The organism is Hydrogenophaga sp. FG152, from assembly GCF_057809615.1.
In genome coordinates this window covers 1-56,346 of record NZ_JBMDKH010000001.1, presented here as the reverse complement: position 1 = coordinate 56,346, position 56,346 = coordinate 1, and the positions used below count along the sequence as shown (strand labels likewise).

50 protein-coding genes and 1 pseudogene (1 of these 51 only partly in view) are annotated in these 56,346 nt (G+C 68.8%); 31 read left to right on the top strand and 20 right to left on the bottom strand.

Translation table 11 applies throughout. From position 1 onward, the window contains the following. Positions 1 to 5: the 3' end of a hypothetical protein gene (locus ACODTB_RS00255; RefSeq protein ID WP_291113440.1), read on the top strand. It extends 136 nt beyond the left edge of the window; only the last 5 of its 141 coding nucleotides appear in the window; its start codon lies off the left edge, out of view; its stop codon occupies positions 3 to 5. A 10-nt stretch (positions 6 to 15) separates the two neighbouring features. After that, positions 16 to 297 (top strand): DUF427 domain-containing protein, encoded by a 282-nt coding sequence (locus tag ACODTB_RS00250; RefSeq protein ID WP_291113438.1) that lies wholly within the window; start codon positions 16 to 18, stop codon positions 295 to 297. Between the two features lie 13 nt (positions 298 to 310). On the opposite strand, the gene ACODTB_RS00245 is transcribed toward ACODTB_RS00250, so the two are convergent. Together ACODTB_RS00245 and ylqF are read right to left on the bottom strand one after the other, a co-directional pair. Beyond that, the gene (locus tag ACODTB_RS00245) at positions 311 to 907 is read right to left on the bottom strand and encodes an NAD(P)H-dependent oxidoreductase (RefSeq protein WP_291113436.1); all 597 of its coding nucleotides are present in this window, start codon (positions 905 to 907) and stop codon (positions 311 to 313) included. A gap of 83 nt (positions 908 to 990) precedes the next feature. Beyond that, positions 991 to 1,932, bottom strand: a complete 942-nt coding sequence (ylqF, locus tag ACODTB_RS00240) for a ribosome biogenesis GTPase YlqF (protein ID WP_291113434.1) — start codon at positions 1,930 to 1,932, stop codon at positions 991 to 993. 132 nt (positions 1,933 to 2,064) lie between these two features. Here ylqF and ACODTB_RS00235 point away from each other — a divergent pair, with 132 nt between their 5' ends. Next, positions 2,065 to 2,535, top strand: a complete 471-nt coding sequence (locus ACODTB_RS00235; protein ID WP_291113432.1) for an SRPBCC family protein — start codon at positions 2,065 to 2,067, stop codon at positions 2,533 to 2,535. A gap of 31 nt (positions 2,536 to 2,566) precedes the next feature. On the opposite strand, the gene ACODTB_RS00230 is transcribed toward ACODTB_RS00235, so the two are convergent. Next, the gene (locus ACODTB_RS00230) at positions 2,567 to 3,160 is read right to left on the bottom strand and encodes a TetR/AcrR family transcriptional regulator (RefSeq protein ID WP_291113430.1); all 594 of its coding nucleotides are present in this window, start codon (positions 3,158 to 3,160) and stop codon (positions 2,567 to 2,569) included. Positions 3,161 to 3,251: 91 nt separating this feature from the next. Here ACODTB_RS00230 and ACODTB_RS00225 point away from each other — a divergent pair, with 91 nt between their 5' ends. Further along, positions 3,252 to 3,887, top strand: coding sequence for an NAD(P)H-dependent oxidoreductase (locus tag ACODTB_RS00225; protein ID WP_291113428.1), 636 nt, complete (start codon positions 3,252 to 3,254; stop codon positions 3,885 to 3,887). On the opposite strand, the gene ACODTB_RS00220 is transcribed toward ACODTB_RS00225, so the two are convergent. From ACODTB_RS00220 to ACODTB_RS00210, 3 genes are all read right to left on the bottom strand, one after another. Further along, positions 3,868 to 4,761, bottom strand: coding sequence for a dienelactone hydrolase family protein (locus ACODTB_RS00220; protein WP_488929031.1), 894 nt, complete (start codon positions 4,759 to 4,761; stop codon positions 3,868 to 3,870). The genes ACODTB_RS00225 and ACODTB_RS00220 overlap by 20 nt on opposite strands. A gap of 92 nt (positions 4,762 to 4,853) precedes the next feature. Next, complete coding sequence (gshA, locus tag ACODTB_RS00215; protein WP_291113420.1) at positions 4,854 to 6,413, bottom strand: glutamate--cysteine ligase; 1,560 nt, start codon at positions 6,411 to 6,413, stop codon at positions 4,854 to 4,856. A 33-nt stretch (positions 6,414 to 6,446) separates the two neighbouring features. Then, entirely contained in the window at positions 6,447 to 7,451 is a 1,005-nt protein-coding gene (locus tag ACODTB_RS00210; RefSeq protein ID WP_291113418.1) for a tRNA dihydrouridine synthase, read from the bottom strand. Positions 7,452 to 7,811: 360 nt separating this feature from the next. On the opposite strand from ACODTB_RS00210, the gene ACODTB_RS00205 reads away from it, so the two are divergent. Genes ACODTB_RS00205 through ACODTB_RS00185 form a run of 5 tightly spaced genes read left to right on the top strand, consistent with a single transcriptional unit; the run spans position 7,812 to position 11,607 of the window. Further along, positions 7,812 to 8,423: an RluA family pseudouridine synthase gene (locus tag ACODTB_RS00205; RefSeq protein ID WP_291113424.1), complete on the top strand. Its 612-nt coding sequence runs from the start codon at positions 7,812 to 7,814 to the stop codon at positions 8,421 to 8,423. 1 nt (position 8,424) lies between these two features. Next, on the top strand, positions 8,425 to 9,204 hold the full coding sequence (locus ACODTB_RS00200; RefSeq protein WP_291113415.1) for an SDR family NAD(P)-dependent oxidoreductase: 780 nt from the start codon (positions 8,425 to 8,427) through the stop codon (positions 9,202 to 9,204). A gap of 21 nt (positions 9,205 to 9,225) precedes the next feature. After that, positions 9,226 to 9,798 carry a histidine phosphatase family protein gene (locus ACODTB_RS00195; protein WP_291113411.1) on the top strand — a complete coding sequence of 191 codons (573 nt, stop codon included), beginning with the start codon at positions 9,226 to 9,228 and terminating at the stop codon, positions 9,796 to 9,798. A 55-nt stretch (positions 9,799 to 9,853) separates the two neighbouring features. Further along, a complete protein-coding gene (gene bktB / locus ACODTB_RS00190; RefSeq protein WP_291113409.1) occupies positions 9,854 to 11,044 on the top strand; it encodes a beta-ketothiolase BktB in 1,191 nt (396 codons plus the stop codon). 17 nt (positions 11,045 to 11,061) lie between these two features. Then, complete coding sequence (locus tag ACODTB_RS00185; protein WP_291113407.1) at positions 11,062 to 11,607, top strand: DUF4256 domain-containing protein; 546 nt, start codon at positions 11,062 to 11,064, stop codon at positions 11,605 to 11,607. Positions 11,608 to 11,629: 22 nt separating this feature from the next. Here the strand turns inward: ACODTB_RS00185 and ACODTB_RS00180 are convergent, their stop codons facing one another. Next, positions 11,630 to 12,370 carry a 2OG-Fe dioxygenase family protein gene (locus tag ACODTB_RS00180; protein ID WP_291113405.1) on the bottom strand — a complete coding sequence of 247 codons (741 nt, stop codon included), beginning with the start codon at positions 12,368 to 12,370 and terminating at the stop codon, positions 11,630 to 11,632. Between the two features lie 148 nt (positions 12,371 to 12,518). On the opposite strand from ACODTB_RS00180, the gene ACODTB_RS00175 reads away from it, so the two are divergent. Both ACODTB_RS00175 and ACODTB_RS00170 read left to right on the top strand, forming a co-directional pair. Beyond that, positions 12,519 to 12,899, top strand: coding sequence for a bacteriohemerythrin (locus ACODTB_RS00175; RefSeq protein ID WP_366833058.1), 381 nt, complete (start codon positions 12,519 to 12,521; stop codon positions 12,897 to 12,899). A 70-nt stretch (positions 12,900 to 12,969) separates the two neighbouring features. Further along, complete coding sequence (locus tag ACODTB_RS00170) at positions 12,970 to 13,737, top strand: DUF2189 domain-containing protein (protein WP_291113401.1); 768 nt, start codon at positions 12,970 to 12,972, stop codon at positions 13,735 to 13,737. 3 nt (positions 13,738 to 13,740) lie between these two features. Here the strand turns inward: ACODTB_RS00170 and acuI are convergent, their stop codons facing one another. The 5 genes from acuI to ACODTB_RS00145 all read right to left on the bottom strand — a co-directional run bounded on the left by acuI (position 13,741) and on the right by ACODTB_RS00145 (position 21,659). Continuing rightward, positions 13,741 to 14,745, bottom strand: a complete 1,005-nt coding sequence (gene acuI, locus ACODTB_RS00165) for an acrylyl-CoA reductase (NADPH) (protein ID WP_291113399.1) — start codon at positions 14,743 to 14,745, stop codon at positions 13,741 to 13,743. A gap of 72 nt (positions 14,746 to 14,817) precedes the next feature. After that, on the bottom strand, positions 14,818 to 16,242 hold the full coding sequence (locus ACODTB_RS00160) for an efflux transporter outer membrane subunit (protein WP_488929030.1): 1,425 nt from the start codon (positions 16,240 to 16,242) through the stop codon (positions 14,818 to 14,820). 20 nt (positions 16,243 to 16,262) lie between these two features. After that, on the bottom strand, positions 16,263 to 19,490 hold the full coding sequence (locus ACODTB_RS00155) for an efflux RND transporter permease subunit (RefSeq protein ID WP_291113395.1): 3,228 nt from the start codon (positions 19,488 to 19,490) through the stop codon (positions 16,263 to 16,265). A gap of 23 nt (positions 19,491 to 19,513) precedes the next feature. Further along, positions 19,514 to 20,734, bottom strand: a complete 1,221-nt coding sequence (locus ACODTB_RS00150) for an efflux RND transporter periplasmic adaptor subunit (RefSeq protein WP_291113393.1) — start codon at positions 20,732 to 20,734, stop codon at positions 19,514 to 19,516. Positions 20,735 to 20,825: 91 nt separating this feature from the next. Next, on the bottom strand, positions 20,826 to 21,659 hold the full coding sequence (locus ACODTB_RS00145) for an alpha/beta hydrolase (protein WP_291113391.1): 834 nt from the start codon (positions 21,657 to 21,659) through the stop codon (positions 20,826 to 20,828). Positions 21,660 to 21,767: 108 nt separating this feature from the next. Here ACODTB_RS00145 and ACODTB_RS00140 point away from each other — a divergent pair, with 108 nt between their 5' ends. Further along, complete coding sequence (locus ACODTB_RS00140) at positions 21,768 to 22,679, top strand: LysR family transcriptional regulator (RefSeq protein ID WP_291113389.1); 912 nt, start codon at positions 21,768 to 21,770, stop codon at positions 22,677 to 22,679. A 3-nt stretch (positions 22,680 to 22,682) separates the two neighbouring features. On the opposite strand, the gene ACODTB_RS00135 is transcribed toward ACODTB_RS00140, so the two are convergent. Continuing rightward, positions 22,683 to 24,425 (bottom strand): long-chain fatty acid--CoA ligase, encoded by a 1,743-nt coding sequence (locus ACODTB_RS00135; protein WP_291113387.1) that lies wholly within the window; start codon positions 24,423 to 24,425, stop codon positions 22,683 to 22,685. A gap of 307 nt (positions 24,426 to 24,732) precedes the next feature. Here ACODTB_RS00135 and ACODTB_RS00130 point away from each other — a divergent pair, with 307 nt between their 5' ends. The 12 genes and pseudogenes from ACODTB_RS00130 (at position 24,733) to ACODTB_RS00075 (ending at position 35,717) form a co-directional block, all read left to right on the top strand. Continuing rightward, positions 24,733 to 25,284, top strand: coding sequence for a hypothetical protein (locus ACODTB_RS00130; protein ID WP_488929029.1), 552 nt, complete (start codon positions 24,733 to 24,735; stop codon positions 25,282 to 25,284). After that, positions 25,262 to 25,852: a hypothetical protein gene (locus ACODTB_RS00125; protein ID WP_291121654.1), complete on the top strand. Its 591-nt coding sequence runs from the start codon at positions 25,262 to 25,264 to the stop codon at positions 25,850 to 25,852. The genes ACODTB_RS00130 and ACODTB_RS00125 overlap by 23 nt, the downstream gene beginning before the upstream one ends. 256 nt (positions 25,853 to 26,108) lie before the next feature. Further along, positions 26,109 to 26,447: a hypothetical protein gene (locus tag ACODTB_RS00120; protein ID WP_488929028.1), complete on the top strand. Its 339-nt coding sequence runs from the start codon at positions 26,109 to 26,111 to the stop codon at positions 26,445 to 26,447. A 37-nt stretch (positions 26,448 to 26,484) separates the two neighbouring features. After that, entirely contained in the window at positions 26,485 to 28,104 is a 1,620-nt protein-coding gene (locus ACODTB_RS00115) for a hypothetical protein (RefSeq protein WP_291121657.1), read from the top strand. Positions 28,105 to 28,148: 44 nt separating this feature from the next. Further along, positions 28,149 to 28,304 (top strand): annotated as a pseudogene (glnQ, locus tag ACODTB_RS00110) (glutamine ABC transporter ATP-binding protein GlnQ); the annotation flags it as partial. A gap of 41 nt (positions 28,305 to 28,345) precedes the next feature. Continuing rightward, complete coding sequence (locus ACODTB_RS00105; protein ID WP_291121658.1) at positions 28,346 to 29,419, top strand: glycerophosphodiester phosphodiesterase; 1,074 nt, start codon at positions 28,346 to 28,348, stop codon at positions 29,417 to 29,419. A gap of 42 nt (positions 29,420 to 29,461) precedes the next feature. Then, positions 29,462 to 29,851, top strand: coding sequence for a hypothetical protein (locus ACODTB_RS00100; RefSeq protein WP_291121659.1), 390 nt, complete (start codon positions 29,462 to 29,464; stop codon positions 29,849 to 29,851). An 80-nt stretch (positions 29,852 to 29,931) separates the two neighbouring features. Next, the gene (locus ACODTB_RS00095) at positions 29,932 to 31,308 is read left to right on the top strand and encodes a TolC family protein (RefSeq protein ID WP_291121660.1); all 1,377 of its coding nucleotides are present in this window, start codon (positions 29,932 to 29,934) and stop codon (positions 31,306 to 31,308) included. Between the two features lies 1 nt (position 31,309). Beyond that, entirely contained in the window at positions 31,310 to 32,719 is a 1,410-nt protein-coding gene (locus ACODTB_RS00090; protein WP_291121661.1) for a multicopper oxidase family protein, read from the top strand. A gap of 23 nt (positions 32,720 to 32,742) precedes the next feature. Next, a complete protein-coding gene (locus ACODTB_RS00085) occupies positions 32,743 to 33,261 on the top strand; it encodes a cupredoxin domain-containing protein (protein WP_291121662.1) in 519 nt (172 codons plus the stop codon). Positions 33,262 to 33,284: 23 nt separating this feature from the next. Continuing rightward, positions 33,285 to 34,019, top strand: coding sequence for a copper-binding protein (locus ACODTB_RS00080; RefSeq protein ID WP_488929027.1), 735 nt, complete (start codon positions 33,285 to 33,287; stop codon positions 34,017 to 34,019). Between the two features lie 93 nt (positions 34,020 to 34,112). Further along, on the top strand, positions 34,113 to 35,717 hold the full coding sequence (locus ACODTB_RS00075; protein WP_488929026.1) for a methyl-accepting chemotaxis protein: 1,605 nt from the start codon (positions 34,113 to 34,115) through the stop codon (positions 35,715 to 35,717). A 22-nt stretch (positions 35,718 to 35,739) separates the two neighbouring features. On the opposite strand, the gene ACODTB_RS00070 is transcribed toward ACODTB_RS00075, so the two are convergent. Continuing rightward, positions 35,740 to 36,705 carry a Bug family tripartite tricarboxylate transporter substrate binding protein gene (locus ACODTB_RS00070; protein ID WP_291121664.1) on the bottom strand — a complete coding sequence of 322 codons (966 nt, stop codon included), beginning with the start codon at positions 36,703 to 36,705 and terminating at the stop codon, positions 35,740 to 35,742. A 170-nt stretch (positions 36,706 to 36,875) separates the two neighbouring features. Here ACODTB_RS00070 and ACODTB_RS00065 point away from each other — a divergent pair, with 170 nt between their 5' ends. Next, positions 36,876 to 38,204, top strand: coding sequence for a TAXI family TRAP transporter solute-binding subunit (locus ACODTB_RS00065; protein ID WP_291121665.1), 1,329 nt, complete (start codon positions 36,876 to 36,878; stop codon positions 38,202 to 38,204). 53 nt (positions 38,205 to 38,257) lie between these two features. On the opposite strand, the gene ACODTB_RS00060 is transcribed toward ACODTB_RS00065, so the two are convergent. The 3 genes from ACODTB_RS00060 to ettA all read right to left on the bottom strand — a co-directional run bounded on the left by ACODTB_RS00060 (position 38,258) and on the right by ettA (position 42,670). Beyond that, entirely contained in the window at positions 38,258 to 40,360 is a 2,103-nt protein-coding gene (locus tag ACODTB_RS00060; RefSeq protein ID WP_291121666.1) for a DUF1631 family protein, read from the bottom strand. Positions 40,361 to 40,469: 109 nt separating this feature from the next. Beyond that, positions 40,470 to 41,009 (bottom strand): DUF1415 domain-containing protein, encoded by a 540-nt coding sequence (locus ACODTB_RS00055; RefSeq protein WP_291121667.1) that lies wholly within the window; start codon positions 41,007 to 41,009, stop codon positions 40,470 to 40,472. Further along, on the bottom strand, positions 41,009 to 42,670 hold the full coding sequence (ettA, locus tag ACODTB_RS00050) for an energy-dependent translational throttle protein EttA (RefSeq protein ID WP_291121668.1): 1,662 nt from the start codon (positions 42,668 to 42,670) through the stop codon (positions 41,009 to 41,011). Before ettA ends, ACODTB_RS00055 begins: the two co-directional genes overlap by 1 nt. A gap of 307 nt (positions 42,671 to 42,977) precedes the next feature. Between ettA and ACODTB_RS00045 the strand changes: the two genes are divergently transcribed. Then, positions 42,978 to 44,759: a DEAD/DEAH box helicase gene (locus ACODTB_RS00045; RefSeq protein ID WP_488929080.1), complete on the top strand. Its 1,782-nt coding sequence runs from the start codon at positions 42,978 to 42,980 to the stop codon at positions 44,757 to 44,759. 110 nt (positions 44,760 to 44,869) lie between these two features. Next, complete coding sequence (locus ACODTB_RS00040) at positions 44,870 to 45,871, top strand: endonuclease/exonuclease/phosphatase family protein (RefSeq protein ID WP_488929079.1); 1,002 nt, start codon at positions 44,870 to 44,872, stop codon at positions 45,869 to 45,871. Here the strand turns inward: ACODTB_RS00040 and cphA are convergent. Further along, entirely contained in the window at positions 45,860 to 48,448 is a 2,589-nt protein-coding gene (gene cphA / locus ACODTB_RS00035) for a cyanophycin synthetase (protein WP_291111450.1), read from the bottom strand. The genes ACODTB_RS00040 and cphA overlap by 12 nt on opposite strands. Before the next feature lie 37 nt (positions 48,449 to 48,485). Then, the gene (locus ACODTB_RS00030) at positions 48,486 to 50,714 is read right to left on the bottom strand and encodes a cyanophycin synthetase (protein ID WP_488929025.1); all 2,229 of its coding nucleotides are present in this window, start codon (positions 50,712 to 50,714) and stop codon (positions 48,486 to 48,488) included. Positions 50,715 to 50,881: 167 nt separating this feature from the next. Between ACODTB_RS00030 and ACODTB_RS00025 the strand changes: the two genes are divergently transcribed. Together ACODTB_RS00025 and ACODTB_RS00020 are read left to right on the top strand one after the other, a co-directional pair. Then, positions 50,882 to 53,164 (top strand): cyanophycin metabolism-associated ABC transporter, encoded by a 2,283-nt coding sequence (locus ACODTB_RS00025; protein WP_291111453.1) that lies wholly within the window; start codon positions 50,882 to 50,884, stop codon positions 53,162 to 53,164. After that, positions 53,161 to 53,637, top strand: coding sequence for a cyanophycin metabolism-associated DUF1854 family protein (locus ACODTB_RS00020; RefSeq protein ID WP_291111454.1), 477 nt, complete (start codon positions 53,161 to 53,163; stop codon positions 53,635 to 53,637). The genes ACODTB_RS00025 and ACODTB_RS00020 overlap by 4 nt, the downstream gene beginning before the upstream one ends. Before the next feature lie 117 nt (positions 53,638 to 53,754). Here ACODTB_RS00020 and ACODTB_RS00015 read toward each other — a convergent pair whose 3' ends face one another. Beyond that, positions 53,755 to 54,138 (bottom strand): cupin domain-containing protein, encoded by a 384-nt coding sequence (locus ACODTB_RS00015; protein WP_291111456.1) that lies wholly within the window; start codon positions 54,136 to 54,138, stop codon positions 53,755 to 53,757. Between the two features lie 69 nt (positions 54,139 to 54,207). On the opposite strand from ACODTB_RS00015, the gene ACODTB_RS00010 reads away from it, so the two are divergent. Then, positions 54,208 to 54,870 (top strand): response regulator, encoded by a 663-nt coding sequence (locus tag ACODTB_RS00010; RefSeq protein ID WP_488929024.1) that lies wholly within the window; start codon positions 54,208 to 54,210, stop codon positions 54,868 to 54,870. Then, positions 54,867 to 56,240, top strand: a complete 1,374-nt coding sequence (locus ACODTB_RS00005) for a sensor histidine kinase (protein ID WP_291111460.1) — start codon at positions 54,867 to 54,869, stop codon at positions 56,238 to 56,240. Before ACODTB_RS00010 ends, ACODTB_RS00005 begins: the two co-directional genes overlap by 4 nt. Positions 56,241 to 56,346 lie beyond the last annotated feature (106 nt).

Below are 56,346 nucleotides of genomic sequence, written 5' to 3'. Positions count from 1 at the left end.
AGTGAGCGCCGCCGCATGAAGGCGACGTGGAACGGCGTGACCATCGCCGAGAGCGACGACACCGTGGTCGTGGAAGGCAACCACTACTTCCCGCAGAGTTCGCTCAACCGCGACCACGTCACCTTCAGCAACCACCGCACCACCTGCGCGTGGAAGGGCCAGGCGAGCTACTACTCGCTGCTGGTCAACGGTGAGCTCAACACCGACGCCGCCTGGTACTACGCCGACCCCAAACCCGAGGCCGAAATGGTCAAGGGCCGCGTGGCGTTCTGGAAAGGCGTGAAGATCGAGGCCTGAGCACCGGCGTGCCTCAGGCCGCGTCGCGGCCGAGCCGGCGCAGCTTGGCCTGCCACCGGGCCACACCGGCCTCCCCCAGTTGCTCGACCGAGCCCACCAGTGTTTCGTGGACCGGTGCGAAGCCGATGAACCCCAGGATGTTGCGCTCCAGCGCCTTGAGGCTGTGCGCGCGGAAGTACCAGCGGTAGGCCAGTGCCGGCATGCCCATGGTCACCACCACACGGGCCGAACGGCCGCTCAGGGGCTTGCGGCCGAACTCCCTGGGTCCCTCGGGGCCGACCGCGAAACCCGGCCGCGCCACCTGCTCCAGCCAGGCCTTGAGCAGCGCCGGCATCTCGCCCAGCCAGAGCGGAAAGAACAGCACCACGTGCTGGGCCCAGAGGATGTGCTGCTGCGAAGCCTGCAGCGCCGGGGGCACACCGCCTTGCTTCCAGTCGTGCGCGCTGCGCAGCACGGGAAAGTCCAGCTCACCCACGGCCACGCGGCGCACCTCATGGCCGGCCGCGATCGCGCCTCCGGAGTAGGCCTCGACCAGCAGGTGGTTGAGGTGCCGGCCCGAGGTGTCGGGATGGCCTTCGATCAGCAGAATGCGGCGGGGAGAGGTGACCATGGCGGGCTCCTGAAAGGATGCAGCCCATGCTCGCACCGCGCGGGCGCGGGCGCCTTGACGCGGGTCAAGGCCCGCTCACCGGCTCAACGCCGGTCGGGCTTGCGGGGCTTGGCCGCGCGTTCCTTCTTGCGGCCCTGGCGCTCGGCATCCGCCTTCTGCCCGGCCTGCAGCCAGCGCACGAACTGCTCGGGCGTCTCCAGCGTGATGCGCCCGAGCGTGCCGCTGCGAAAGTCCGCGATCACCAGCTCGGCCGCCTTCTGCCAGTTCACCGCGCCGCCGCCCGCCAGCGCGCCGCGCTTGCGGCCTATCGCCTCCATGAGCTCTTCGTCCGGCAGGGCCGCGATGGCCTCGGGCGCGAGGCCCAGCTTGTAGCGCGCCTCCAGCAGGGGTGCGTAAGACAGCTTGAGCTTGTTGAGCAGCTCCAGCGCCACCTCCTGGTCGTCGTAGGCGTTGCGGCCTACCGCGCCGCTGGCGGCGAGGTTGAAACCGCTTTCAGGCACCACGATGCGCGGCCAGAGCATGCCGGGCGTGTCGAACAGGTAGAAGTCGTCGGCCAGGGCGATGCGCTGCTCGGTGCGGGTGATGCCCGCCTCGTCACCGGTCTTGGCCGCGCGCTTGCCCATGAAGGTGTTGATCAGCGTGGACTTGCCCACGTTGGGAATGCCGCAGATCAGCACCCGCATGGGCTTGACCATGCCGCCCCGGTTGGGCGCCAGCTCGTGGCAGGACGCGATGATGGCGCGCGCCGGTGCCGTCACGCTGGCGTCCAGCGGGATCGCGCGCGTGTTCGGCTGGGCGTTGTAGTGCGCCAGCCAGAGCGCGGTGCGCTCGGGATCGGCCATGTCCTGCTTGTTGACCACCTTGAGCGTGGGCTTGGCCGAGGTGAGTTCGGCCAGCAGCGGGTTGGCACTGGAGCCGGGCAGTCGGGCATCGAGCATCTCAATGACGACGTCGATGTCCTTCACGCGCTCGGTGATGGCCTTGCGCGTGAGGTGCATGTGCCCGGGAAACCACTGGATGCTCATCGGGGGAATCTCTCTGGGGGAAACGGAGGTTGCGGGGCGGGTGCAGGGATTGTGCCTTGGTGTAACTCCCGGGGTCGCGCGCCTGGGCCGTCCCTACAATCGGCCTCAATCCAACACCCGCAGAGGCGCCTCATGAGCATCACCGTCAAGATCGATCTGGGCTACGAGTTCGACGTCAAGGCCAAGGCGGCCGAGGTGTTTGAAGTGCTCTCCAATGTGCCCGAGTCGGTCAGCCATTTCCCGAAGGTGGAGAAGCTCACCGACCTGGGCGGCGGTGTCTACCAGTGGGAAATGGAAAAGGTCGGCACCGCGCAGGTGAACATCCAGACCGTGTACGCCAGCAAATACGTGAGCGACCAGGCGCGCGGCACCGTGAAATGGACCCCGGTCAAGGGCGTGGGCAACGCCCTGGTGGGCGGCAACTGGAAGATCGTGGACAACAAGAAGTCCACCGGACTGACCCTGGCCATCCAGGGCGAGATCGAGGTGCCTCTGCCCGGCCTGATGAAGATGGTGGTGGCCCCCGTGGTCGAGGGCGAGTTCGAGAAGCTGGTCGAAAAGTACATCGCCAACCTCATCAAGCGCTTCGGCGGCGAGGCCTGAATCGCCCCTTGCCGCCTTCCGTGAGCGCGTTTCAAGTCCTGCGCGCGATCCGCACGATGGCGTCGTAGATCTCGTGCTCGGCATCCGCCAGGTCGAGTTCGCCCGCGGCCGCCGCGAACGACACGGCCTGCGCCGTGCCCAGCATGGCGCGCATGCCCGCCGGCCCGATGGGCTGCTTCGCGAACGGCTGCAGCGCGGCCTGGCACTTCGCCTGGAACGCGGCCTCCAGCTTCTTCTTCAGCGCGTCGAGTTCGGGTGAGCCCGCCAGCGCCGCGCTGACGCCGGGCATCTCGCGGCCCATCGCCATGACGCAGTTGAGATAGGTCGTCGCGATCACCTTCGCCACGGCCGGCAGCGACTTGCCCGAGGCCTGCAGGGCCTCGTCCATCAAGGCGTGCTGCCGGTTGTCGTATTCCTCGTAGAGCGCGCTGAGCAGGCCGGTGCGCGTGCCGAAATGGTCGTACACCACGGGCTTCGTCACCCCCGCGCGCTCGGCCAGATAGCCCAGCGTGAGCGCATCGGTGCCTTCGCCGCGCACGATGGACCACGCAACCTCCATGAGCTGGCGGTTGCGGTCTTCCTTGGACAGGCGCTTCTTCGGCGCAGCTGGATCAGCAGGGTTCATCAGATGGCTTGACATTGTTAACCTACCAAAGGTAACCTACAGACAGTAGATTACCAAAGGTAGTTTACACCCAAACCCCCAAGGAACCACCATGCACGCCCTCATCGTCGTCAGCCATCCCGATGCCCAGTCCCTCACACACGCCGTCGCGCGCTCGTTTGCCGAGGGCATTGCGGCCTCGGGCGAACACACCACCGACTTCGCCGACCTCGCTGCGGAAGGCTTCGACCCAGCCTTCAACCAGGCCGACCGCAGCGCCTACTTTCTCCAGAAGCCCTTGCCGTCGGACGTCCTGCGCGAGCAGGCGCGCATCGACCGCGCCGACGCGCTCGTGCTGGTCTATCCCGTCTATTGGTGGTCGTTCCCCGGCCAGCTCAAAGGCTGGATCGACCGCGTGTTCGCCAATGGCTGGGCCTACGACGAGGCGCCCGACGGCACGCTGGGCAAGCGGCTGGGCCGCCTCGCGGTGCACCTCATCGGCATCGGTGGCGCGGACGGCGGCACCTATGCGCGGCACGGTTACGACAAGGCGATGCGCACCCAGATCGACCACGGCATCTTCGATTTCTGCGGCGCTCGGGTCGTCGCCTCGGAGTTCCTGCTCGATGTGAATGGGCAGGCAGCTGCGTCCCATGTGCTCACGGCGCGGGCCCTGGGCGGGAACGCGTTCGCGCAAAGCGCCACGTCGGCCGGTGGCGAACGGCTGATCACACCAGGTGCTGCCTGAAGAACGCCAGCGTGCGGTCCCACGAGAGTTTGGCCGCGGCGGCGTCGAAACGCGGCGTGGTGTCGTTGTTGAAGCCGTGCTGGGTGCCCGGGTACTGGTGCGCGGTGTAGCGCACGCCCGCCGCCTTGAGCGCGGCCTCGTAGGCCGGCCAGGCCGCGTTGATGCGCTCGTCCACCCCCGCGAAATGGATCAGCAGCGGCGCCTTCACCTTGGCCGCGGCCTCCACCGGCGGGTGGTTGCCGTAGTAGGGCACGGCCGCCGCCAGGTCGGGCAGCTCGGTGGCCAGCGTGTGGGCCACGCCCCCGCCATAACAGAACCCCACCACGCCGATGCGCCCGTTGCCATCCGGCCGGGCCTTGAGCGTGGCGGCCGAGGCCAGGAAGTCCTGCTTCGTCTTGGCCTGGTCGAGCTGGGCGAACAGCGCGCGCGCCTTGTCCTCGTCGCCCGGATAGCCGCCCAGCGGCGTGAGCGCATCGGGCGCGAACGCCAGGTAACCGTCGAGCGCCAGGCGGCGGGCGATGTCTTCGATGTGGGGGTTCAGGCCCCGGTTCTCGTGCACCACCAGCACAGCCGGCAGGCGCCCGCCAGCGGGGGGCGCCACCGGCTTGGCCACATAGGCCTTGATGGTGCCGTAACCCATCGGCGAAGGCACGCTCACCGTCTCGGTCTTGATGCGGGGGTCGTTCGCCGGCACCACCTGGGCCGCGGCGAAGTTCGGGCTGAGCGCGGCCAGCAGGCCCGCCGCCGTCATGCCGCCCACCGCGAACTTGGACGCGCGGTCCAGGAAGGCGCGGCGGTCGATGTCGCCATGCACGTAGGCGTCAAACAGGATCAGCAGTTCCTGATCGAAGTCGGCGGCGGTCAGACGGGTCATGGGCGATCTCCGGCAAAAAGATCGCAGGATAGGTCCCCCCGGGGCGGGGCGGGCCATTGCCCATCCGGTCAGGCGGGCTTTGCCGCCCTGCCTCAGGCCGCCAGCGACGCGGTCTGCACCTGCGGACGGCCCAGCCGCGCCGGCGAGATGTATTCCTGCCGGTAAATCTCGAACGGCATGGAGTCGGCCGCTTCGATGGCGCGCTGGTCTTCCACCGACTTCGCGGCCATCGCTTCGTACTTCGCCTGCAGCTTGCCGGCCCAGGGCAGGCCCGCCAGATGCTGGTGCGTCACGCGCGACTGGGCACGCGCGAAGGCGACGAAGGAATCGCCATGGTGCTTGTGCATGGCCTGCAGCACGCGGGCCGAGGGCAGCTTGTCGGGGTCCTGCAGATGGCCTTGCGCCAGGGCGACGGCCAGGGCGTGCTCGTTGCCGCCATGGGCTTCGTCCAGCAGCGCGGCGATCGGGACGAGCTGCTCCAGCAGCTCGGCGCCCCACTGCATCAGCGGCACGCTCTGCCCGTTGCGCATCAGGGTCAGGCCGGGCTCGCGGCCGCGCGCGGCGGTCAGGTGCTGGTTGTGCGCGAGCTCGCGGATTTCGGCCGGCGTGTCGGGCGGGCTGTCCGACAGCAGGCAGTGCAGCAGGAACACGTCGAGGAAACGCAGCGTGGGCGCGCCGATGCCGATGGGTTCGAAGGGATTGAGGTCCATCAGCCGGACCTCGATGTACTCCACGCCGCGCTCGCGCAGGGCGTGCAGCGGGCGCTCGCCAGGCCGGATCACGCGCTTGGGGCGGATGGTGCCGTAGAACTCGTTCTCGATCTGCAGCAGCGTGGTGGCGAGCTGGTTGTAGTCGCCGCCCGGGTTGCGGATGCCCACCGCCTCGTACGCGGGCCAGGGGCGCGTGAGCGCGTCGTGCAGCGAGGCCGCGTAGCCTTCGAGGCCGTTGTAGCTCACCGCCAGCGTGGCCTGGGCCTCGCTCTGGTAACCCAGGCGGCCCATGCGCAGCGAGGTGCCGTGCGGCATGTACAGCGTGCCGGTGTCACCCAGTTTCTGCAACTCGTGCTGGCGGCCTTCGACGAAGGTGGAGCACAGCGCGGGCGAGGCGCCGAACAGCGTGAGCAGCAGGAAGGCGTGGCGGCGGAAGTTGCGGATCAGCGCGAAGTAGCCGTCGTTGTCCACGCCCGGCAGCGACCAGTTGTAGTGGATGCCCGAGATGGTCTGCATGCGCCGGCCATAGCGGTGCGCCAGGCCCATGCGGTAGACACTCTTGGCGCGGCCCACGTTGGACGAGCCGTAGCGGCCGATGGGAATGGTTTCGTCGGGCGGCAGGCCGCAGGGCATGCTCGACGCCCACATCATCTCGTCGCCCTGGGCGCGCAGGCTGCGCACGGTGTACTGGTGGACCTCGGTCAGCTCGGCCAGGCAGGCCTCGACGCTGTCGTGCACGCCGGTGATGAGCTCGAGCTGGGACTCGCTGTAGTCGGTGGTGATGTGGGGGTGCGTGAGCGCACTGCCCAGCGCGGCCGGGTGCGGCGTGAGCGCCAGTTTGCCGTCGGGCTGGGCGCGCAGGCTTTCCTTTTCAATGCCGCGACGCATGCCGCGCAGACGGTCTCCAGGGAGGGCGGCCAGCCGTTGTTCGAGAGAGGTCATACAGGCGTCGTGGTTCGGGTCCGGGGCCGGAAGTTAACACGCCGGCGCCATTTCTGCTGGCAGCGCCCGGATCGACTCTGTGGTAAGGATGTCCGGTCCCTGGGCCCGACGCAGCCAGGCTTCGATGTCGTCGGGCTCGTTCACCAGGCGCAGTTCGTCGAACGCGGCCTGGGCCTCGGGGTAGCGTTTGCGCAGGTAGTTGAGCCATTGTTTGAGCCGCCCGGAGCGGTGGCGGCGCTCCACGCGGGCGCTCACCTGTCGCCAGAAGATCTCGAACAGAGGGGGCAGGACCGACCAGGGCACACCGCCCAGGCCTTTGATCGCCAGGGCCAGGCCGGGGTCGGTCACCATGCCGCGGCCGATCATGAGGTGTTCGCAGCCGGTCACCTCGCGGCAGCGCGCGGCGTCGGCCACGGTCCAGATTTCGCCGTTGGCGATCACCGGCAGGCGCCGATGGGCCGGAGGCAGCGAGGCGCGCACCTCGGCCAGCCGGTCCCAGTAGGCGGGGGGCCGGTAGCCGTGGGCCTTGGTGCGGGCGTGGATCACGAGTTCGTCCGCCCCGGCCTCGGCGATGGCGTGGGCGCAATCTTCGGCGCGTTCGTCGTCGTTGTAACCCAGCCGCATCTTGGCGGAGACGGGCATGTGGGCCGGCACGGCACGGCGCACGGCCGCCACGATGCGCCCGACCAGCTCGGGTTCGTCGAGCAGGACGGCACCGCCCCGGCTCTGGTTGACGGTCTTGGCGGGGCAGCCGAAGTTCAGGTCGATGCCGTGCGGGCCCAGGCCGGCCAGGCGCTCGGCGTTTTCCGCGAGCAGGGTCGGGTCGGAGCCCAGCAGCTGGGCACGCACGGGCACGCCGGCACGGGTGCGGCCGCCATGGAGCAGCTCGGGCACCACGCGGATGAAGGCACGCTCGGGCAGCACGGTGTTCGTTACGCGGATGAATTCGCTCACGCAGCGGTCGATCCCGCCCGTGCGCGTGAGCACATCGCGCAGGGTGGCGTCGAGCAATCCTTCCATGGGGGCCAGCAGCAGCATGCTGCGTATTGTCCTTTGCCTGGAGAATGTCTGGATGTCTTGCGTTTTTTCTCCGGCTGGCCCGGCCCTTGGTGATCGGGGGGGCCGGCTCCGCTCATGTCCCCCGAACCGGCTTCGCCGGTTCTCCTCCTTCACTTCGCTGCGCCGGCCCCCCCGATCACCAAGGGCCTCATGGGTCAGCGAGACACTGCACGCCCACATTCCTTCTGGCGCGTGGGCGCCCGGCGCTCTGCGCAGCGGGGTAAAGGGGGAGGCGGCACCAGCCGCCGGAGGACACCCGCGGAGCAGAGTGCCGGGCGCCCATGCGCCCGCGAGGTGCGCCGAGTGAGCCAGCTAAAGGTCATCCACGAAGACGACGAGATGATCGTCCTAGACAAACCCGCAGGCCTGCTCGCCGTCCCCGGAAGAGGCCCCGACAAGCAGGACTGCCTGAGCGCCAGAGCCCAGGCGAGATGGCCCGACGCCCTCGTGGTCCACCGGCTCGACATGGCCACCTCCGGCCTCGTCGTCATGGCCAGAGGCATCGAAGCCCAACGCCGGCTCAGCCGCGCCTTTGAACAAAGGGAAGTCCACAAACGCTACACCGCCATCGTCGCCGGCACCCTGCACAACCCCCAACCCGACAACGGCTGGAACACCGTCGACCTGTCCCTCACCATCGACTGGCCCAACCGGCCCCGCAGCATCGTCAGCGCCGAACTCGGCAAACCCAGCGTCACCCGCTGGCGCCTCGCCGGCGCACCCACAGACGACGACACCACCCGGCTCGAACTCGAACCCGTCACCGGCCGCACCCACCAACTGCGCGTGCACCTGCAAGCCATCGGCCACCCCATACTCGGCGACATGCTGTACGCCACCCCCGAGCAACAGACCCGCGCCCCGCGCCTGCTGCTGCACGCCCACCAACTCTCGTTGCCCCATCCGCAGCACGGCGACACCGTGCACTTCCACAGCCCCTGCCCCTTCTGACATGACCACCACCCCACTCCAACTCACCATCCTCACCGGCGGCTCGCGCGGCATGGGCCTGGCCATGGCCCTGCAGTCGCTGCGGCCCAACGGCCACCTGCTCTGCATCTCACGCCACATCAACACCCAACTCGCCGACGAAGCCCAGCGGCTCGACGCCACCCTCACGCAATGGGCGCAAGACCTCGCCGACACCACCGGCGCCGCGCAGCGCCTGGAGAACTGGTTGAATGAGCAAGCCGCCCAGGGCTTCGCCGGCGCCACCCTGATCAACAACGCCGGCGTGATCCCGCGCATCGGCCCCATCGACGACTGCCCGCCCGACGACCTCGCCAACGCGCTGCGCGTCGGCCTGGAGGCGCCCATGCAGCTCACCGCCGCCTTCCTGCGCGCCACCGGCGCCTGGGTGGACGCCGGCTGGCGCGGCCCGCGCAAGGTGCTCAACATTTCCTCGGGCCTGGGCCGGCGCGCCATGGCGGCCCAGGCGCCCTACTGCGCCGCCAAGGCCGGCATGGACCACTTCACCCGCTGCAGCGCGCTCGACGAAGCGCAGCGCCCACATGGCGCGCGGCTGGTGTCGCTGGCCCCGGGCGTGATCGACACCGACATGCAGTCGCAACTGCGCTCGGGCGACCCGGCCGCGTTCCCCGACGTCGGGCGTTTCAAGGACCTGAAGAGCCAGGGCCAGCTCAGCACCCCGCAAGACGCCGCCGCGAGCGTGCTGGCCTGGCTGGACCGACCCGACTTCGGCAGCAACCCCGTGGCCGACGTGCGCGATTGACTGACAGCGACGGGAGACCCCATGCAACGACGCCACTTCGCCCAGGCCACCGCCCTCGCCCTCACCACCCTGCCCACCCTCGCCTTCACGCAAGACAAGGGCTTCTGGACCCTGCTGCGCGAAGGCGGCTGCGTGCTGCTGATGCGCCACGCGCAGACAACGCCCGGCGTGGGCGACCCGCCGAACTTCACGCTCGGCGACTGCAGCACCCAGCGCAACCTGAGCGAGGCCGGGCGAAAACAGGCGCGCAAGGTGCACGCGGCCTTTCTGCGCGAGCGCATCAAGATCCACCAGGTTCGCTCCAGCGCCTGGTGCCGCTGCGTGGACACCGCCATGCTGGCGTTCAAAGAGAACACGGTCTGGGCGCCGCTCAACTCGTTCTTCGGCACCGACGAGCGCGAGATGAGCACCCGCGACGTGCTGGATGCCGTGCAGGGCTGGCAGGCGCCGCGCAACCAGGTGCTGGTGACGCACCAGGTCAACATCACCGCCCTCACCGGCCAGAACCCCGCGATGGGCGAGATCCTGCTCACCCGGCCAGGCAAGGACGGCAGCGGCACGCAGCTGCGCGAGGTGGCGCGGCAGATGTTCTGAGCGGCCCTGGCGCGCTACGATGGAAAGCGATTCCCTTCACTCCCCGGAGACCCCCATGAGCAACCAGCGAGAAGTTTTTGTCGTCAGCGCCGTGCGCACCGCCATCGGCACCTTTGGCGGCAGCCTGAAAGACCAGCCCCCCACCGAACTCGGCGCGCTCGTCGTGCGCGAGTCGCTCGCGCGCTCGGGCGTCGAGGGCAAGGACGTGGGCCACGTGGTGTTCGGCCACGTGGTCAACACCGAGCCGAAAGACATGTACCTCTCGCGCGTCGCGGCCATCCAGGGCGGCTGCGCCGAAGGCACGCCCGCCTTCAACGTCAACCGCCTCTGCGGCTCGGGCCTGCAGGCCATCGTCTCGGCCGCGCAGGGCATCCTGCTGGGCGACACCGACGTGGCCATCGGCGCCGGTGCCGAGTGCATGAGCCGCGCGCCGTTCGCCAGCCTGAACATGCGCTGGGGCGCCCGCATGGGCGACACCAAGATGGTGGACATGATGGTCGGCGCCCTGCACGACCCCTTCCACACCATCCACATGGGCGTGACGGCCGAGAACATCGCGGCCAAGTGGGGCATCACGCGCGAGGACCAGGACAGGCTCGCCGTGGAAAGCCACAACCGCGCGCAGCGCGCCACCGAAGCCGGCCTCTTCAAGGACCAGATCGTGCCCGTGATGCTCAAGAGCAAGAAGGGCGACGTGGCCTACGCCACCGACGAGCACTTCCGCGCCAACGCCACCATGGACGACCTGGCCAAGCTCAAGCCCGTGTTCCTGAAGGAGAACGGCACCGTGACCGCCGGCAACGCCTCGGGCATCAACGACGCGGCGGCGGCCGTGGTGCTGATGGATGGCAGCGCGGTCAAGGCGCGCGGTGCGAAGCCGCTGGCCCGCCTGGTGGCGTATGCGCACGCGGGGGTGGACCCGAAGTACATGGGCATCGGCCCGGTGCCGGCCACGAAGCTGGCGCTGCAGAAGGCCGGCCTCACGGTGAAGGACCTGGACGTGATCGAGGCCAACGAAGCCTTCGCCGCGCAGGCCTGCGCCGTCACGCGCGACCTCGGCCTGGACCCGGCCAAGGTCAACCCCAACGGCTCGGGCATTTCGCTGGGCCACCCCATCGGCGCCACGGGCGCGCTGATCACGGTGAAGGCCATCCACGAACTGCAGCGCATCCAGGGCCGCTACGCACTGGTGACGATGTGCATCGGCGGCGGCCAGGGCATCGCCGCGATCTTCGAGCGGACCTGAATCCGAAAGGGCGCGCCATGAAGGCAGAACAACGCGACGAACTCCTGCGCACCTTGCAGCAGCGGTTCGACAAGCACATGAAGCGGCACGCCAAGGCCGACTGGGCCGGCGTGTTGGCCCGCCTTCAGGCCAGCCCGGACAAGCTGAAGGCGCTTGTCGAGATGGAGCGCACGGGTGGTGAACCCGACGTCATCGGTGGCCCGGACGACCAGGGCGCCTACCTGTTCTGCGACTGCGCGGCCGAAAGCCCGTCGGGACGCCGAAGTCTGTGCTTCGACGGCGAAGCCCTGGCCGCGAGAAAAGAGAACAAGCCCGCAGGCAGCGCCGCCGACATGGCCTCGGCCATGGGGGTGTCGCTGCTGACGGAGGCGCAATACCGCCACCTGCAGGCGTTCGGCGAGTTCGACCTGAAAACATCGAGCTGGGTGGCCACGCCGCCCGAGATCCGCAAGCTGGGCGGCGCCCTTTTCTGCGACCGCCGCTACGGCCAGGTTTTCGTGTACCACAACGGCGTGCAGTCGTACTACGCCGCGCGGGGATTCCGGGGCTGGGTGAGCGTCTGACGCGCCCCGGCGGGCGCGGCGTTCAGTCGCCCTGGAACGCCCCGCTGCGGTAGGTCACCACCAGCGTGTCGCGCCAGCCCAGGGCATCGCCTTCCAGTGGCTGGATCGGCGTGCTTTCGTGGATCACCCGCGCGTCGTCGATCAGCAGCAGAGACCACGGCTCGCGCAGCGTGAAGCGCTGGCCGCTCGGGCCGTTGGCTTCGAACACGCGGCTCTCCCCGCCCTTGATGGCATGGCGGTCCACCATGAAGACCGCCACCAGGTCCACCCCGTCGCGGTGCGCGCCCTCGGGCGTGGGCCGCCCGATGCCGTCGGTGGTGTCGATGCGGAACACGTGGGCCTCCACGCTCCAGGGCTGCGCACCGCGCAGCGCGCTGGCGGCCTCGCCCAGCCGCGCCAGCAGGCGGCTCCACACGGGCAAGGCGACCGTGGCCGGCTCCATGGGTTCGAACCAGCGCTGCATGCCGCCGTGCAGGGCGTTGTATTCCAGCGGCTGCCAGTGGGCGCGGTGCGGCACCTGCCGCACGCGGTCGTCCTCCACCACGAAGCAGCTGTGGCGGCGGCTGCGGTAGCGCCCGCCGTCCTTGAGGTACGCGTCGGGCGGCAACTGGTTCCAGCCGGTGTGCAACTCGGCCAGATCCACCGGGCGCGCGGCGAGCCACTCGCCCACGGCCTCGGCGCTCAGCAAGGCGAAGCCGGTGGTTTTCAGGGCGCTGTGCACATCGGACAGCGGCACGTAGGGGGGCTGGAATTCGCTGGTCATATGGCCGGCCAGTGTAGCGGCGCGCCGGTCCACCCACGGCCTGTCGGGCCTTGGGTGAGGCCGGCGTTTGCGCTGGATCAAGACGCCGCAGCGCCCCCGCTGCCAAGCTACGGCCCAAGGAGCAACACCCAATGGAAAGCAACGCGCAATGGACCCCGGCCCTCTGGCTGGACTTCGACCCGCTGGACAGCATGAACCGCGAACTCATGGCGCAGCTGGCGCGCGCGCCCAGGCGGCGAGTGACACGGAGCTGCCCCAGGCCTGGGCCGAGCTGGTGTCGCACGTGGCCACGCATTTCGGCCAGGAAGACACCTGGATGCGCGAGACCGGCCACGGCCAGGCGGACGCCCACGCGCTGCAGCACCGCGTGGTGTTGACCCTGCTGCGCGAGGGCCTGGGGTTAATCCGCAACGGCCAGCTGGAACCGGTGCGCCGGATGGCGCGCGAACTGGGCGCGTGGTTCGCCAAGCACACGCACGCGTTCGACGCCGGGCTGGCGCTGCACCTGCGGCGACACGCGCTCGCCTGATCCGCTGCATTTCCGGGCGCCACAGCCACCCGCCCACGAGGTGGCGCGCCATCACCCGAGGAGACACGCCATGACCGAAGAATCCCAACCGCCGCCGTCGGTGTTCGACCTGCGACTGGCCGAACTGAACGCCGGCGACCCGCTGCGCTGGCTGCGCCTGGGCTGGCGCGATTTCCTGCGCAGCCGCGTCGGCCTGTTCTACGGTCTGTGTTTTTTCCTCATGGGGCACGCACTCATGGGGGTGTTCCTCGCCGCACCGGCCTATGTGCTGGCGCTCTCGGCCGGCTTCCTGCTGCTGGGGCCCTTCCTGTGCCTGGGCCTGTACCACGTGAGTCGCGCGCTGGAGAAAGGCCGCGAGCCCTCGCTGCCGGATTCGCTGCTGGCCTGGGAACAGACCAAGGGCTCGATCGCGATCTTCGCGGGCGTGCTGCTGATCCTGGAGATGCTGTGGGGCCGTGCCTCGCTGGTGGTGTTCGCGGTCAGCTTCAGTACCCTGCCCGACACCGCCAACCTGCTCTCGCAGCTGCTGGCACGCGAGAACCTGGAGTTCCTGATCACCTACACCCTGGTGGGCGGCGTGTTCGCGGGCCTGATCTTCGTCACCAGCGCGGTCTCGATCCCCATGATCCTGGACCGCGAGGTCGATGCGATCTCGGCCGCGCTCACCAGCATCCGAGCCTGCCTGCAGAACCCGGGCGTGATGGCCTGGTGGGGTGCCCTGATCACCTTGCTGGTGGTGCTGGCGATGCTGCCCTGGTTCCTGGGCCTGATCGTCGTCGGCCCGGTGGTGGGCCACGCCACCTGGCACGCCTACCGCCAGGTGGTGCCGCCGCGATGAGGCTCAGGCCTTGAGCTTCACCACCAGGCGCCCGCGCACCTGGCCGGCCAGGATCTGGCTGCCAGCGGCGATCGCGTCGGGCAGCGCGATCTCTGTCGTGATCGACGCCAGCTGTTCGCGGTTGATCGTCTTCGCGAGCGCGTCCCACGCGGCCTCGCGCCTGGCCATGGGCGCCATCACACTGTCGATGCCATGGAGGGTGATGCCGCGCAGGATGAACGGCGCCACGCTCGCGGGCAGGTCCATGCCCTGGGCCAGGCCGCAGGCCGCCACCGCGCCGCCATAACGCGTGCTGGCGCAGGCGTTGGCCAGCGTGTGGCTGCCCACCGAATCCACCACGCCGATCCAGCGCTCCTTCTGCAGCGGCTTGCCCGGCGCGCTCAGTTCGTTGCGGTCGATCACACTGGCCGCGCCGAGCGATTTCAGGTAGTCGGCTTCCTGCGGCCGGCCGGTGGAGGCCACCACGGTGTGGCCCAGGCCGGCCAGCAGCGAGATCGCCACGCTGCCCACGCCACCGCCCGCGCCGGTCACCAGCACCTCGCCGCTGCCGGCGGCCACGCCCGCCTCGGCCCAGTGTTTCTGCAGCGCCTGCACGCACAGCATGGCGGTGTAGCCGGCCGTGCCCAGCGACATGGCTTCGCGCTCGCTCAGCGTGTCGGGCAGGGCCACCAGCCAGTCGCCCTTGACGCGCGCCATCTGCGACAGCCCGCCCCAGTGCGCCTCACCCACGCCGAAGCCGTTGAGCAGCACGCGGTCGCCGGGCTTCCATTTCGGGTGATCGCTCTGCGTCACCGAGCCGGCGAAGTCGATGCCGGGCACCATGGGGAAGCTGCGCACCACGGGCGATTTTCCAGTGATGGCCAGGCCGTCCTTGTAGTTGATGGTGGAGCAATCCACGCGCACCGTCACGTCGCCGGCGGCGGGCAGTTGCGCCTCGTCGAGCTGCGTGAGTTCGCAGCGGTAGCCCGACTCGGGCTTGGTGATCAGCAGGGCTTCGAACACGGGCATCTCCTAGGAAGGGGTAGCGGGGGGCCGGCAGCAAAGCCTATTGTGCCGGTCCTGGCCCGCCGCGAAGGTCGCTCAGGCGCCCCGGGCGGGGGCGCCCGCCTCCCAGCCGCCGCCGATGGCGCGGATGAGCCGCACCGTGGCCTGCTGCTGGGCGGCCTCCACGCGCTGGGCCTGCCGCCGGTTGATCAGCTCGTTGCGGCGCGCGTCGAGCAGTTCGAGCTGGCTCACCAGGCCGTTGCGGTAACGCGTTTCCGAGATCGCGCTGGCGCGCTGCGCGGCGCTCACCGCGCGGCCCTGGGCCAGGGACTGGTCTTGCAGCCAGCGCAGGGCGGAGAGCTGATCCTCCACTTCGCGGAACGCCGTGAGCACCTGGCCGCGGTAGCTCGCGGCGGCGGCGTCGAGCTGCGCCTGCGCGCCCTGCACGCCGGCCTCGCGCCGGCCGCCGTCGAACAGCGGCATCGACAGCAACGCGCCCACGCCCCAGGCGCGCGCCGACCACTTGAACAGGTCGCCAAGGTCGGGCGAGGCATAGCCCGCGGCCGCCGTGAGCGCCACGCTGGGGAACCACGCCGCCTGCGCCACGCCCACGCGGGCCTGGGCGGCCAGCAGCGCGGCCTGCGCGGCGGCCACGTCGGGCCGGCGGGTGAGCACGGTGCCGGGCACGCCGGCCGGGATCACGGGCAGCACCCGCGCAGCGTCGGCGGGCGCCAGCGCGAAGCCGGAGGCCGGCTCGCCCACCAGCACGGCCAACGCGTGTTCGAGCTCGGCGCGGCTGCGGCCAAGCGCGAAGCCCTCGGCCTCGGTGGCGGCCAGCTCGGTCTGGATGCGGATCACGTCCAGCTCGGCCACATCACCGGCCTCGAAGCGGCGCTGCGTGAGGCGCAGCGTGTCCGCATAGGCGGCGGCGGTGTCCTGCACCAGGGTGCGCTCGGTGTCCAGCGCGCGCAGGGCCAGGTAGGTCTGGGCCACCTCGGCCTGCACCAGCAGGCGCGTGCTTTGCAGCAAGGCTTCGCGCGATTGCGCATCCAGCGCGGCCGCATCGCGCGCACCCGCCAGGCGCCCGAACAGGTCGAGCTCGTAGGACAGGTTGACGCCCGCCTGCAGCAGCGTGGCCGGCGCCGCGCCGTTGGCGGTGTTGGCACCGGCGCCGCGCGAGGCGTCGGCGCCCACACCGATCTGCGGCAGGCGGTCGGCCTGCGCGCCGCGCACCAGCGAGCGCGCCTGGGCCAGGCGGGCCGCGGCTTCGTGGATGCTGGTGTTGCCGGCGGCGGCGCGTTCGGCCAGGTCGTCGAGCACCGGGTCGTTGAACGCCTTCCACCAGGTGCCCCGGGCCTGGGCCTCGGCGGGTTGGGCGATGGTCCAGTGTTCGTTCTGGCGCGGCTGTTCCTTGAACTGCGGGGGTGTGGGCACCGACGCCGGCAAGGGCGGCAGCGCGGTGGCGCAGCCGGCCAGCACGAGCGCGGCGGTCAGCGTCAGCAGGCGATCAAAATGTTTCACGGGATTCACCTTCCGGGTCTTCAATGGGTCAGGGGAGCGGCAGGCACGGCGCGGGCGCTGCCGCCACCGCCGGGGGCAAAGCCCTCCAGGTGCGGCACGGCGCCGTGCAGCTTGAGCGCGCGGTTGCCGGCCAGGCGGCGCAGCAGCACGTAGAACACCGGCGTGAGGAACAGGCCGAAGGCGGTCACGCCGATCATCCCGGCGAACACGGCCACGCCCATGGCCGAGCGCATCTCGGCGCCTGCGCCGGTGGCCAGCACCAGCGGCAGCACACCCATCACGAAGGCCAGCGAGGTCATGAGGATGGGGCGCAGCCGCAGGCGGCTGGCTTCGATGGCCGCCTGCACGGGCGAGCGCCCGGCGAATTCGAGCTCGCGCGCGAATTCCACGATCAGGATCGCGTTCTTCGCCGACAGCCCCACCAGCACGATCAACCCGATCTGGGTGAACACGTTGTTGTCGCCGCCGTCCAGCCACACGCCCGTCATGGCCGCGAGCAGGCCCATGGGCACGATCAGGATGATGGAGAGCGGCAGCGTGAGGCTTTCGTACTGCGCGGCGAGCACCAGGAACACCAGCAGGATCGCCAGCGGGAACACCCACAGCGCGGAGTTGCCGGCAAGGATCTCCTGGTAGGTGAGCTCGGTCCACTCGAAGCCGATGCCCTGCGGCAGCGTCTCGGCGGCGATGCGCTCGATCGCGTCCTGTGCCTGGCCCGACGAGAAGCCGGGCGCGGGCCCGCCGTTGATGTCGGCCGAGAGGTAGCCGTTGTAGCGCATGGCGCGCTCCGGGCCGAAGCTGGAGTTCACCTTCATCAGCGCCGACAGCGGCACCATCTCGCCCGAGGTCGAGCGCACCTTGAGCAGCCCCACGTCTTCGGCTCGCGCGCGGTAGGGCGCGTCGGCCTGGGCACGCACGCTGTAGGTGCGGCCGAACTGGTTGAAGTCGTTCACGTACAGGCTGCCGAGGTAGATCTGCATGGTGTCGAAAATGTCCGTCACCGGCACGCCGAGCTGGCGCGCCTTGGTGCGGTCGATGTCGGCGTAGAGCTGCGGCACGTTGACCTGCCAGCTCGTGAACATGCCGGCGAGTTCGGGCGTCTGGTAGGCCTTGGCCATGAAGGCCTTGACCGCCGCGTCCATCGCCTCGTAACCCAGCGAGGCCTTGTCTTCCAGCTGCAGCTTGAAGCCGCCCGTGGTGCCCAGGCCCGCCACCGGGGGCGGCGGGAACATCACGATGAAGGCGTCCTGGATCTCGCCGTAGGCCTGGTTGAGCTGGCCCGCGACGGCGCCGCCGCTCTGGTCGGCGCGTCGGCGCTCGGCGAAAGGTTTGAGCGTGGCGAACACGATGCCCGAGTTCGAGCTGTTGGTGAAGCCGTTGATGGACAGGCCGGGGAAGGCGATCGCGTCTTCCACGTTCGGGTTCTTCTTGGTGATCTCGCCCATGCGGTGGATCACCTCTTCCGTGCGGTCCAGCGTGGCGCCGTCGGGCAGCTGCGCGAAGCCGATCAGGTATTGCTTGTCCTGCGCTGGCACGAAGCCGCTGGGCACGGCCTTGAACAGGCCGAAGGTCACGCCCACGAGCGCAAGGTAGATCACCATCATCAGCGCCTTGCGCGAGATCACCCGCCGCACGCCGCCGCTGTAGGCCTCGGCGCCGCGGTGGAAGAAGCGGTTGAAGCCGCGGAACAGGCCACCGAAGATCCGGTCCATGCCGCGCGTGAGCGCGTCTTTGGGCTCGTCGTGGCCACGCAGCAGCAGGGCCGCCAGCGCGGGCGAGAGCGTGAGCGAGTTGATGGCCGAGATCACGGTGGAGATCGCGATGGTCACCGCGAACTGCTTGTAGAACTGGCCGGTGAGGCCGCTGATGAAGGCCAGCGGCACGAACACCGCCACCAGCACCAGCGCGATCGCGATGATGGGCCCGGAGACCTCCTTCATCGCGCGGTAGGTCGCGTCGCGCGGCGACAGGCCGGCCTCGATGTTGCGCTCCACGTTCTCCACCACCACAATCGCGTCGTCCACCACGATGCCGATGGCGAGCACCAGCCCGAACAGCGAGAGCGCGTTGATCGAGAAGCCGAGCAGGTGCAGCACCGCGAAGGTGCCCACCACCGACACCGGCACCGCCAGCAACGGGATGATGGAAGCGCGCCAGGTCTGCAGGAACAGGATCACCACCAGCACCACCAGCGCGATGGCTTCGAGCAGGGTCGTGATCACCGACTGGATCGAGGCGCGCACGAACTGCGTGGGGTCGTAGGCAATGCGGAACTCCACGCCCTCGGGCATGTTCTTCTGCAGCTCGGCCATGGTGGCGCGCACCTCGGCCGAGATGTCCAGCGCGTTGGAGCCCGGTGCCTGGAACACGCCCATGCCGACGGCGGGCTGGTTGTTGAGCAGCGAACGCAGCGAGTAGTCGGCCGCGCCCATCTCCAGGCGCGCGATGTCGCGCAGGCGGGTCACGGCGCCGTCGCCACCGGTCTTGACGATGATGTCGCCGAACTCGTCTTCGGTCTGAAGGCGACCTTGCGCGTTGATGGAGAGTTGCATGTCCACACCGGGCAGGCCCGGCGAGGCGCCGACCACGCCGGCGGCGGCCTGCACGTTCTGGCCGCGGATGGCGCTCACCACGTCGCTGGCCGAGAGGCCGCGCTGCGCGACCTTCTGCGGGTCGAGCCACACGCGCATGGAATAGTCGCCACCGCCGAAGATCTGCACCTGGCCCACGCCCTGGATGCGCGCGAGCCGGTCCTTCACGTTGAGCACCGCGTAGTTGCGCAGGTAGTTGATGTCGTAGCGGTCGTTGGGCGAGACCAGGTGCACCACCATCGTGATGTCGGGCGAGCTCTTGACGGTGGTCACGCCCAGTCGGCGCACTTCCTCGGGCAGGCGCGGCTCGGCCTGCGACACACGGTTCTGCACCAGCTGCTGGGCCTTGTCGGGGTCGGTGCCGAGCTTGAAGGTGACGGTCAGCGTCATCACGCCGTCGGTCGTGGCCTGGCTGCCCATGTAGAGCATGCCTTCCACGCCGTTGATGGATTCCTCCAGCGGCGTGGCCACGGTTTCGGCGATCACCTTGGGGTTGGCGCCGGGGTACTGGGCGCGCACCACCACCGAAGGCGGGGCCACCTCGGGGTACTCGGAGATCGGCAGGCCGCGCAGCGCGACCAGGCCGGCGATCAGGATCAGCAGCGAGAGCACGCCCGCGAAGATCGGCCGATCGATGAAGAATTTCGAGAAGTTCATGGTGTTCTTTTCACGGGCTGGGCTCAGGACTTGGCCACCGCCACCGCGCGCTCGGGCGTGCCGGCGCGGGCATTGTTCATGGGCACGGCTTGCGGCTGCACCACGTCGCCCGGGCGCACGCGCTGCAGGCCGTTGACGACGATGCGCTCACCGGGTTTGAGGCCACTGAGCACGGTGCGCAGGCCATCGACCGGCGCGCCCAGCGTGACCTCGCGGTACTCGGTCTTGTCGCCCTCGCCCACCACCAGCACGTACTTCTTGTCCTGGTCGGTGCCGACGGCGCGCTCGCTCACCAGCAGGGTGCGCGCGGTCTGCGGCTGGCCCATGCGGATGCGCGCGAACTGCCCGGGCATCAGGCGCCCGTCCTTGTTGTCGAACACGGCGCGCACGCGCACCGTGCCGCTGCGCGGGTCGACCTGGTTGTCGATCAGCTGCAGCTGGCCGGCGTAAGGCGTGTCGCTGGTGGCCGAGGTGCCCATCTGCACGGGAATGCGCTCGACCGCCGGGCGCGCGCCGCCGGCCAGGCCCTGCAATGCGCCGGAGACGGTTCTTTCATCGGCATCGAAGCTGGCGTAGATCGGGCTGACCGAGACCAGGGTGGTGAGCACCGGCGCGCCGGGGCCGGCGGCGACCAGGTTGCCCACGGTCACCTCCAGCTTGCCGATGCGCCCGGCCACCGGCGCGCGCACCTGGGTGTAGCCCAGGCTCAGGCGCGCGGCCTGCAGCTGCGCCTGCGCGGCCTTGAGGTTGGCCTCGGCTTCGCGCAGCACGTTCTCGCGGTCGTCCAACTCGCGCTGGGCGATCGCCTTGTCGTCCCACAGGCGGCGCGAGCGGGCGTGTTCGTTGCTGGCGTGGGTCACGCGGGCCTGCGCGGCAATGACCTGGGCTTCGGCGCGCGCGAACTCGGCTTCATAGGGCGCGGGATCGATGGACACCAGGAGGTCGCCCTTGGCCACCAGCGCGCCTTCGCGGAAATGCGTGGCCTGCACCACACCGGCGACGCGGGAGCGGATGTCCACCCGCTCGACCGCTTCGAGGCGGCCGGAGAATTCCTGCCAGGCGGTCACGTCGCTCTCGGCCACGGTGGCCACGGAGACCGGCATGGGCGGCGGTGCGCCCACCGGTGCGCTGGCGCGGGCAGGGGTTGCTTCCTGGACGAGCACGACGCCGGCGACGATGAGGGCGGCCAGGGCGGCGGCGGTGGGCCACCAGACGCGGCGCTTGAATGGGGACAGGTCGGACATGTTTTTTCCTTTTTGAGGGCGAACGGGGCCGCCCCCGGTGGATCACCGGGGTGGGCATTTCAGGTGGGTGGGAAAGGGGGGCGCGGGTCCGTCAGGACGGCGGGGGCGTCGCGGCCTGGAGGAAGGCCCGGACGTGACCGCGCACCTCGATGGCACACGGACATTCCCCGGCGGGCTGTTCGCTCAGCGACTCGGGCCAGCCGGTGGTGGGGGGCAGCAGGCCGCTGTGCACCGCGATGCCCGCCTCGCGCAGGCGATCGGCGTAGGCCAGGGCCTCGTCGCGCATCGGGTCGTCGCCACCGGTAAGAATCAGCGCGGGCGGCAGGCCGGCCAGCCGTTGCGCGCGGCAGGGCACGGCATAGGGGTGTTCCGCGTCCATCGGGCCGCGCAGGTACTGCTGCCAGCCATCCATCCACTTGCAGCCGGTGGACTCGCCCATGGTCTGCCGCAGCGAGGGCGTGGCGCCGCACGGGTCCAGCATGGGCGCAACGAGGATCTGGCCGGCCAGCGGTGGGTGCGCGCGGTCGCGCACCATCATGGCCACGGCCGCCGCGATGTTGCCGCCGGCCTCCTCACCCGCGACGAACAGCGGCGCGCCAGCGCCCGCCAGGCGCGTGCGCTGCTTGAACAGCCATTCCAGCGTGGTGTAGCCGGCCTCCACCGCATCGGGAAACCGGTGCGCCGGCGCCAGCGGATAGGCCAATGACGCCACCACCGCGCCCGAGCTGGCCAGCAGCTCGGCCAGGCAGGCGCCGCTGTCCAGGTCGCCCGAGATGAAGGCGCCACCATGGAAGTGCAGCACCAGCGGCACCACGCCACCGCGCGGCTTCGCGCCCCAGACACGCAGCGCCAGCGGGGGCTTGCCAGGCACCGACAAGGTGCGTGCGGGCGGCACGGCGGCAGAGGATGAGGCAGTTGAAACCATGGCCTGAACTATAGACACACCCTTTCTGCGGATAAAGCCACCTGCCGCCAGTTGTCTGTTTCCATTGCATGAACAATCCCGCCAGAAAGCACATCAAGGACAGAGGGCATGGATCAGATCCAATCGATCAGGGTATTTGCGCGGGTGGTGGAGGCCGGCACCTTCACCAAGGCGGCCGAGTCGCTGGACCTGCCCAAGGGCACGGTGACGAAGATGGTGCAGCACCTGGAGTCGCGGCTGAAGGTCAAGCTGCTCAACCGCACCACCCGGCGCGTGACCGTCACGCCCGATGGCGCGGCGTACTACGAGCGCACGGCCCGCGTGCTCAACGACCTGGACGACATCGAGGCCAGCATGACCAACGCCCAGGCCAGCCCCAGCGGGCGCCTGCGCGTGGACGTGGGGACCTCGGTGGCGCAGCACATCATCATTCCCGCCCTCGCCGACTTCTACCGCCGCTACCCCGACATCCAGCTCGACCTGGGTGTCTCCGACCGCGCGGTGGACCTCATCGCCGACAACGTGGACTGCGTGATCCGCGGCGGCGAGCTGCTGGACCAGTCGCTCGTGGCCCGGCGCGTGGCCAACATGGCGCTGATGACCGTGGCCTCGCCGGCCTACCTGCAGGCGCACGGCACGCCCACGCACCCGGACCAGCTGGGCAGCGAGCACACGATGCTGAACTACTTCTCCCCGCGCAACGGCCGCCCCTTCATCAACGAGTTCGAGAAGGACGGCCAGACGGTGGAGATCACGGGCCCGACCCGGCTGTCCGTCAACGAGAGCAACGCCATGATCGCGGCGGTGCTCGCGGGCCTGGGCGTGGCGCAGATGGGGGCCTTCACCGCCGTGCCGCTGATCGAGCGCGGCGAGCTGGTGCAGGTGCTGGCCGACTGGTCGACCCACACCATTCCGCTCTATGTGGTGTACCCGCCGAACCGCCACCTCAGCGCCAAGGTGCGGGCCTTCGTGGAATGGGTCGCCGAGCTGTTCTCGAAACACCCGGAGCTGTCGGGCTGAACCTCAGGCGGTGCTGGGCGGCGCCTTCGCGGCCTCCTGCTCCTGCAGCAGGCGCCACATCACCTTGCCGCTGCCGCTCTTGGGCAGCGCGGTGACGAACTCCACCGTGCGCGGGCACTTGTAGGCCGCCATGTTCTCGCGGCACCAGTCCAGAATGGCCTGCTCGCAGGTCTGTCCGCGCGCGGCTTCGCGCAGCACCACCACCGCCTTGACGCTCTCGCCCCGGTAGGCGTCCTGGGTCGCGATCACACAGGCCTCGGCAATCGCCGGGTGTTTGAACATCAGCGCCTCGACCTCGGCCGGCCAGACCTTGAAGCCGCTGGCGTTGATCATGCGTTTGAGCCGGTCGGTGATGAAGTAGTAACCGTCTTCGTCCACCCGGCCGAGGTCGCCCGAGCGGAAGAAGCGCTTGCCTTCGAAGGTGATGAAGGCGGCCTCGGTGGCCTCGGGGCGTTTCCAGTAACCGTCGAACACCTCGGGGCCGTGGATGATGATCTCGCCCGCCTCACCCTGCGGCATTTCCTGCAGCGTGATCGGGTCGACCACGCGCGCGTCGGTGCCCAGGAAGGGAATGCCCAGGCATTGCTGCTTGGGATGGTCAGGCGGGTTGTTGTGCGAGGGCGCGGCGGTCTCGGTCAGGCCATAACCTTCTGAGTAGCGCAGGCCGAACTGGTCGAGCAGGCGCTGCGCCACGGCCTGCGGCATGGCCGCGCCGCCGCCGCCCACCAGCACCAGGCTGGAGAGGTCGTACTGGTCGAAGTTCGGGCTGGCCAGCAGGTCGATCACCATGGTCGGTATGTTGGTCCAGTGGGTGCAGTGCCAGCGCGAGATGAGCCGCCCGGCGAGCTCGCGGTCCCAGCGCGGCATCACCACCATGGTCGAACCGGTGTACACGCCCGCGTGCATGCCGGCCACCATGCCGGTGATGTGGAACATGGGCACCACCAGCAGGCCCACGTTCTCCGAGGTGCTGTTTGTCCAGAGGCCCACGCCCACCGCGTTGTGCATGAGGGTGCGGTGCGGGTGCATGCAGCCCTTGGGCAGGCCGGTGGTGCCGCTGGTGTAGGGCAGCACGGCGAGGTCGTCCGGGCCCCGGTTGTGCGCGGGTGCGCTGCCGCCGCAGGCCAGCGCCTCGGCCCAGTCGCTCACCGTGCCGCCGGGCAACGAGGGCGTGGGGTGCCGCGTGCCCAGCCAGTCCGCCCAGGCGGGCGGGATCTCGGCGGCCGGGCCGATGGCGTCGCTGTAGTGCGAGACCACGAGGTGGCGCAGGCGGTCGCCCTGGCGCACCTCGCTGTTGGCCTTGAGCAGTTCACCGGCCAGGTCGGCCGCGGCGATGGCCACGCGCGCGTCGGGGTCGATCAGGTAATGCTTGAGCTCCTCGGCCCGGTTCATGGGGTTGACCGGCACCACCACCGCGTTGGCGCGCAGGATGGCGAAGTGCGCCACCACCCACTGCGGGCAGTTCTGCATGAACAGGATCACGCGGTCGCCGTCCTGCACGCCCTGCTGTCGCAGGTGCGCCGCCAGCCGCTCCACCTGCGCGTGCAGCTCGTGGTAGCTGAGCACGTGATCGAAGAACACCAGCGCGGGCTTGTCCGGGTAGCGCTGCGCGCTCACGTCCAGGTTGCACCAGAGCGAGGTGGCGGGCGTGGTGATGCGGTGCGGCAGGCGCGTGGGCCAGAAGCGGTGGTGCGCGTGCGGATCGGGCGTCGACGCGGCGCGCCCGCCTTCGGTGGTGCTGCTCATCACATGTCTCCGTTATGGGTGTTGTGGGACAAGCATACGGGCCGCCTTCGCCCGCCGAAACCCGCGTTTGTCGCGCGAGAGACCGCGATGGCGGCTCAAAGCAAGGTTGGGAGATGGCTCAAGAAATCAGGGCAATGACGACCCCTGCGATCCCAGTTCATGTCGCTCATGCATCCAGCAGGGCATGCCGCTGCGGCAATTCCCCCTGGAGTATGTGTAGTTCTATTGGACTACATTCACTTCACCTGAAGTCGAAACGCGGCGTGCGTCGACCACTGGCAGTTGCAACATTCAGGAGGGCATTGACATGGACCAAGGTGGCAAGTTTGCCGAGGGGCTGGGGGTGAGCGCGGTGATTGTGGCGGTCGCACTGGTGGGTTGCGGGGGAGACAAGCGCGCGGAGGATGGTGATGCAGCGCGCACGCCTCAACAAGTGATCGAACAACTGGAAGCGAGCGGCAAGTTGCCCAGGCTCGAGCGCCTGCCCAGCGTTGAAGGCATGGACGCGAATGGCAACGGCGTGCGGGATGACATCGAGACCCACATTCATCGCAAGTACACGGACCCGGCACAAAGAAAGGCTGCGATGCAGATGGCGCGGGCTCTTCAACGAGCGCTGCTGGTTGACAAGAGCGATTCTGTGGCTATTGATGCGGCAGCACAGGCAATAGCCAAAGCGGTTGACTGTTCTTTTGACATCTTTGCAGGAGCCGACAACGAGAAGCACCGCTATCGGATGTCCAACGAGTTGGAGTCCATCACCACCAATACCAAAGAGAGACTGAATGCGTACCTTGCGTTCAACAAGGCTGTCAGTGGCTCCGTAACTTCGTCCTATGAAAGTCGCGGCTGTGATTGAGATGCTGCTTAGCAACCGCCTATTGCGCGCAACGATCTGCGGGTTGTTGATGCACCATTCCGCCATGAGTCAAGAGCCGTGCGACAGGAACGGCGTTGCCTTGGGCTTCTTCAATGGCGTACAAACGACGTACCTGCAGGCGAATGATGCGCGTCGCGAAATACGCAAAGTCTTCGGAGAGGTGACCCCCAGCAGCGAACCCATCACGTACGAACTGTTCTACAACGACTCCGAAGGTTTCGCCGATTTCGTGGAGACGTTCGACCAGCGTCTTCACGAACATGGGGGCCTGCTGGCCGGCCGCTTCGAACTGTTCTTCTCTGCCACGCGCGGTGAGGGGGCTTGGTGGCGAGCGATCACATCGGCGATTCCGAGCCTGGTCGGTTTTCTGGATTCCTTGTTTGATCTGTCTCGGGCGGCACTGATGACCGAGCTGACCGCCAACCTCGGAAACCCGAACATGGCCGAAGTGGCAGGTCGCCACCGGGCACAGATCGATCCAATTTCATGTCTTTCATGCATCCAGCAGGGCACTCCGCCGCGGCAATGCTCCCTGGAGTATGCGTAGTTCTATTGGACTACATTCACTTCGGCGGTGGTCGAACTCGGCGTGTGTCGACCACTCAGCAACTGCAATATTCAAGGAAGGAACATCGAAATGAAACCAAGTCGCAAGTTGGCCAAGGGGCTGGGGGTAAGCGCGTTGATTGGGACGCTCGCGCTAATTGGTTGCGGGGGGGACAAGCGTGCGGAGGGTGGCGACGCAGCGTGCACGCCTCAACAAGTGATCGAGCAACTGGAAGCGAGCGGCGAATGGCAACGGCGTGCGGGATGACATCGAGACCCACATTCATCGCAAGTACACGGACCCGGCACAAAGAAAGGCTGCGATGCAGACGGCGCGAGCGTTACAGCAAATGCTGTTGGTGGACAAGAACGATGCGGTGGCGCTTGAGCGCGTGTCGCAAGCGTCGTGGAGGGCCGTGGGGTGTGAATCACTGGCTTTTTCCGGGCCAGAGGGCTCAACACAAAGTTGGGAGATGGCTCAAGAAATCAAGGCAATGACGACCAACACCAAGGAGCGGCTCCAAGCCTTCCTCGCATACAACGCAGCTCGCAGTGGTTCTGTTTCCTCGATGCCGAAGGTGGATAGCTGTGACTGACCGATCTCTTCTGGGGTGGTGGCGACGATGGGTACTAGTGCTCAGCGTCATATCTGCGTCGAATGCATTTGGTCAAGAACAATGTGAGCGCAATGGAGTGGTGTTCGGGTTTTTCAACGGAGTTCAGACGCAAGAAGGCGATGCGCAACGTGCGGTGCGTCAACATATTTCTGTTCTCTATGGATCTACCACCCCCAACGGCGAACCTATCACGTACGACCTGTTCTACAACGACACCCAAGGCTTCGCCGATTTCGTGGAGACATTCGACCAGCGTCTTCACGAACATGGGGGCCTGCTGGCCGGCCGCTTCGAACTGTTCTTCTCTGCCACGCGCGGTGAGGGGGCTTGGTGGCGAGCGATCACGTCGGCCATCCCCAGTCTGGTCGGTTTTCTGGATTCCTTGTTTGATCTGTCTCGGGCGGCACTGATGACCGAGCTGACCGCCAACCTCGGGAACCCGAACATGGCCGAAGTGGCCGGTCGCCACCGGGCACAGATCGATCATTGGGCGCGCCTTGAGAAGAAGATGCTCTTCTTCGCGCACTCGCAAGGCAATCTGTTTGTCAACATGGCCTATGCGCATGCCCTCAGCAGGACCGATGCGAAGTCGGTCAGGGTGGTGCATGTGGCGCCAGCATCGCCGATGTTGTCCGGCCCACACACGCTGGCCGACAAGGACTTGGTCATCAATGGCTTGAGGATCGTGGGCGCCGTGGTTCCCAACACCACGGACATTCCTCCGTATTTCAGTCGACCCGCAGGCCTCAATGGCCTGCGCGATCTGATCGGGCATGGGCTGATTGAGATTTACCTCAATCCCGCGGTGCCCACGGCTGGCCGCATTCGCGAACATGTGTTGGCCGCACTGCGGGGGTTGGAATCGCCGCCGCGCCAACCCATGCCGCCGTTTCCGGATTTCGTGGCCCGTCCATGGCAGGGTGGCGCGGCGCCTGTGGTGGTGCGCACGCCGGATGACGCATCGCATGTGTTGGAAAAAATCGTTGACCAAAGCAGTGCTGCGACGGTGTTCGTCAGCACAGGTGGTGGATATTGGTCGCGCGAGCCACCCGAGGAGTCAAAGAGCGGGTGGAGCCGAAAGCGCTTCCAAGGGAAGGGAATGGGAGGCTCTCGACAGTGTTTGTGGGGCGAACAGCACGTGGAAGGATGGGCGAGTGCCCAGCCGTCTTTTGAATGTGTCTTCGAGCGAGTACCTCTCGGATACGGGTCTTATGGTCCGGCGTTGCCTGAGGAACTGGCTGCGTACAAGGACGCCCCGAAGGGTACGGTCGTGCGTTTGAATACGATGACTTATCTGGGCCTGCGTCTGGCGGTGGAGGGTGTCAGCTCAACCGATGCATCTATCGGCTTCATGTCGGGCGCCATCCTGCGCGGGTTCACGGGCATGCAGGATGAGCGCGTGTGGAATGAGTCCTACACGATCAAACCCGGAGTGCTGCAAAACCAGGAGGCCTATGAATCGTGGCTGGCCGCCCAGCGCGCCCATGCGACCGAAGAGTTTCGCCGCTATGAGCGTTATCTGGAGGAACGATCGGAGTATGAGGAAAGGCTGAGGCTTTGCCCGCCACCACCGCCTCCTGCACCACCCGACCCAGAATCGTGCGTGCCGACGCAGCAGGTAGTCTGCCCGTCATAGCGGTGGAGTGGTGCTGCTCATCACATGTCTCCGTTATGGATGTTGTGACGCACGAGACGGGCTTCGCCAAGGCTGTGGCAGACCGCGTGATCTCCATGAACCAGGGCCAGATCGTCGAGCAGAACACGCCGACCGAATTCTTCAACCACCCGCAGAACGAACGCAGCCGCGATTGCCTGTCCAAAATCCTCGGCCATTGAGCTGTCTTGCATCGGTCACGGGAGGCTGTCAGACTGCCCCCATGACCGACCCCACCCCACAGGGCGTGCAACGCCTGACCTGGATCCGCTGGAGCTGCACCACCGCCTTGGGCCTATCGCTGTGGTGCGCGAGCGCCGCGCTCGCGTTCGACGTTCAAGGCCATCGCGGCGCGCGCGGCCTCGCCCCCGAAAACACCCTGGCGGCCTTCGAGCGCGCACTCGCCGTGGGCGTGAGCACGCTCGAACTCGACGTGGTGCTCAGCGCCGAGGGCGTGCCAGTCATCTCGCACGACATCGCCCCCAACCCCGACCTCACGCGCGACGCCGACGGCCGCTGGCTGCAGGCGCGCGGCCAACCCTTCCACCGCCTCACACTGGCCGAGATCGGTGCCTGGGACGTGGGCCGCATCAACCCGGCCAGCCGCTACGCGCGCGATTTCGCCGAGCAGCAGGCGCAGGACGGCCAACGCATCCCGACCCTGGCCGCGCTGTTCGAGCGCGTGCGTCAGCTGGGCGCCCACCAGGTGCGCTTCAACATCGAACTCAAGATCAACCCCAGCCGCCCGGACGAATCCCCCCACCCCGACACCTTCGTGCGCGCGGTGCTGGCGGTCGTCAAGGCCCATGGCATGACCCAGCGCGTGAGTCTGCAGAGCTTCGACTGGCGCATCCAGAAGGTGGCCAGCCAGCTCGCGCCCGGCATGCCGCTGTCCTACCTGTCGTCGCGCAACACGCTCAAGAGCAGCGAGTGGACGGCGGGCTTGCGGCTGGCCGAGTTCGAGGATGCACCCGGCATGGTGGCCGCCGCCGGCGGCAAGCTCTGGTCGCCCAATTTCAACGACATCGACCAGCACCTGCTGCAGCGCGCCCGCTCGCTGGAGCTGCGCGTGATCCCCTGGACGGTGAACGAGACCCACGACATGGCACGCCTGATCGACTGGGGGGTGGACGGCATCATCACCGACTACCCCGACCGCCTGCGCGCGGTGATGCAGGCGCGCGGCATGGCGCTGCCGCCCCAGGTGGCGGTGCGCGCGGCCAAGGCCCCCGCGCCGGTGGAAGAGATCCTCCCCTCGCCGCCCCCGCGCTTCGGCGTCGCGCCGCAATTGCCCTGAACCCGGGGAACCAAATCGGCCCACGCCGTATCATTCCAGTCCATGCGCCACCTGTTGCTCGCCCTCATGATCGCCCTGCTGCCGATTCGCGGCTGGATGGGCGACGCCATGGCGCTGTCGATGCTGGTCGCGCCAGCGCAGGCCTCCATGCATCACCAGGCCGCGGCGGGCACCGACCACGCCATGCCTGCCGGGCACGCCCAGGGCCATGACCAGGGCGCCACCGGCATGACCGGGCACGGTGCCGACATGCAGGCCGACGGCGGCGGCGAACACACGCACAAGAGCTGCGAGGTCTGCAACGGCCCGGCGATGGCGCTCTCGGTGCCCACCGTGCCCACCCTGTCCCCACGGCACGGCCTGCTCGCGCCACCGGCTGAGCGCTTCGTCAGCTCCGAGCCGCACCAGGGCATCAAGCCACCCATTTCCTGAGCGCACACACCCGAGGTGCGTCCGCCGCCGCCCGATGAGGGCGCGCGATGGGCGCTGGTTTGTGTTTTCAGGAGATTTCCATGACCCTTTTCTGGCGAACGTCGCCACCTGGGCCCACCCGCGCGCGGGCCGGCCTCTTCATCGGCTGCGCCCTGGCCCTCGCGTCGGCCCATGCGCAGTCTTCCGACGCCCTCGGCGCGGCCGATCCGGCCCGCCCCGTCACCGCACCGCCCCTGGTGCTGCCCCCCACCGGCAACACCGAGCTGCCCGCGTTGCCGACCGACATCGCGGCGGCGCGCGCGATCTGGCAGCGCGCCAACCAGCGCGTGGCCGAGTTTCCGCGCGGCCACGCCGACCTGCTGCGCTGGGAGTCGACCCAGGCAGGTGAAGCCCGCGCCGAGCCCCGGCGCGAAACGACCCTGGACATCACGCAGGCGCTGCGGCTTTCGCTGCGGCACCGGCCCGAGCTCTTCACCCACGCCGACATGAACCCCCTGGCCCAACGCCAGGTGGCCGTGGCCTATGCGGCGCACGTGCGGGACGTCCAGCGCGCCTGGATCGATGCCGTGACCGCGCGCCAGAGCGAGCGCCTGCTCGCCGAGGTGCTGGACGCCACCCGCACTGGCAGCGAGCTGGGCCGGCGCATGGTGGTGGCGGGCAACTGGAGCCAGGCCCGGCAGATGCGCGAGCAACTGATCGAGGCCAGCGCCTGGCAGGCCAGTGTGAACGCGCGCAGCACCACCCTGGCCGCGCAGGAACGGCTGGCCCGCCTGCTGGGCCTGTGGGACGCGCAGGCCGTGGCGCAACTCGGCGAGCGCTTGCCCACCAGCCTGCCCGAGTTGCCCACGAAGGCCTCGCCCGGCGAGGGCATGAGCGAGGCCGCGCTGGAAGCCGCCGTCCTGCGCGGCCACCCCACGCTGGCACAGACCAGGCTGCTGGCCGGGCGCGACATCGCCCCACCGTCACCCGCGCGCCGACAGGCCTGGAACGACGCGGTGGATGCCGCGCTCGACACCGTCACCGGCGCGGGCTCGGCGCCACCTCACATCGACAACCTGAGCCTGCTGCGCGACCACACGCTGGAGCGCGCCGTGAGCGCCGAAGCGGCCTTGCTGCGCCAGGCCGCCGAGCGCCGATCGATGGCGCGCCAGGCCTGGACGGCGCTGCAGGTGCGCCATGCGAGCGCCCAGCACGCGCAGAACGTGGTGGCGCAACTGCAGACCGCCCTGGAGCAGGACACCCAGCTGCGCTACAACGGCATGCTGCAAAGCACCTGGGAGCTGCTGGCCAGCGCCCGCGAGCGCATGGGCGCGCTCGATGCCGCGCTGCAGGCGCGCCGTGGCTACTGGCTCGCGCAGGCCGACTGGCAGGCCCTGCTCGCGGGCGCCGACTACGCCGGCCCCGACACCCCCTCCTCTTCATCCGGCAATGGCACGGCCGCCGCCGCAGGACACTGACATGACCGCCTCCCTCAACCGACGACATTTTTTTGCCGGCGCGGCCGCCACGGCGGTCGCCGCCACCAGCGTGAGCCGCGTGGCGCTCGCCGCCCTGCCCGAAGCCGTGCAGCAGACCTCGGCCGACACCGCCGCGCCGTGGACGCCGCCGGGCGTGACCGGCGCTGGCCGCCCCTACAACCCGGTGGTCACGCTCAATGGCTGGACCCTGCCCTGGCGCCTGAACAACGGCGTGAAGGAGTTCCACCTGGTGGCCGAACCCGTGGTGCGCGAGGTGGCACCCGGCTTCATGGTCAACATGTGGGGCTACAACGGCCAGAGCCCGGGGCCGACCATCGAGGTGGTGGAAGGCGACCGCGTGCGCCTGTACGTCACCAACCGCCTGCCGGAACACACCACCATCCACTGGCACGGCCAGCGCCTGCCCAATGGCATGGACGGCGTGGGCGGCCTGAACCAGCCCGCCATCCCGGCGGGCAAGACCTTCGTCTACGAGTTCACCGCGCGCCGGCCCGGCACCTTCATGTACCACCCGCACGCCGACGAGATGGTGCAGATGGCCATGGGCATGATGGGCTTCTGGGTCACGCACCCCCGGCAGAAGCATCCCTTGATTGAGGACGTCCAGCGCGACTACTGCTTCCTGCTCAACGCTTTCGACGTCGAGCCCGGCAGCATGACGCCGCAGGTCAACACCATGCTGGAGCAGAACATCTGGGCCTGGAACAGCCGCGTGTTCCCCGCCATCTCGCCGCTGGTGGCGCGCCTGGGCGAGCGGGTGCGGGTGCGCGTGGGCAACCTCACCATGACCAACCACCCGATCCACATCCACGGCATCGAGTTCGAGGTGAGCGGCACCGACGGCGGCCCCACGCCCAAGGGATCGCGCTGGCCCGAGGTGACCACCGACGTGGCCGTGGGCCAGATGCGGCAGATCGAGTTCGTGGCCGACGAGCCGGGCGACTGGGCCATGCACTGCCACAAGAGCCACCACACCATGGGGGCCATGGGCCACAGCGTGCCGACCATGATCGGCGCCGACCACCGGGGCCTGGTCAAACCCCTGCAGCGCGCCTCGCCCGACTACATGGTGATGGGCGAGCGCGGCATGGCCGACATGGGCGAGATGCAGATGGAGCTGCCCGCCAACACCTTCCCCATGATGACCGGCACCGGCCCCTACGGCCCGATCGAGATGGGCGGCATGTTCACCACGTTCAAGGTGCGCGCCGACCAGAAGGCCGGCGACTACAGCGACCCGGGGCCCTACGCCATGCCGCCGGGCACCCAGGCCCGGCTGGTCGATACCGGTGCGGCACCTGCGGCCGCGCGCCCCGCCACCCCGCCTTCCCAACCCGCCAGCGCCACCGTGCGCAAACCCGCCGCCGACGCGGGCCATCACCAACACTGATTCCATTTTTGAAAGGACACACCATGAACACGACGAACACCACCAACCGCCGCCAGTTCCAGTTCGGCCTGCTCGCCCTACCCTGGGCCCTGTCCCTGCCCGCCGCGCACGCGCACGGCGACCAGCACGGCAAAGCCGCCAGCGCGGTGGTCAAGGAGCAGAAGCCCTGGGGCATCGCGGGCGAACCCGGCGCCGCCACGCGCACGATCGACATCCGCATGACCGACGACATGAAGCTCAGCCCCAACCACCTGGAAGTGCGCGAGGGCGAGACGCTGCGCCTGCGCGCCATCAACAAGGGCAAGGTGATGCACGAGATCGTGCTCGGCACGGGCGCGGACCTGCGGGCCCACGCCGAGATGATGAAGAAACACCCCGGCATGGAACACGACGAACCCTACATGGCACACGTGCCCGCTGGAAAAACCGGCGACATCGTCTGGACCTTCAACCGCCCCGGCGATTTCGAATTCGCCTGCCTGATCGCCGGCCATTTCGAAGCTGGCATGCGTGGCACCATCCGCGTCAAGCCCAAGGCCTGACGCCCACCTTTCAGGAGCACCCCATGCAACGACGACACCTGCTCAGCGCCGCGATCGGCCTGTCCCTGGCGGCCAGCGGCGCCTTCGCCCAGACGCCCGCCCCCCCTGCGCTGCAGGTCTGGAAAGACCCCAACTGCGGCTGCTGCAAAGACTGGGTCGAGCTCATGCGCGCCGACGGCTTCCAGGTCCAGGTCTTCGACACCGGCAACACCGCGGTGCGCCAGCGCCTGGGCCTGCCCGCGAAGTACGGCTCGTGCCACACCGCCCTGGTCGGCGGCTACGTGGTCGAAGGCCATGTGGCGGCCAGCGAGATCCGCCGCCTGCTCGCCGAGAAACCCGACGCAATCGGCCTGGCCGTGCCCGGCATGCCGGTGGGCAGCCCGGGCATGGACGGCCCGGTGTACGGCGATCGCCGCGACGCCTACGACGTGTTGCTCGTGCAGCGCGATGGCAGCTCGCGCGTGTTCCAGCACCACGCGGGAGCGGCCACCGGCGGCTTCAAACCGACCTCGGGCGATGCGGTGGCCGGCGCGCTGCCGGTCAGCGAGGCCGAGGTGCGCAAGGTCGACACCGCCGCCGGCAAGATCACGCTCAAGCACGGTGAGATCAGGAACCTGGACATGCCGCCCATGACCATGGTCTTCCAGGCGCGCGACCCGGCCCTGCTGGGCAAGGTGAAGGCCGGCGACAAGGTGCGCTTCACGGCGGACAAGGTCAACGGCGCCTACACCGTGATGAGCCTCGAACCGGCACCCTGAGCCGGCGAAGTGGGTGGTCCGCGGTTTGATCTGCGTCAAACCGCGGCCAGTCTGGGCCGGCTGCTGCGTTTTTCCCCTTCGGTTTCGGCCGCAATGGCCGATGACCATCCCATGCGCAACAACCTGCCCGTCACCCCCAACGAATATGTGATCCCCGAAGGGGTCACGCTGGTGTCCACCACCGACCTGCAAAGCCGCATCACCTACTGCAACCCGGCCTTCGTGGCCGTGAGCGGTTTCGATCGCGAAGAACTCCTGGGGCAGCCGCACAACATCGTGCGCCACCCCGACATGCCCACCGAGGCCTTCCGGGACATGTGGGCCACCCTGGCCAGCGGTTCGCCGTGGTCGGCGCTGGTGAAAAACCGGCGCAAGAACGGCGACCACTACTGGGTGGAAGCCAACGCCACGCCGGTGCTGGAAAACGGCCGGACCGTGGGCTACATGTCGGTGCGCACCGCGCCCAGCCGCGACAGGGTGCAACAGGCCGAAGCCCTCTATGCCCGCATGCGGGCCGAAGGCCAGGACGGGCGCCCCACCCTCTCGCTGCGGCAAGGGCGGGTGGTGCAGGGCGGCTGGCTCGGCCGGCTGCAGGACATCACCCGGCTCACGCTGGGCAAGCGCATCGCGCTGTGCTCCGTGGGCATGGCGGCGGCGGGCCTGGCCATGGGCGAACTCGCGGCCCCCTTCGGCGCCATGGCGCACCTTGGCGCCGGCGTGGCCCTGCTCGCCGTGGCTTCAGTGGCCGCGCTCCTGCTGCGCCAGCAGATGCTCACGCCCCTGCAACGGGCGGTGGCGTTTGCCAACCAGATGGCCGCCGGGGATCTCTCCGCGCGCATCCAGGGCCACGCCAATGGCGAATTCGGCGAACTCACGAAGGCCCTGAACCAGCTCAATGTGAATCTGCAGGCCGTCGTGGCCGACGTGCGCCACGAGGTCGAGGGCGTGCAGGTGGCCTCCAGCCAGATCGCCGCCGGCAACCAGGACCTGTCCTCGCGCACCGAGTCGCAGGCCAGCAGCCTGGAGCAGACCGCCGCCTCGGTGGAAGAACTCAGCAGCACGGTGCAGCAGAGCGCGAACGCCTCGCGCGAGGCCTCGGTGCTGTCGCAGCGCTCGGCCAGCGTGGCGCGCGAAGGCAACGACGCCATGGCGCGCGTGATCCACACCATGGACGACATCAGCCGCTCGTCCAAGCGCATCGGCGAAATCATCGGTGTGATCGACGGCATCGCCTTCCAGACCAACATCCTGGCCTTGAACGCGGCGGTGGAAGCGGCGCGCGCGGGTGAACAGGGCCGGGGTTTCGCGGTGGTGGCCGGCGAGGTGCGCAGCCTGGCCCAGCGCACCATGACGGCCTCCAGGGAAATCAAGGCGCTGATCGACGAATCGACGGGCCAGGTGGCCGCCGGCAGCGAGCTGGTGCACAGCACCGGCAAGACCATGACCGAGGTGGTGCAGTCGGTCGAACAGGTCAACGGCCTGATCGCCGACATCACCCACGCCACGCAGGAACAGGCCCTGGGCCTGGGCCAGATCAACCAGGCTGTGGGCCAGCTCGACGCGGTGACCCAGCAGAACTCGGCCATGGTCGAGCAGCTCGCCGCGGCCGCGGGCTCCCTGCAGGCCCAGGCCCAGGTGATGAACGACGCGGTGCGCGTGTTCCGCCTGCAGCAGCGCGCGGGCGCCCTGCGGGCCTGAGGGCCTGAGGGCCTGAGGGCCTTCAGTTCGCGCTCAGGTCGATCTTCGCCGCCACGGCCTCGAAGGCCTTGAGTTCGCCGGCGAGCTTGGCGGCGAACTGCGCCGGCGTCACCGGCTGGGCCGCGACGTTGCCCTGCTTGGCCAGGGCGTCGCGGAATTCGGGCGTCTGGATGATCGCATTGATGTCGGCGTTGATCTTCGCCACGATCGCGGGCGGCGTGCCGGCCGGCGCGAGCACGCCATGCCAGGTGCCGATGGTGAAGTCGGCGACGCCGGCCTCGGCGAAGGTGGGCACGTCCTTGAGGTGAGGGAAGCGCTGACTGGACGTGACCGCAAGCGGGCGCAGCTTGCCCGCCGTGACGAAGGCCGTGATCGAACCGGGCGACGGGAACGACATGTCGACCACGCCGCCCACCAGGTCCGTCATGCCCGGTGCCGCGCCCTTGTAGGGCACGTGCAGCATGTCGGTGCCGGTGCGCAACTTGAAGATCTCGCCGGCCAGGTGCGGAATGCCCCCGACGCCCTGCGAGGCGTAGCTGAAGGACTTCTGCTTCGCGCGCAGGGCGGCGACCAGCTGGCCCACGTTCTGGTAGGGCGAAGCGGCATTCACCACCAGCACGTTGGGCACATCGACGGTGAGCGCGATGGGTGCGAACGACTTTTCGACGTCGTAGCGCAGGCCCTTGACCACGAACTTGTTGAGCGTGTGGCTGGTGGCCGTGACCAGCAGGGTGTAGCCATCGGGCCTGGCATTGGCCACCGCCGCCGCGGCGATGGTGCCATTGGCACCGGCGCGGTTCTCCACGATCACCGACTGCCCCCATTGCGCGGCCAGCGCCTGGCCCACGAGGCGGGCCGACTGGTCGATCGCGCCACCGGCGGCGTAACCCACCACCAGGGTCACGTGGCGATTCGGGAAATCCTGCTGCGCGTGCGCGGCACCGCAGGCGAGGATCGCGGCGAATGCGCCGCAGGCGAGGGTCTTCATGGTGTCTCCGTGGGAATCTGCTGCGCCACAGGCAGCGATGGAGCCCATAGTAGGAAGCGCGTTCCAGGGCGTCAAAGCGAGATTGGGCGGATTCCGCCAGGAGAAAAGCGGACACCGGCCGAACATCCTGTCACAGCAGGCGCAGGGGGGCGGCATGCTAATGTCGCGCCATGCCCAAGACCCTGCGATACACCCTGCTCTCCCTGCGCGAGATGCTGCTGTCTGCCGGCCCGTTCGCCATCCTCACGGTCGCCCTGCTCTGTTTCACCTACTGGTGGCTCAAGCCCAACCCGCCGGACCGCGTGGTGCTGGCCACCGGGCCCGCGCAAAGCGCCTACGAAGCCTTCGGCAAACGCTACGCCGAGGCGCTCGCGCGCAACGGCATCACGGTCGAGCTGCTGCCGTCCGAGGGTTCGTCCGCCAACCTGGAGCTGCTGCGCACCGGCCAGGCCGACCTGGGTTTCGTGCAGGGCGGCACGGCCGACATCGGCTACGACGACGAAGACGCGATCACCTCCCTGGGCAGCCTGTTCGTGGAACCGCTCTGGCTGTTCTACCGGGAGGACGCCGCCAAGCGCCTGCGCAAGTCGCCCACGGTCAGCAAGCTCTCCGAACTCAAGGGCTGGCGCGTGAACGTGGGCACGCCGGGCAGCGGCGTGCCGCGCCTGTTTTCCACGCTGCTGGACGTGAACCGCCTCAACGCCTCCGAGATGACGCTCAGCCAGCTGGAGCAGACACCCGCCACGGTGGCCTTTCTCAACGGCGAGCTTGATGCCGTGGTGTTCGCCTCGGCGCCCGAGTCGCTGATGGTGCAGATGCTGCTGCAGACGCCCGGCGTGCGCCTGCTGGACTTCGCGCAGAGCGAGGCCTACTCGCGCCGCTTCGGCTACCTCACCCCCGTGGTGATGCCCCAGGGCATGGTGGACCTGGCCAACAACATCCCGCCGCGCAACGTGCGCCTGGTGGCTTCCACCACCAGCCTGCTCGCGCAGGCCAACACGCACCCGGCCATCCTGCAGCTGTTCGCTCAGACCGCCATCAGCCTGCACAGCGGGGCGAGCTGGTTCAGCCGGGCGCGCGAATACCCCAGCCTGGAACACAGCGAGGTGCCCATCGCACCCGAGGCGCAGCGCGCCATCAAGGGCGGCACGCAGCCGTTCCTGCAGCGCTACCTGCCGTTCTGGCTGGCCAACCTGATCGAGCGCATGTGGCTGGCCATGGGCCTGATCATCGCGCTGGCGCTGCCGCTCTCGCGCATCGTGCCGCCGCTCTACACCTTCCGCATCCGCAAGCGCGTGTTCCGCTGGTACGCCGAGCTGCGCGACGTGGAGCAGCGCAGCGAAAACAGCAACGAGAGCGCGCAGGAGCTGCTGGAGCAGCTGAACGCGATGGAAGCCAAGGTGGAAAAGGTGGTGGTGCCGCTGTCGTACACCGACGAGCTCTACGCGCTGCGCAACAACATCCACCTGGTGCGCAAGAAACTCCTGCGCAAGGCTTAACGCTTTCGTGCGGCCGCGCCAAGCCGGATCAGCCCCCTCGCAGGGCAGCGACCCTACTTGTCTGCCTTGGCGCTGTTGAGCCAGGCCTGGCGCGCCACCTCATCGAGGGCCTCGTCCACCACGCCATGGTCGGCCACCACGCGCAGGCGATCCTGTTCCAGCAGGCGTTCGAGCCCGCGCTTGGTCATGGACAGCGAACGGCCGTTCGCGCCGGTGAACAGGAACAGCGTGCCGTGCGGGCTGGCCCAGGTGATCTGCCAGCGCATGGCCTGACCGTCCTGGAGCACATCCACCCAGGTGCCCACGGGCAGGTCCGAGGTGCGCTGCACCGCCATCTCGGCCTTGACTTCGGCCCAGTCGCGCTGCCGCTGCATGGGCCGGGTTTCGAGAAACGCCGGCTGGGTGGAGGTCAGTTGCGAGTCGAGCAGCACGTCGTCCATCAGGCAGGAGTCGCGCGCCTCGGTGCGCTGCATCCAGGGCTCGTCGTCCATCTCCGGCTGGATGCTGGGCTGTTCTTCCTCGGGCGGCGGCTCCTGGCTGCTGCGCTGGGTCTTGTAGGCCGCCTCGTGCAGACCCATGAGCGCCTGGAAAAAGGCCTCGGTCTGCTCGCGCGGGTAGTCGATGGAGTCCAGGCCTTCGCGCAGCGTGCGCAGCACGCCGGGGATGACCTTGACCAGGCGCGGCCGGTTCAGGCTGGCCAGCGCCAGCTGGCTGGACCACAGCAGGTCGGGCAGGATGTCGCTGTAGCGCCGCGCGGGCGAGTCGACCGGCGACACGGGTGAAGACTCGGACATCTCCAGCCGCGCCTGCGCCACCACCTGCGACCAGGGACCGGTGAGGAAGCGCCGCACCACACCCGGTGCTTTTTCGAAGTCGTTGCGCGCGCGGATCTCGGCCGCCACGCGTTCGGCCAGCAGGTTGCGCTGCTCCACGCGCACCAGCGTCTGCACCGCCAGGCCACGCGCCTGCACCTGCGCGGGCGCCACGGCCTCCGCTTGCGAACGGTGCAGGTCCGCCAGCAGGCTGGGGAAGCGTTCGGCAAGGTCCTCGCCCGGCTTGAGCAGGGTGCGCACGATGCCGCGCACCTGGTTGGAAAACGGGTTGTAGCCCGGATCCATCTCGCTGGTGAAGGCCAGGCTGCGCTCGGTGATGGCGTCGAGCAGGCGGCGCGCGGGGTTCTGCTTGTCGGCGAAGAAGCGCGGCTCGCTGCGCGCCAGCTGCAGCAACGCGGGCTTCATGTCCTGCACCAGGTTGCGCACCGGCGCGAGCAGGCGCTCGTCGGCCGCGATGCGCTTGAGCATGAGGGTGACGACCTCGCTGGCCAGCGTGCGGCCCATGACGTTGTCCGACACCGCCGTCTTGCTGTTGGACTTCTCGTTGAGGTCGAGGTTGCCGACCAGCAACTGGTGGAGATGGTCGAGCGTGAGCAGGTTGTCGTTGACCAGCACTTCCTGCACCGAAACCGCCTCGTCCCGCGGGCTGGCCGCCGCGACCGACCGGCGAGGCGCCGCGGCCTGCGTCACCACGTACCCGGCCGGCTTCACGCCCGAGCGATCGAGCTGCTTGCTCAAATGGGCGTACAGGTGGCGCAGCTCGTCACCGAGCGACATCGCGCCGACCTGCAGCCAGCGCGTGCGCACCGCGGCTTCCACGTGCAGGCCCTTGAGCGCCGTCATCAGCGCGGCCACGACCACCTCGACCCGCAGGGGATTGGCCTCGGGGTTCACCACCGTGAGACCCTGGGCGCCACTCATGCGCGAGGTCAGCGTGACCAGCTCTTCGTCCACCGCCATCTTCACGACCTGCTGCACGCGGGCGAGCTCCACGGTTTCCTGGACCTGGTCGTCGCCCATGAGTTCGAGCTCGTCGAAACTCACGGTGGGCGAGCGCCGCGAACCGGTGCCGGTGTGCGGCAGGGCGTTCTCCATCGACTCGGCGAACGCGGCGAGAAAACGGGTGGCGATCAGGTCGCGGTGCGACTCCAGCGTGGTGCGCGCCTGCAGCATGCCCTGCTTCTCGCTGAGCTGGCCGGCCGTGAGCTCCCGGTCCTTGAGGGTGCTGTGCAGCTTGCCCAGCCAGCGCGGCACCCATTCGCGGGTCTGCGCCAGGGCTTCGCGGAGGCAGGCGTCAAAGGCCTGGGTGTTGCTGGCGTCCATGCAGCCGGTGTCCTTCGTGAGCGGGGAAGAAAACGGAAAGGGTTATGCCCATTATCGGCAGGAGGGTGCCACCACCATAGCGCAAAAGTAGGCCGAAAAGGCCTGGTGTTCACCGTTCAGCCATCAACGCGCGCCAGCCATCGGCGCCCAGGTCGCGCAGGGTCTGCAGGTTGCGCTCGACGATGGCGTCGGCGTCACCACCGGCGGTCTCGATCGCGCGCTCGACGCTGTCCTCGCGCAGCAGGTGCAGCGTGGGAAACGGCGCGCGGTTGGTGGCGTTGGTCACGTCGTCCGGCGCCGTGCCCTCGAATTGAAACAAGGGGTGAAACGGCGCCACCTGGATCACCCCTTCGAGCTCGTGCTCGGCCACCACGTCGTCCACCACGTTGAGGAAGTCGTTGAAGACCTCGAAATCGGGGAACAGCGTGGCATGCACCAGCAGGGTGGTGTCGATCTCTTCGGCCGGCGTGTTCACCAGCAGGTCGAGCTCGCGGTCGAGGTCGTCCAGGAAGGCGTCCAGGTGCCGCGCGGTGCTCACCACGATGCGCACCTGGTTCTTCACGTACACCGCGCGCGCGAACGGACACAGGTTCAGGCCGATGACGGCCTTCTCGATCCAGTGGCGCGTGGCGGCTTCGACGTCCGACATCACTTCAAGGCTTTGAAGCGCATGCGCTTGGGCTTGGCACCCTCTTCACCCAGGCGCTTCTTCTTGTCGGCTTCGTACTCCTGGTAGTTGCCGTTGAAGAACACCCATTGGCTGTCGCCCTCGGCGGCCAGGATGTGGGTGGCGATGCGGTCGAGGAACCAGCGATCGTGGCTGATGACCAGCGCGCAACCGGCGAACTCGAGCAGCGCGTCTTCGAGCGCGCGCAGGGTTTCCACGTCCAGGTCGTTCGAGGGTTCGTCCAGCAGCAGCACGTTGCCGCCCTCGGCCAGCGTCTTGGCCAGGTGCAGGCGCCCGCGTTCACCGCCCGAGAGGCTGCCCACGCGCTTTTGCTGGTCGCCGCCGGAGAAGTTGAAACGGCCGCAGTACGCGCGGCTGGGCATCTGGAACTTGCCCACGGTGATCATGTCCAGCCCGCCCGAGATGTCTTCCCACACGGTCTTGTCGCCATCCAGGCCTTCACGGCTCTGGTCGACGAAGGCCATCTTCACGGTCTGGCCGATCTTCACTTCACCGGAGTCCGGCTGTTCCTTGCCGCTGATCAGCTTGAACAGCGTGGACTTGCCCGCGCCGTTGGGGCCGATGATGCCAACGATGGCGCCCGCGGGGATCTGGAAGCTCAGGTTGTCGATCAGCAGGCGGTCGCCGAAGGACTTGCTGACGTTCTTGAACTCGAACACCTCGTTGCCCAGGCGCTCGGCCACGGGAATGAAGATCTCGTTGGTTTCGTTGCGCTTCTGGTACTCGACGTCGCTCAGCTCTTCGAAACGGGCCAGGCGCGCCTTGCTCTTGGCCTGGCGGCCCTTGGGGTTCTGGCGCACCCATTCCAGCTCCTTCTTCATGGCCTTGGTGCGGGCGTCTTCGGTGCGCTGCTCCTGCTCCAGGCGGGCTTCCTTCTGCTCCAGCCAGGTCGAGTAGTTGCCCTTGTAGGGAATGCCGTGGCCGCGGTCGAGCTCGAGAATCCACTCGGCCGCGTTGTCCAGGAAGTAGCGATCGTGGGTGATGGCCACCACGGTGCCGGGGAAACGCTGCAGGAACTGTTCGAGCCAGTCCACCGATTCGGCGTCCAAGTGGTTGGTCGGCTCGTCGAGCAACAGCATGTCGGGCTTGGACAGCAGCAGGCAGCACAGCGCCACGCGGCGCTTCTCACCGCCGGAGAGCACGCCGATCTTGGCGTCCCAGGGCGGCAGGCGCAGCGCGTCGGCCGCGATTTCGAGCTGGTGTTCTCCGTCGGTGCCCGAGGTCGCGATGATGGCTTCGAGCTGCGCCTGCTCGGCGGCCAGGGCGTCGAAGTCCGCGTCTTCCTCGGCATAAGCCGCGTAGACCTCGTCCAGGCGCTTCTGCGCGGCGCGCACGCCGCTCATGCTGGCCTCCACCGCCTCGCGCACGTTCTGCTCGGGGTCGAGCTGGGGTTCCTGGGGCAGGTAGCCGATGCGGATGCCCGGCATCGGGATCGCTTCGCCCTCGATCTCCTTGTCGATGCCGGCCATGATCTTGAGCAGCGTGGACTTGCCCGAGCCGTTGGTGCCCAGCACGCCGATCTTGGCGCCCGGGAAGAACGAGAGCGAGATGTCCTTGAGGATCTGTCGCTTGGGCGGCACGATCTTGCCGACCCGGTTCATGGAAAAAACGTATTGAGCCATGGGAATGTTCTGCCTGAAGAATCTGCAGCCAGGACGGCCGCGCAACCCATGATTATCCCCTCAGAGACCCGTGGACCGCTTTTGAACGGCGGTTGGCGGCGGCAAAGCCCCGATCGTGCGACAATAGACCCTGTCGGGCACTTCAGTTGGCCCGGCGCCGGCACTTCGCCGGGGTGTGCGCAACCCGCTTGCGGCCACCGACTTCCTGAATCCATCTGCCCCAGACTGACCGGGCGCCGCAGCCAACCAGGCCGCGACATCCGGAGTGGCCGATGCCCCCAGCGCCCTGGACGGGCGCCTCATCTACATGACCTTTGACGATCTGAACCTGGCCCCGGCCATCGTGCAAGCCGTGCGCGAGCACGGTTACGAAACCCCCACCCCCATCCAGGTGGAAGCCATCCCCGCCGTGCTGGCCGGCCGCGACCTGCTCGGTGGCGCCCAGACGGGCACCGGCAAGACCGCCGCCTTCACCCTCCCGCTGCTGCAACGCCTCTCCGGCAGCGAGCGCGCCAAGAGCCGCTTCGGCGGCGTGGGCATCCGTGCCCTGGTGCTCACCCCCACCCGCGAACTCGCCGCCCAGGTCGAAGAGTCGGTGCGCGTGTACGGCAAACACCTTTCACTGACCTCCACCGTCGTCTTCGGCGGCGTCGGCATGAATCCGCAGATCAACGCCATGAAGCGCGGCGTCGACATCCTGGTGGCCACCCCTGGTCGCCTGCTCGACCTGCAGCAGCAAGGCTTCCTCGACCTCTCCACCGTGCAGATGCTGGTGCTGGACGAAGCCGACCGCATGCTCGACATGGGCTTCATCCACGACGTGAAGAAGATCCTCGCGCTGGTGCCCAAGGAAAAGCAGAGCCTGCTGTTCTCGGCCACCTTCAGCGACGAGATCCGCGACCTCGCCAGCGCCCTGCTCAAGGACCCGCTGCACATCCAGGTGACGCCTCGCAACACCACGGTGCAGCGCATCACGCAGGTGATCCACCCTGTGGGCCGCGGCAAGAAGAAGGCCCTGCTGGTGCACATCATCAACCAGCACAACTGGAGCCAGGTGCTGGTGTTCACGCGCACCAAGTTCGGCGCCAACAACGTCGCCGAGTACCTCACCAAGAACGGCATCCACGCGATGGCGCTGCACGGCAACAAGAGCCAGGGCGCCCGCACCCAGGCGCTGGCCGGTTTCAAGAGCGGTGAGATCCGCGCCCTGGTCGCCACCGACATTGCCGCGCGCGGCATCGACATCGACGAGCTGCCGCACGTCGTGAACTACGAGATTCCCAACGTCAGCGAAGACTACGTGCACCGCATCGGCCGCACCGGCCGCGCAGGCAACAGCGGCGAAGCCGTGAACCTCGTGAGCCTTGACGAAGAAGGCTTCATGATGGAGATCGAGCGCTTCACCAAGCAGCAGATCCCGGTGCAGATCTTCCCCGAGTTCATGCCCGAGCCAGGCGAGAAGGCCGAGCCCATCGCCATGGGCCGCCAGACCATCTGGGGTGGCGCGGGCAAGCCGCCCAGCCGCGAGGTGATGGCGGCTGCCGCCAAGGCCGCGCGCACCGAGATGCTGCAGCGCGTGCGCGAGAAGAAGGCCAGCGAGCCGCAGGGCCGTGGCAACGGCGGTGGCGGCCAGCGCCAGCGCCCCGCAGGTGATGGCAGCCAGGCCGACGGCCCGCGCGGCGAAGGCCGTCGCGGCAACGGTGGCGGCGGTCAACGCGCCAACGGCAATGGTGGCGGTGGCAATGGCCAGCGCCAGGGCCAGCGCCACGGTGGTGGCCAGCAAGGCCAGCGCCCGCCGCGCGAAGACCGCGGCTTCCGTGAAGACCGCGGCCCGCGCGAGGACCGCGAACCCGGTGCCGAGCGCCAGCCCGGTCCCAACGCCCACCTGGGCAGCCTGCGCATCAAGGAACCCCGCCCACGCGCGGCCAACCCCGGCGGCCAGCCCGATCCGCTGCGCACCAGCATCGACGCGATGCGCACCGGCAACCGCGGTGGCGGCAGAGGCAAGGGCGGTGGCGGCGGTGGTCAGCGCGGCAACGCGGGTGGCCCGGCCGATCCGCTGCGCACCAGCTACGGCCGCATCCGCTGAAGCGGCGGCTTTCCCACTACAGTGCGGTCATGTCCCTTGACCGCACCACCCCCCTCGGCGCCCCGTCTGCCCCCGCCGGCAACGGGGCGTCGGCACGTTATGCCACCCTCATGATGGCCACCTGCAACGTGCTCAACCTGGCACAGCCAGGCCGCCACTTCTACGAGGGACAGGACCCTTACACCCACACCGAGTTCGAGCGCAAGGTGGGTTGGCTGGGCGATCGGTTCCGGGCCCTCAATGCCGACGTGCTGGCGGTGCAGGAAGTCTGGGACGAGGCCGCCCTGCGCACGGCGGTGGCGCGCAGCGGGTTGCAATACGGTTTCGTCGCTGTGCCCGGTGCCGAAAACGGTCCCGGCCAGATCGGCGCGCAAGGCACGCCCCGGGTGGGCATCGTGACGCGCCTGAAGGTCGATTCGGTGCAGTCGCTCGACGACTTTCCCGAAGCGGCCCGCGTGCAGGTGCCTGGCCTGGGCCTGCATACCCGCTTCGAACGCCCACCGTTGATCGCGATGCTGCGCCTCAAGCACGGCCAGCCGGTCTGTGTGATCACCGCGCATCTCAAGAGCAAGCGGCCCAAGTTCCTGGAAGATGTCAACGGGGTGGGCATCGAAGACACGGCCGATCCGGCGGTGCAGGCCTTGGCCTCGCTGCGTTCGCTGGTCATGCGCGCCAGCGAAGCCCTGGCGCTGCGCCTGAAGGTGGTCGAGCTGCTGCACCGCACCCAGCTGCCGCTCGTGCTGATGGGCGACCTGAACGACGGTCCGCACAGCGTGACGACGCAGTTGATCGCGGCCACCTCGCAGGTGGCCTACGACAAGGGCGCTCTTGACCACGCACTGTTCAGCGCCTGGGACGTGCAAGGCGAAGCGGCGATGCGCCGCGACGTGGCGTACTCGCACATCCACCAGGGCTACCCCGAGGTGCTGGACCAGTTGCTGGTGAGCGAGCAGTTCGTCGCGACCAGCCGCCGATCGATCGGCGACGTGCGGCGCGTGGAGGTGTTCAACGACCACCTGTTCGAGGGCCGCGACCGCAGCCGCAGCGACCATGGCTTCGTGCGGGCGCTGCTGCGGCTGCGCCTGCCCGACCTGCCCCTGTCAGCGGGCTGAGGCGCCCGCTTCGCGGATGCGCCGCGCGAGGTGCGCGAGCGCCTCTTCCACCTGGTCCACCAGCACAAGGCAGAGGTCGCCGGGTTGCAGCCGCTCCAGCGCGGCGTCGATGGCGACGAACTCGCCCCGGATCTCGAGCACCTCTTTCGTGCGGCTCGCCCCGGCGAGTCCCTCGCGCAGCAGCGTGAGCACCTCGCCGTCTTCGCGGCCCCGCTGGCAGGCATCCTGGAACAGCAGCACGTCGTCGAAGGCCTTGCCCAGGATCGCGGTCTGCTCGCGGATGTCTTCGTCGCGGCGGTCGCCCGCGCCGCTGATCACCACGCTGCGCCGGCGCGCGGGCATGGCGTTGACCGCCTCGACCAGGGCGCGCATCGCGTCCGGGTTGTGGCCGTAGTCGGCGATCACGGTGGCGCCGCGGTAGTCCATCACGTTGAAGCGGCCCGGCGCGTTGTCGGCGTCGTTGGAGAAGCTGGCCAGGCCGCGCGCGATAGTGTCCCAATCGAGGCCGGCGCACCAGGCCGCGCCGATGGCCGCCATGACGTTGTCCTTCTGGAAGCCGATGGTGCCGCCGCGCGTGATGGGCACACCCTGCAGCGGGATCTGCACGCGCCAGCTGCCTTCGGTCACGATGATGCGATCGCCTTCGACGCAGATGGTTCGTTTGCCCTGCACACGGTGCGCGGCCAGCAAGGGGTGGTCGTGGTCCTGCGCGAAGAAGACCACGCCGCCGGTGCACTTGGCGGCCATGGCCGCGACGATGGGATCGGCCGCGTTGAGCACCGCGTAACCCGTGGGCGCGACGTTCATCACGATCACGCGCTTGAGCACCGCGAGGTCTTCGACGGTGGTGATGTAGTTCAGGCCGAGGTGATCGCCGGTGCCCACGTTGGTCACCACCGCGACCTGGCACTGGTCGAAGCCGAGGCCCTCGCGCAGCATGCCCCCGCGGGCCGTTTCGAGCACGGCGGCGTCCACGTCGGGGTGCAGCAGCACGTTGCGCGCGCTCTTGGGGCCCGAGCAGTCGCCGCTGTCGATCTGGCGGCCATCGACGTACACGCCGTCGGTGTTGGTCATGCCCACGCGCATGCCGCTGGTGGCCATGAGGTGCGCGATCAGCCGCGTGGTGGTGGTCTTGCCGTTGGTGCCGGTGACGGCGACCACGGGGATGCGCCCGTCGTCGCCGGGTTCGAACATGTTGGCGATCACGGCCTCGCCCACCGGGCGGCCCTTGCCGTACGAGGGCGAGAGGTGCATGCGCAGGCCGGGCGCGGCGTTGACCTCGACCACGCCACCATGCTGCTTCTCCAGCGGCACGTGCACGTTCTCGCAGACCACGTCCACGCCGCAGATGTCCAGGCCCACCGTCTGCGCGGCGGCCACGGCGCGGGCGGCCACCTCCGGGTGCAGGTCGTCGGTGACGTCTGTCGCGGTGCCACCGGTGCTCAGGTTGGCGTTGTTGCGCAGCACGACGCGGCGGCCCATTTCGGGAACCGACTCGGGCTTGAGGCCCTGCACGTCCAGGCGCGCCAGGGCGATGTCGTCGAAGCGGATCTTCGTCAGCGAGGTGGCGTGGCCGTCGCCGCGCCGGGGGTCGGCGTTGACCAGGTCCACCAGCTCGCGCACGGTGTGCTCGCCATCGCCGATCACGTGCGGTGGCTCGCGCCGCGAGGCGGCCACCACCTTGTCGCCCACCACGAGCAGGCGGAAGTCGCTGCCCGGCAGGTATTTCTCGACCATCACGTCGCCGATCTCGGCGGCCGCGCGGAACGCGATGTCCATGTGCTCGCGCGAGACGATGTTGACCGTCACGCCCTTGCCCTGGTTGCCGTCCTGCGGCTTGACGACCACGGGCAGGCCAATCTCCATGGCGGCCGCCCAGGCGTCGTCGGCGTCGCTGACGGGCCGCCCTTCAGGCACCGGCACACCGGCGGCGCCGAGCAGGGCCTTGGTCAGGTCCTTGTCCTGGGCGATCGACTCCGAGACCGCGCTGGTGCTGTCCACCTCGGCAGCCCAGATGCGGCGCTGGCGCGAGCCCCAGCCCAGTTGCACCAGGCTGCCGGTGGTGAGGCGGCGGTAGGGAATGTTGCGCGCCACGGCGGCGTCCACGATGCAGCCAGTGCTGGGACCCAGGCGCACGTCTTCGTCGAGCGCGCGCAGGCGGGCGATCGCCGCCTCCACGTCGTAGCTTCCGGCATCGCCCGCGCTGGCGGCGGCGAGCAGTTCGCGCGCGATGTCGAAGGCCAGCCGGCCCACCACCTCTTCGCTGTACTGCGCCACCACCTGGAACACGCCGGGCTCCAGCGTGGCCGAGGTGCGGCTGAAGGAGACCGGACACCCCGCCTGGGTCTGCAGGGCCAGCGCGGTGGCTTCCAGCACATGGGCCAGGGTCAGATGCTCTTGCGGATTGCTGGGCTCCAGAGGTCCCACGGAGGGGAAGAGCTCGCGCAGCCGCCGTTCGAAATCCGGCAGGGCTTGCAGGTCCATCTCGTGCGGTTCGCACGAGACGATGGCCTCGATGCAGGTGTGGCGGCTCCAGAGATTGGGGCCACGCAGGGTCCGGATGCGAGAAACGTCCATGACGGAAGCTGGGAGTGAATGAAGAGAGGACCGGCGCTCAGCGCGCCGCGTCCAGGGTAACCGGTTCTGGCCGTTCGGGTGCAGGAGCGACATCGAGACCCGCCGTCTCGATGCCGGCCGCCATCAGTTCGGGCGAGACCGCGAGCGCCCAGGCGGCGGCGGCCACGGCCATCAAGGCGTGTGCGCCCAGCGCCTGCAGCAGCCCTTGCACCACGGGTGCGTCCAGCCGCACGCGGTGGGCCTTGCGCACGCCTTCGGCCAGCACCAGCTGGCCTTCGAACACCGACACGGTGCGAGAGCCCGCCTCGCGGTGTTTCTGCAGCGCGGGCGAGGCGGCATCCATGCCGTAAAGAATCACATCCCCATCGCACAGCTCGACCATCTCCAGCACCCGGGCGTCGTCGGCGTTGAGCACGGCCACGCCGTCGGGCAGCACCACGTCGACCTGGGTGCGCATCACGCGGTAGAGCTGGTCGGTGCTGCGCACGTCGTGCCGTTCCAGGCCCTGGAAGTCGTCAAGATCGGTCACGACCCCCACGGTGCAGCGGTCGTAAGCCAGGCCGTCGTCCAGGATGACGGCCGGGCCGTTCTCCAGCACCACGGCGTCGATCTCGCGGTTCATCAGCAGGCGCTGGCCGGCCTCCCAATGGGCGCTGGGCCAGGCATCGACCTTGCGGTTGCCCAGGAACAGGCCGTCCTGGCAGGCCAGGCCAACCTGGTGGCCGCTCAGGTGCAGCAGCCAGCCTACCAGGCGGGCGATGGCGTTGCCATGGCGCGAGCTGGCCACGCCCACGATGGGCACGCGGCCGTTGCCGCCTTCGTCGAACAGGTGGTCCACGATGGCGCGGCCCACCGGACGCGACAGGCCGGTGGCGGGCTTGAGGTGCATCAGCAGCCCGGGCCCGGCGTTCACCTCCACCACCGCGCCGCCTTGCGCCTGCAGCGGGCGGCCGATGTCCTGGGCAACCAGGTCCACACCGGCCACGTCCAGCCCCACCACACGGGCGGCCAGCGTCACGGCGTGCGCCACCTCGGGGTGCACTTCGTCGGTGCAGTCGATCGCCACGTTGCCATTGCGCTGCACCATCACGCGCCGGCCCGCGGCAGGCACGGCCTCGCCTGACAGGCCCTGACGCTCCAGCAGCAGGCGCATGACGGGTTCGCGGTCCAGGCGGATGGTCTCGAGCGGGAACTCCTCGGCCTCGCCCCGGCGCGGGTCGCTGTTGAGCTGGCTGTCAATGAGCTGTTCCACGGTGGAGCGGCCATCGCCCACCACCGACAGGCTTTCGCCGCGCGCCGCCGCGACCACGCGGCCGCCCACGACCAGCAGGCGGTGCTCGTCGCCCAGCACGTAGCGCTCGACCATGACCTCGCTGCCCTCGGCGTCGGCCACCGCGAAGGCTTTTTCGATGTCTTCGCGCTCCGACAGGTCCAGGCTCACCCCACGGCCATGGTTGGCATCGGAAGGTTTGACCACCACCGGCAGGCCGATCTCCTGCGCGGCTTCCCAGGCGGCTTGCGGGCTGTCGACCACCTGGCCTTCGGGCACGGGCACGCCGCAGGAGGCCAGCAGGCTCTTGGTCAGGTCCTTGTCGTGCGCGATGTTGCCCGCGATGGCGCTGGTGCGGTCGGTCTCGGCCGTCCAGATGCGGCGCTGGTGCCGGCCCTGGCCGAGCTGGACCAGGTTGCCGTCGTTCAGTCGCAGGTGGGGGATACCCCGGTCCGTAGCCGCGGCGACGATGGACGCGGTGCTCGGGCCGAGGTAGCTGCGGTCGATCTGGTTGACCAGGCGCGCCACGGCGGCTGGCACGTCGAAGCCGGCCGCGCCGTCCTCGCGCTGGCGGATGGCGGCGAGCAGCAGGGCATGCGCTTCGGTGAGCGCGGCCCGGGCCACGGCCTCGTCGCGGGCGCGAAACACCATGCGGTAGACACCGCGCCGGCTGGTCTCGCGCGTCTGGCCGAAACCGGTGGGCATGCCCGCCAGATTCAGCAGCTCGATGACGATGTGTTCCAGGATGTGGCCGGCCCAGGTGCCTTCGCGCAGCCGCTGGATGAAGCCACCGCGCTCGCCCACACCGCAGTGGTGTTCTTCGAGGGCGGGCAGCCATTCGATCAGGCGTTCGGTGAAGCCGGGCAGCTTGTTGGAAGGAAAGTCCTCCAGATCGCCCAGATCCAGCCAGACTTCGAGCACCGGTCGGTACGTCCAGATATTGGGGCCGCGCAGGTAGTTGATGCGCAGCAGCGTGATGTCGTGTTTCGAGCTCATGTCTCCGGCGGGACGCGTGATTCGGGCGACCGGGTGTAGTACCGGTCAGGGGTTCAGAAGAACTTCAATGCCATCAACGATCGCGGGCTCGACATCGGTGAAAATGCAAGGCTCCCCCGTGGGAGCATGCCATTTCTCGCGGTCGACGCCACGCTGTCATCTTCACCATGCTTTCACACTTTCCAGCTGAATCCTCAGCCCCAGGAGCCGACCCTGCACAGGACGCCTTGCGGCCCGCATCAACCCAGCTGGGGGGCGATGATAGCGCTGTCGTTGCGTTGGCGCTGGACTTGGACAGCGATTTACATTTCCGTACGCGCACCCTGTTGTTAACCCGTCAAAAGTTCACACTCGAAGGCCAGGAGTGGATACTGAACCCGGGTATGGAGTTGCGGCTGAGCGACCACGCTGGTGTCGGCACCCTGGAGCTGCTCGACGCCCACGGGCGCATCGCGGTGTGGCACTTCACCATGGGCGTGCAGGCCCGGGCCGCGCGCATGGTCGACCACTTCCATCGCCTGATGGCCCAGCTGGATCAGGCGCCCGAGCAGGTGATCGAGGAACCCGCCCGCACCTGCCCCGAGTGCCAGGCCACCCTGCCGGCCGACAGCGATGAATGCCCGGAATGCGCCCAGGAAGCGCCGCAGGCCCCGCCGTCCACCTGGGTGCTGCTGCGCCTGTGGCGCTTCGCCCGGCCCTACCGGTGGACGCTGCTCACCGGTTTCCTGCTCACGCTGGCCTCCACCGCCGCCACGCTGGTGCCGCCCTACCTGACCATCCCGCTGATGGACCGGGTGCTGATCCCGTTCCAGAACGGCCAGGAGATCGACACCGGCCTGGTGCTGGCCCTGCTCGGCGGCCTGCTGGGCTCGGCCCTGCTGGCCTGGGGCCTGGGCTGGGCGCGCACGTGGTTGCTGGCCCTGGTGTCCGAGCGCATCAGCTCGGACCTGCGCACCACCACCTTCGACCACCTGCTCGAGCTTTCGCTGGACTACTTCAGCAGCAAACGCACCGGCGACCTCATGGCGCGCATCGGCAGCGAAACCGACCGCATCAGCGTCTTCCTGTCCCTGCACGCGCTGGACTTTCTCACCGACGTGCTGATGATCACCATGACCGCGGTGATCCTGTTCTCGATCAACCCCTGGCTGGCGCTGGCCACGCTGGTGCCCCTGCCCTTCATCGGCTGGATGATCCACCTCGTGCGCGACCGCCTGCGCACCGGCTTCGAGAAGATCGACCGCGTCTGGGGCGAGGTGACCAACGTGCTGGCCGACACCATCCCCGGTATCCGTGTGGTCAAGGCCTTCGCCCAGGAAGCCCGCGAAGCGCGGCGCTTCAGACAGGCCAACGAGCACAACCTGGCCGTCAACGACCGCATCAACAGGACCTGGTCGCTGTTCACCCCCACCGTCACCCTGCTCACCGAGATCGGCCTGCTGGTGGTGTGGGCCTTCGGCATCTGGCTGGTCAGCCAGAGCGAGATCACGGTGGGCGTGCTCACCGCCTTCATCGCCTACATCGGGCGCTTCTACGGGCGGCTCGACTCGATGAGCCGCATCGTCTCGGTCACGCAGAAAGCCGCCTCGGGCGCCAAGCGCATCTTCGACATCCTGGACCACGTCTCCAACGTCCCCGAGCCCGCGCAGCCGGTGCCGCTGACCCAGGTGCAAGGCGGCCTGCAGATGGAGGGCGTGAGCTTCCGCTACGGCAGCCGCACCGTGATCCGCAACCTGAGCCTGGACATCCGCCCCGGCGAGATGATCGGCCTGGTCGGCCACAGCGGCTCGGGCAAGAGCACCCTGGTCAACCTGCTGTGCCGCTTCTACGACGTGAGCGAAGGCGCCATCCGCATCGATGGCACCGACATCCGCCGCGTCGGCGTGGCCGATTTCCGCCGCCACATCGGCCTGGTGCTGCAGGAGCCCTTCCTGTTCTTCGGCACCATCGCCGAGAACATCGCCTACGGCAAACCCGGCGCCACGCGCGCCGAGATCGTGGCCGCCGCGCGCGCCGCGCACGCGCACGAGTTCATCCTGCGGCTGCCGCAGGGCTACGACTCGCTGGTCGGCGAGCGCGGCCAGGGTCTCTCGGGTGGCGAGCGCCAGCGCATCAGCATCGCGCGCGCGCTGCTGATCGACCCGCGCATCCTGATCCTGGACGAGGCCACCTCCTCCGTGGACACCGAGACCGAGAAGGAAATCCAGAAGGCGCTGGACAACCTGGTGCAGGGCCGCACCACCATTGCCATCGCGCACCGGCTCTCCACCCTGCGCAAGGCCGACCGCCTGGTGGTGATGGACCGGGGCCAGGTGGTGGAGATTGGCCCGCACGACGAACTGATGGCGCAGCGCGGCGCCTACTGGCGCCTGTACGAAGCGCAGGCGCGCAAGGAGCAGGAGGCCGCCGCCCTGCTCGATGCCGACACGCCCGAGGACCACGACGCATGAACACCCCGAACCCCGCCTGGCAACTGCAGCGCAACCCCTTCGGCCGCCTCGTGCTCACGGACGAGGTCGGGGAGACCCACGTGGGCGTGGTGCCCGTGCGGGCCTTCCCCATCGGCGCGCCCGACGAAGGCCTGTCGCTGGTGGGCAGCGACGGCCACGAACTGGTCTGGGTGGACCGCCTCTCCGCCCTGCCCGCCGAACTGCGGCTGTTGCTGCAGGAAGAGCTGGCGCAACGCGAGTTCACGCCGGTGATCCAGCGCATCGAATCGGTGTCCACCTTCTCCACGCCCAGCACCTGGCAGGTGACCACCGACCGCGGCCCCACCAGCTTCGTGCTGCGCAGCGAGGACGACATCCGCCGCCTCGAAGGCCAGGCCCTGCTGATCCTGAGCGGCCAGGGTGTGTGCTTCGGCGTGCGCGACCGCTTCGCGCTGGACGCGCACTCGCGCCGGCTGCTTGACAGATTCCTGTAACCCCCCTGCGTCGCCTTCGGCGCCTCCCCCCTTGAAAGGGGGGCGACACCAGAGGCCCGGCAAAGCCGGTTCCTCGGTGTCCCTGGGTCAAGCCACCTCTGGCGTGCAGCAGCTCATTCAGCCCCGAACGAACAGGGTCACCAGCGGTTCGTCGCCCACCTGCCGGCTGCGGTGGCCGTGCACCGTGGGGTCGAAGCTGGCCCCGGGGGGCAGCGTGTCGGCCGAGTAGAAATGCTGGCCTGGCCCGAAGGCGCGCCAGCTGCCGTCCTGCAGGCCGATCTCCATGCAGCCCTGCAGCACGAACAGCCATTGCGCCTCGCCGGTGCAATGGAACTCGCTGCGAAAGCCCACCGGGCTCTGGCGCAACTGGCAGGCCGTCGCCGGCAGCAGGGCCGACAGGCGGGCCGCCGGCGAGCCCTCGGACAAGGGGATCTCGGCCTCGCGAAAACGCGCACGGCCATCGGTGTCGGTAAACAGAATCACCTGCGGGAATGTGCTCAAGGAAACCTCCAGAGTCGGGCGTTGCTTTGTACCAGAGGCGTTCGCTCTTTTCGCTCACACTACGCAACCATGAAAGTTCTACTCGCCGAAGACGACCTCATGCTGGGCCGCAGCATGGAGCGTGGGCTGCGCCTGGCCGGCTTTTCCCTGGACTGGACGCAGGACGGCCTGCAGACGCAGGCCGCGCTGCGCGAGCAGCCGTACGCGGTGCTGCTGCTCGACATCGGCCTGCCCGGGCTGGATGGCCTGCAGCTGCTGCAGTGGCTGCGCTCGGAAGACCGCCCTGTGCCGGTGCTGGTGGTCTCGGCGCGCGACGCCGTGAGCGACCGCGTGGCCGGCCTCAACCTGGGGGCAGACGACTACCTCACCAAGCCGTTCGACCTCGACGAGCTGGTGGCGCGCGTGCACGCGCTCGCGCGCCGGGGCAGCGGGCGCGCCCAGCCCGAGCTGCAGTTCGGCCGCCTCACCATGCGGCCGCTGCGCCGCGAGGCGCTGCTCGACAACCAGCCCGTCGCGCTGGCCGCGCGCGAATACGACCTGTTGCTCGCCCTGATGGAGAACCCGGGCACCGTGCTCTCGCGCGAGCAGTTGGAAAGCCGCCTCTACGGCTGGCAGGAAGAGGTGGCGAGCAACGCGGTGGAGGTGCACGTGCACCACCTGCGGCGCAAGCTGGGCGCGGCCTGGATCAAGAACGTGCGGGGCGTGGGCTACAAGCTGGTCGCAGCGACATGAATTCGATCCGCCAGCGCCTGCTGTTCTGGCAGATCACGGCGCTGATCGTCACCAGCGTGCTGGTCAGCGCCTTCACCTACCACCTGGCCTGGCAGGCCTTCAACCGGGTGCGCGATTTCGGCATGGAGCAGATCGCGCATTCGGTGGTGCGGCACGGCGTGCGCCCCCACAGCTGGGCCCTGGACCCACCCGAGCACGCCGCCCCGCGGCCCACGGCCCGCCCGGCCCCGCAGGACAACCCGCCGCCCTGGGTGACGGACGACCTGGGCCGCTTCATCAGCCAGATCTGGTCCACCGACGCAGAGCTGCTGTACGCCTCGGTCGAGGGCATCGGCCCGCCCCTGCAGGAGCCCGGTTTCCACAATGTCGAGTGGTCGGGCGAAGCCTGGCGGGTCTACACGCTGGTGGACGACGAGGAAATCGTGCAGATCGCCAAGACCGCCAGCGACCGCGCCAGCAGCTTCGCCCAGATGGCGCCCTGGCTGCTGGTGCCCGTGGCGGTGCTGGTGCTGCTGCTCGGCCTGCTGATCCGCGTGGCCGTCAACCGCGCGCTGGCGCCGCTGGAGGCGATGGGCCAGGACATCCGGCGGCGGGACGAAAAAGACCTGCAAGCGATCGCCACGGACGGCTTGCCCGAAGAGGTCGCGCCGCTGGGCCAGGCGCTCAACCAATTGCTGGAGCGGGTGTCGCGCCTGCTCACGCGCCAGCGCCAGATGCTGGCCGACGCCGCCCATGAATTGAACACCCCCCTGGCAGCCGTCAAGCTGCAGGCCCAGCTCACGCGCCGCGCGCCGCCAGGCGAGCGCGAGGCCGCGCTGGACGAACTCGACCAGGGCATCGCCCGCAGCACCCACCTGGTGGCGCAACTGCTGCAGATGGCGAGGCTGGAAGCGGATGGGCGCGAGCGCCGGCCCGTGCCGCTGCGGCTGGACCAACTGGCGGCGGACGTGGTGGCCGCGTTTTCGGCCCGCGCCGAGGCCCGTGGCATCGATCTCGGGCTGGACACGCGCGAGGCCGCCACCGTGCTGGCGGATCCGCACGACCTGCGCGTGCTGCTCGACAACCTGGTGGACAACGCCTTGCGCCACACGCCCCCGGGCAGCCGGGTGGACTTGCACGTCGAGCAGAGCGAGGGCCGCGTCCAGCTGAGCGTCAACGACAACGGCCCCGGCATTGCCGAGGCCGACCGCCAGCGGGTGCTGGAGCGATTCGTGCGCCTGAGTCCGCAGAACGAGGCCACCGGCAGCGGCCTGGGCCTGGCGATCGTGGCGCAGATCGCCCAACAAAACGGGGGGCTGCTGACCTTGGCCAGCAGCCCCCCGGGAGGTCTGAGCGTGCGCGTCGCTTTCAGCGCACTGCCGACAACTTAGCCGCCGTTGGCGCGGCGCGATTCGACCAGCTCGGCGCGCACGTCACCACGTGCCTTGCTGTCGGCCAGCACCGGCTGGGCGTATTGGCCGGAGAACAGCTCGTTGG

Coding starts and splice junctions, on each gene's coding strand:
- ACODTB_RS00250 (WP_291113438.1), top strand. CDS start 16: ATGAAGGCGACGTGGAACGGCGTGACCATCGCCGAGAGCGACGACACC.
- ACODTB_RS00245 (WP_291113436.1), bottom strand. CDS start 907: ATGGTCACCTCTCCCCGCCGCATTCTGCTGATCGAAGGCCATCCCGAC.
- ylqF (WP_291113434.1), bottom strand. CDS start 1,932: ATGAGCATCCAGTGGTTTCCCGGGCACATGCACCTCACGCGCAAGGCC.
- ACODTB_RS00235 (WP_291113432.1), top strand. CDS start 2,065: ATGAGCATCACCGTCAAGATCGATCTGGGCTACGAGTTCGACGTCAAG.
- ACODTB_RS00230 (WP_291113430.1), bottom strand. CDS start 3,160: ATGAACCCTGCTGATCCAGCTGCGCCGAAGAAGCGCCTGTCCAAGGAA.
- ACODTB_RS00225 (WP_291113428.1), top strand. CDS start 3,252: ATGCACGCCCTCATCGTCGTCAGCCATCCCGATGCCCAGTCCCTCACA.
- ACODTB_RS00220 (WP_488929031.1), bottom strand. CDS start 4,761: ATGACCCGTCTGACCGCCGCCGACTTCGATCAGGAACTGCTGATCCTG.
- gshA (WP_291113420.1), bottom strand. CDS start 6,413: ATGACCTCTCTCGAACAACGGCTGGCCGCCCTCCCTGGAGACCGTCTG.
- ACODTB_RS00210 (WP_291113418.1), bottom strand. CDS start 7,451: ATGCTGCTGCTGGCCCCCATGGAAGGATTGCTCGACGCCACCCTGCGC.
- ACODTB_RS00205 (WP_291113424.1), top strand. CDS start 7,812: ATGATCGTCCTAGACAAACCCGCAGGCCTGCTCGCCGTCCCCGGAAGA.
- ACODTB_RS00200 (WP_291113415.1), top strand. CDS start 8,425: ATGACCACCACCCCACTCCAACTCACCATCCTCACCGGCGGCTCGCGC.
- ACODTB_RS00195 (WP_291113411.1), top strand. CDS start 9,226: ATGCAACGACGCCACTTCGCCCAGGCCACCGCCCTCGCCCTCACCACC.
- bktB (WP_291113409.1), top strand. CDS start 9,854: ATGAGCAACCAGCGAGAAGTTTTTGTCGTCAGCGCCGTGCGCACCGCC.
- ACODTB_RS00185 (WP_291113407.1), top strand. CDS start 11,062: ATGAAGGCAGAACAACGCGACGAACTCCTGCGCACCTTGCAGCAGCGG.
- ACODTB_RS00180 (WP_291113405.1), bottom strand. CDS start 12,370: ATGACCAGCGAATTCCAGCCCCCCTACGTGCCGCTGTCCGATGTGCAC.
- ACODTB_RS00175 (WP_366833058.1), top strand. CDS start 12,519: ATGGACCCCGGCCCTCTGGCTGGACTTCGACCCGCTGGACAGCATGAA.
- ACODTB_RS00170 (WP_291113401.1), top strand. CDS start 12,970: ATGACCGAAGAATCCCAACCGCCGCCGTCGGTGTTCGACCTGCGACTG.
- acuI (WP_291113399.1), bottom strand. CDS start 14,745: ATGCCCGTGTTCGAAGCCCTGCTGATCACCAAGCCCGAGTCGGGCTAC.
- ACODTB_RS00155 (WP_291113395.1), bottom strand. CDS start 19,490: ATGAACTTCTCGAAATTCTTCATCGATCGGCCGATCTTCGCGGGCGTG.
- ACODTB_RS00150 (WP_291113393.1), bottom strand. CDS start 20,734: ATGTCCGACCTGTCCCCATTCAAGCGCCGCGTCTGGTGGCCCACCGCC.
- ACODTB_RS00145 (WP_291113391.1), bottom strand. CDS start 21,659: ATGGTTTCAACTGCCTCATCCTCTGCCGCCGTGCCGCCCGCACGCACC.
- ACODTB_RS00140 (WP_291113389.1), top strand. CDS start 21,768: ATGGATCAGATCCAATCGATCAGGGTATTTGCGCGGGTGGTGGAGGCC.
- ACODTB_RS00135 (WP_291113387.1), bottom strand. CDS start 24,425: ATGAGCAGCACCACCGAAGGCGGGCGCGCCGCGTCGACGCCCGATCCG.
- ACODTB_RS00130 (WP_488929029.1), top strand. CDS start 24,733: ATGGACCAAGGTGGCAAGTTTGCCGAGGGGCTGGGGGTGAGCGCGGTG.
- ACODTB_RS00125 (WP_291121654.1), top strand. CDS start 25,262: ATGAAAGTCGCGGCTGTGATTGAGATGCTGCTTAGCAACCGCCTATTG.
- ACODTB_RS00105 (WP_291121658.1), top strand. CDS start 28,346: ATGACCGACCCCACCCCACAGGGCGTGCAACGCCTGACCTGGATCCGC.
- ACODTB_RS00100 (WP_291121659.1), top strand. CDS start 29,462: ATGCGCCACCTGTTGCTCGCCCTCATGATCGCCCTGCTGCCGATTCGC.
- ACODTB_RS00095 (WP_291121660.1), top strand. CDS start 29,932: ATGACCCTTTTCTGGCGAACGTCGCCACCTGGGCCCACCCGCGCGCGG.
- ACODTB_RS00090 (WP_291121661.1), top strand. CDS start 31,310: ATGACCGCCTCCCTCAACCGACGACATTTTTTTGCCGGCGCGGCCGCC.
- ACODTB_RS00085 (WP_291121662.1), top strand. CDS start 32,743: ATGAACACGACGAACACCACCAACCGCCGCCAGTTCCAGTTCGGCCTG.
- ACODTB_RS00080 (WP_488929027.1), top strand. CDS start 33,285: ATGCAACGACGACACCTGCTCAGCGCCGCGATCGGCCTGTCCCTGGCG.
- ACODTB_RS00075 (WP_488929026.1), top strand. CDS start 34,113: ATGGCCGATGACCATCCCATGCGCAACAACCTGCCCGTCACCCCCAAC.
- ACODTB_RS00070 (WP_291121664.1), bottom strand. CDS start 36,705: ATGAAGACCCTCGCCTGCGGCGCATTCGCCGCGATCCTCGCCTGCGGT.
- ACODTB_RS00065 (WP_291121665.1), top strand. CDS start 36,876: ATGCCCAAGACCCTGCGATACACCCTGCTCTCCCTGCGCGAGATGCTG.
- ACODTB_RS00060 (WP_291121666.1), bottom strand. CDS start 40,360: ATGGACGCCAGCAACACCCAGGCCTTTGACGCCTGCCTCCGCGAAGCC.
- ACODTB_RS00055 (WP_291121667.1), bottom strand. CDS start 41,009: ATGTCGGACGTCGAAGCCGCCACGCGCCACTGGATCGAGAAGGCCGTC.
- ettA (WP_291121668.1), bottom strand. CDS start 42,670: ATGGCTCAATACGTTTTTTCCATGAACCGGGTCGGCAAGATCGTGCCG.
- ACODTB_RS00045 (WP_488929080.1), top strand. CDS start 42,978: ATGACCTTTGACGATCTGAACCTGGCCCCGGCCATCGTGCAAGCCGTG.
- ACODTB_RS00040 (WP_488929079.1), top strand. CDS start 44,870: ATGATGGCCACCTGCAACGTGCTCAACCTGGCACAGCCAGGCCGCCAC.
- cphA (WP_291111450.1), bottom strand. CDS start 48,448: ATGGACGTTTCTCGCATCCGGACCCTGCGTGGCCCCAATCTCTGGAGC.
- ACODTB_RS00030 (WP_488929025.1), bottom strand. CDS start 50,714: ATGAGCTCGAAACACGACATCACGCTGCTGCGCATCAACTACCTGCGC.
- ACODTB_RS00025 (WP_291111453.1), top strand. CDS start 50,882: ATGCTTTCACACTTTCCAGCTGAATCCTCAGCCCCAGGAGCCGACCCT.
- ACODTB_RS00020 (WP_291111454.1), top strand. CDS start 53,161: ATGAACACCCCGAACCCCGCCTGGCAACTGCAGCGCAACCCCTTCGGC.
- ACODTB_RS00010 (WP_488929024.1), top strand. CDS start 54,208: ATGAAAGTTCTACTCGCCGAAGACGACCTCATGCTGGGCCGCAGCATG.
- ACODTB_RS00005 (WP_291111460.1), top strand. CDS start 54,867: ATGAATTCGATCCGCCAGCGCCTGCTGTTCTGGCAGATCACGGCGCTG.